This window comes from Sphingomonas sp. (assembly GCF_039595165.1).
In the GTDB taxonomy this organism is placed as follows: Bacteria; Pseudomonadota; Alphaproteobacteria; order Sphingomonadales; family Sphingomonadaceae; genus Sphingomonas.
This window is the reverse complement of record NZ_JBCNMA010000003.1, coordinates 1-54903: the sequence shown is the minus strand read 5'-3', so window position 1 is coordinate 54903 and position 54903 is coordinate 1. Positions and strand designations below refer to the sequence as shown.

Below are 54903 nucleotides of genomic sequence, written 5' to 3'. Positions count from 1 at the left end.
GCAGCCAGCACCACGGCTGCCGCAGCAGCCAGCTTCCAGCGGCGCGGCGCGGACACGTCGGCGAGACGACGCTTGTCAGGAGGATCGAGCCGCCCGGCATGCTCCCACGTCGCCAGGAGCGCATCATAGGCTGCGGCATGGCTCGGATCTGAGGCGTACCAGTCCTCGAACGCAGCGCACTCCTCCTGCGAGGGTTCGCCGCGCAGTTTGGCGAGCCAGGCGCTCGCCTGCTCGCGAAGCATGTCGGGCGTGCTGGCGCCCGAGCCGTTCTGGTCCATCAACGCCTCAGCGCGCGATCGAGATGATCAATTGCCTTGGTCATGTGCCACTCGACGCCCTTGATACTCAAGCCCAATCGCGCGGCGATCTCCCTGTAGCTCAACCCTTCGAGACGGTGGGCGAGGAAGATCTCGCGGGTCTTCGGCTTAAGGCGCATCAGCGCGCGGTCGAGGCGGTCGAGCTTGTCTCGCGCTTCCAGCCGGGCGACGAGATCGGCTGCCTGGGGCATGATGTCGTCGGCGGACACGTGTGAGGCCATCGATCGCCGCAACGCGGTCTTTGCTCGGTCGCGCAGGAGATTGGTGGCGATCTGATTGAGATAGGCCTCCGGACAGACAACCTCCTCATCCCGCGAAGCCTCGACCGCGGCATAGCGAAGGAAGCTTTCGTGCATGAGGTCGGAAGCTTCATGATGATCCGCGCGGCGTGAGAAGAAACGGAGCAGGCGCGGACCATGGACCCGGTAGAGCGTATCCAGTCCCGGCCGTCGCCGGATCACCCGGTCTTCGGGCGGCAGCGGATCGTCCTCGCGCAGGCGGGCAACAGCGCCTGGACCAAGAAAACTCGCGATCATTGGCGCGCCTCGCATCCGACGCGCCGCGCCATATCATCGGCCTGCAGAGCAATATGGGTTGAACGATCGATCATGTCCGTCACTCGCGATTGCGCGCGTGCGAGCGAAGCCGGGTGTTGAGACACGCTTGAGTCGTGCGCCGACGCCTTTAGCCGCAAGCGGCTTGGACATGCGCGTCGGCCACCCGGCCGCGAGCGAGCGGGTCATGGCTCTCAAGACAGGGTTCTCACGCCCCGGCGCCACCCGCGTGGCGCCAGGTCAGACTAATTCGGACGGCTCGAAGCGCAACCCACCTGCGTAAGGTTATCTGAACGCGGGAAGAGTGACCGGGCGTCGTCATGGCCTGAACAATGTTCAAGCCCAGGAGCCTCACTTGCCAAAATCATCGTCGCGTTGCCGTCTGCCTTCCCTCGTTACCGCCAATGATCCTCCGAGGGCTCCGCTCAAGAAGCGGGGCCGGAAGCCGCGCCCAATTGTCGAGTTTCCCGAGCCTCTGACGGGTGACTGGATCGATCCGCCCTCGTTTGCGGAGTCATTTGCACTCCAGCTCCAGCGGCATGGCGACAGCTACCGGCATCTCCAGCTTGCCTTGCTGCGCCCTGGCGAGACGTTTGACCAAAGCACGTTTCGCCAGTGGGCGAGCGGCGCCAAGCAGCCCAGCACGGTCAGATCGTTCGAGATGCTGGCGCGGGTGGAGCATCGCTATCGGCTCCCGAACGGCTATTTCCGGGCCAAACTGAGCGCCTCCGGGCGCGCCACCTCGGGACACGAACGGCTCGCCGCCTCGCCGTCGGAGCGGCGTCGGCTGGCTTGGCACCTGCCCGATGATTTCGACCGGCGACCCGCGCACGAAAGAGAGGAAATCCTCCATTGGGTTCGCACGGTGATCATAGCCGGCGCGACAGATTACCGACGGTATCAGGCCGAAGCGACGAAGCTACGCTACGGTCTCCGCTTTCCTGCCCTTGAGGCGTTCGGGACGCGTGCGCTGCCCGGTCCGGCTGACGATGAAGATCAGCTGAGCCCATCGGTCCTGGCACCCCTGGGGCTGGTTCGTGAGATGGGCGAGCTGATCAGCTTCAAGACGGCGACGCTGACCAGGATCGGCGTGCAGCGAACTGGCGTCTGGAATGCGGAGACGGTTGCCCAGAAGGTCGAGCATCTGGCGCTGATGTTCGGCGCGCTGACGGCGGATCCCGGGTCGCCGATAGGGGGTCTGGGGGTTCCGCGCGAACGCTTGTGCATGGCGATGCTGGTCTTCCCTGCGGTGTGGGACTGGTATCTTCGATGGCGGGAATCGCGCCGCGGATTCTATACCGCATGGGAAGTGGGCATGCTGGAGCTGGCCGGTGCGATGACGCGACGCCCCACGGGCTGGATGCGCCAGACACCAAGCCTCGCGGGTCGACTGCGGCCGATCGCAGGGCTGATCGCGGAGGACGATGTCCGGCGTGCACAGACGGATTGGGATGGCGTTTGCGATGCTGCTCACGCACATGCGCGAGCGCGCTCCAAGGAGATCCTGCGCGTTGCCCGGGTCCATCGCGATCCCTTTGAGCCGATTCTGCCGATCCTGGAGGACGAAAGTCCGCTCGGCGCCTATCGGAAGATAACCGCCGAGATCATCCGCGAGATGCCGGATATGGGCCGCTATCCGCGAGCCGCGGCGGAAGCCGTACGCGGCTTTCTGATGTTACGCCTGGGACTCCATCTTGGCGTGCGCCAGAAAAATCTGCGGCAGCTGCTAATCTGCCCGCGCGGAACGACGCATCGTACTGAGCGTCAGCTCGAGACCTTGCGCCGTGGCGAACTGCGCTGGAATGCGCGCGAACAGGCCTGGGAGGTGTTGATTCCATCGGTCGCGTTCAAGAACGCAAACTCGTCCTTTTTCGGCAAACGGCCGTTCCGGCTTCTGTTGCCTGACCTGGACGGACTCTACGGCCATCTCGAAACCTATATCGTCCGACACCGTCCTTTGTTGCTAGGCGATGCCGCAGATCCTGGCACACTTTTCATCAAGACGGTCAAGCAGAGCAGCTCGGACGCCGCTTACAACCAGGCAACCTTCTATGAAGCGTGGCGACTGCTGATCCAGCGCTACGGGATTTACAATCCCTATACGGGACGCGGTGCCATCAAGGGCTTGCTTCCGCATGGGCCGCACAACGTCCGGGACGTGCTCGCGACTCATATTCTCAAGCAGACCGGCTCCTACGAGCAGGCAAGCTACGCCATTCAGGACACCCCGGACATGGTCGCCAAGCATTATGGCCGCTTCCTTCCCCAGGACAAGGCAGCGCTGGCGGCGCGCATTCTCAATCAAGTATGGGAGACTGGCTGAAGCGGATCGCTCTTTCGCGTGCTCCGCCCGGGCAGGAGAGGGCTTCGCTAGGCCTGAGTGCGCAATCGGGACAAAACGCGGTCGCGCCGCAGGCGCGAAACGCCACCACTCATCCCGCCAGCCGCCAATCGCCCGTCTCGACCTTCTCATAGCGCAGCTGAGGCCCGGTGAGCGCCCCGACGATCCTGCCATCGCAGCCATTGCCGGACCCGCTCCCCGCGGCGGGATAGGATAGCTCGACCCCGGTATAGAGCTGGCCGTCATGCGCACCGGCACGGCAAGCACCAATGCCTCGGCCGCACCGGGCTTGAGCGCCACCGCGGTGCCGCCGCCGATCGCGGCCCGCACCGCGCAATCCGCAGGTCCTGCGACCCAGGTCAGCGCGACCGCCACCGCATCGAGGTCGAGTGTCGCCGGCTGCTCGGCGCGCATCTGCGCCGTTTTCGCCCCCGACTGCGCCTCGGCGAACCTCGCCACCTGGATGGCGAGGAACATGTCCTTGCCGTCGATGGTGAAGGTCCGCGCGCGTCCGGCGGTCCCTTTGGTGAGGACATTGAGGTCGCTCCCGGCGAGCTTGGCCTCGATGTCGAGCCCCAGGTCCTGCGTCACGGTGATGGTGATGGTCGCCGCCTTGAGCGCCGCATAGATGCGCGGCTCGCCCAATGGCCCGGCGAGCTTCGACATGTCCTTGACTCGCACGATGCTGAGATCCCCGAAGCGTGCGGTGACCTTCGAGCGATAGCTCGGATCGAGGTCGAGGAACTTCAGGAACCCCGTGGTGAAGCTCGCCTGAAGATTGTTATCGATGGTGATCTCCCGGAGCCCGGGCTCGGTCACGAGATTGTCGGGTAACGCGCCCTCCCATAGGGACCATGGCCCGGAACCCACAGCGCCCCCACCGGTACGCTCGGCCGCAGCTCGTGCAGCGCAGCGTATCGACCGAAGGCCTGCGAGAATTTGGGCACGAAGACCGGCCCGATCGCGCAGCCGGAAAGCGCGAGCGCGCAGCAAAGCGTGACAAGCCGCCGGTTCATTGCGCGCGCTCCTGCTCGAAGGCCGCGATATAGGCGCGCACGCGGCGCTCGGTGCGCGGCCGCGGTTCGCGCCCGTCGCGAAGATCGAACACGAAGCAGGGGTCGCCGACCGCGTCGCGCCCGAACCGGGTCGGCGGCACACGCCAGGTCTTGAGATGCTTTTCGACAATCATGCGCAGCATGGCAGCCTCCGAATCGATGTTCGATATATGTTCTCAAGCCATTTCCTACTTGTCTAGGATTTTTCCTGCGCTATGGTCCGGCCATGGATGACGTAGAAGCACGCGCGGCGCTGGAGCGCCTGGTCGAGCGCAGGGGCGAGAGCTATGCGAGCATCTCGCGGCTGCTCGGGCGTAATGCCGCCTATATCCAGCAATATATCCGCCGGGGCTCGCCGCGCCGGCTCGAGGAAGCCGATCGCCGCAAGCTCGCGCGCTATCTGGGCGTGGACGAGAGCGAGCTCGGCGGTCCCACCGCACCCGCCTCCGACTTTATGATGGTGCCCAAGCTGGCGGTGCAGGCTTCGGCGGGGCCGGGCGCGTTCGTCGAAGGCGAGGCGCCGATCGCGCAGTTCGGGTTCGACCGCCGCTGGCTGTCGCGCATCACCAGCGGCAAGCTCGACCAGTTGTCGATCATCCAGGTGTCGGGCGATTCAATGGCGCCGACGCTTGCCGATGGCGACGATATCCTGATCGACCGCGCCGATGCAGCCCCGAGACTGCGCGATGGCATCTATGCCCTGCGCCGCGACGACACGCTGATGGTCAAGCGGCTCTCGCTCCATCCGTTCACCGGTCTGCTCACTATCGCCAGCGACAACCCTGCCTATCCGACCTGGGCCGATTGTCCGCCCGAGGGAGTGGATCTGATCGGCCGCGTGGTGTGGGCAGGGCGGCGGCTCGCCTGAATCCTACAATCTTACACTATCCTATGATTGTAGGAGATTTGTAGGATCATGTTCCCTACCCGTTCCCTTGTCGGCGAGTCGTGAGAGGCGTTTCTCCCCGCCTGCGGCTTGCCGGCACGGGAATAAGAGATGGCAAAATACAAGGAACTGCTTGCCGCGGGTCTTGCGGCGGCAGTCGTAGCGACGACTGCATCGGTCTTGGCGTCGGAGACGGTCAGCTACAGCTATGACGCGCGCGGCCGCCTAGTCGCGGTGAAGCATAGCGGGATGGTGAACAACAACGTCCAGACCAACTACACCTACGACAAGGCCGACAACCGGACCAACAAGACGGTGACCGGCGCGCCGTAGCCGCGCGCCAATCCAACTTTCTCAAATTGACGGAGATTCTAATCATGCTGATTCAACGGCAGGGCGACGTGCGCCCATATGGCCGAGCCAGGACCTGGCTCGTGGCAACAAGTATTCTTGCAAGTGGCATGGCTGCGCCTGCGCTGGCGCAAAACGAACCACCGCCTTACTCGAACCGCGATGAGAACGGCGTCGACCCCGTTACCGGCCAGTTCGGCTTTGTCATGGAAGAAGGGTCAATTGGGGCAGGTGAGAGTCGTCTCGAGCTTCAACGAATCTTACTTAACGGGGCTCGGTGGACTGACAATTGGGCATCCACCTTCAAGCGGAAGACCATCAATGGAAGTATTGTCGTAATCCTCGAGTTCGGTCCGATCTCGGATTCGTTCCTGTTCTCCGGTGGCCAATATAAACCGAGCAAGGCTGATGGCAGCTCGCTCGTCGCGCTTCCTTTTGGGAACTATCGATACACGGCTCGTGATGGAACCACGATCGAGTACCAGACACTTGATGGCGATGGTTACCCCGTGCGTGCGCCGAGCTGCAACTTGCAGGCCGGAGTTCAGAGTTGCGGCTTCCCGGTTTCTATAACCAAGCCCAATGGCGCAACTTACAGTCTGGACTGGGCGCTACACCAAGTCTGCGACGAAGATGGGGAAGGAGATTGTCCTAACGGCTCAAGTTTCAGCCGTTTGATGTCGATCACCAGCCCTTCGGGAAATCGGATCGACTTTACATACGAGACCGATTACACCGGTATAGGCGTGCCGCCGAGCGAGTGGTCTGTTCGGACCAAGGCAACTTTCGTCGACGCGGGCGAAACCTGCGTCCCGAACTGTGCTTCAGCGAATTATTCAAGGACTTACCATAGCTCCGGTTCGACACTCACTGTGTCGGATTTGCTCAATAACCAATGGCAGTTCACGGGCGTGGGTGGGCGAGTGAGCTCAATCAAGCGACCAGGAAGTACGGCAGATGACATCAGTATCAGCTATGGAACTGGCGGTGTGGTGACCTCCGTTGCCAATGACGGCGTTACGACTGGCTACGCTAGATCGGTCAGTGGCTCGACGGCAACCACTACCATCACCAACGCGCTCTCGCAGGCAACCATCGTAATAGCTGACCTGACGCGCGGGCGCGTCACTTCGGTGAAGAATGCCCTCAACCAGACGACATCCTATCAGTTCGACACTAGCGGACGGCTAACGCGCGTCACTCAGCCCGAAGGCAACTATGTCGAGCACCTCTACGACGCGCGCGGTAACATCACGCAGACGACCCGGGTGGACAAGGGCGGTTCAGGGCCGAACAACATCGTCACCAGCGCGTCCTATTCGTCGATCTGCGCGAATGCGAAGGTCTGCAACCAGCCCAACTCGACCACAGATGCGCGCGGTAAGGTGACAGACTATTCCTATGATGCCGGGCATGGCGGCGTGCTTACGGTAACGCAGCCGGCGGCTACGAGCGGCGGGACGCGGCCCCAGGCGCGCTATAGCTACTCGACAATTGCCGGAATTTCGCTGTTGACCGGCGTATCAGCGTGCCAGACCTCAGCGAATTGCGCCGGCACTGCTGACGAAATCAAATACACGGCTACGTATGACACGCAGCACCGGCTAACCTCGACGACAGTGGCGGCCGGGAACAGCTCGCTCGCTGCGACCACCACCTATGGCTATGATGTAGTAGGCAACGTCACGACCGTTGATGGGCCACTTGCTGGCACGGCCGATACGACCATTTATCGCTATGACGTGATGCGGCGCTCAACCGGTGTGATTTCGGCTGATCCTGATGGCAGCGGGTCGCTTAAGCGGCGCGCGCAGAAGGTTGGCTATGATAGCGCCGGCCGGGTGACGCAGATCGAGCGCGGTACGGTGACCGGCACCGACGACACCGCATGGGCAGCGTTCGCGCCGGCCGAGAAGGTGACGACCACTTGGACCAATGGACGCAAGACGAAGGAGGTATTGTCGGCGGGCAGCGCCAACTACGCGGTGACGCAATATGGCTACGACAATCGCGGCCATCTTGTGTGCATTGCGCAGCGAATGGACCCGGCCCAGTGGGCGGTGCAGAGCGATTCCTGTACCCCACAGCTCACCGGTCCCAACGGCCCCGACCGGGTCGAGCAACGTGGGATCGACGCCCTTGGACGTGTGGTCGACTATCACCGCGCGTTCGGCACGGCCGCGGCGTCGCACGACTATGTGAGCTTCACGCCCAATGGTCAGGTCGAAACGGTCACCGACGGCAAGGGCAACAAGACGACGTACGAATATGATGGGCATGATCGTCTCAAGAAGACGCGCTTCCCCGATCCCTCGAGCGCGGGCAGCAGTTCGACGACCGACTATGAGGAGCTGACCTACGATCCCGGCTCGAACGTCACCAAGCGGCGTCTGCGCGACGGGCAGGAGATCGACTTCGGCTATGACGATCTGTCGCGGCTGACGAGCAAGGATCTGCCGGTCGCGCATTTCGACACGAGCTACAGCTACGACCTGCTCGGGCGGATGACGGGCATCGCGAAGACCGACGGGCATTCGCTGTCGTTCGCGTTCGACGCGCTGGGGCGCAACACCAGCGCGGCAGCGAATTCGGGCAGCTTCACCTACCAGTACGACCTGGCGGGACGGCGCACGCGGGTGACCTACCCGGGCGGCAGCTTTTATGCCCAGTACGACTATCTGGTGACGGGCGAGGTCTCGGCGATCCGCGAGAATGGCGCGACCTCGGGCGCGGGCGTGCTGGCGACGTTCGGCTATGACGATCTCGGCCGGCGCACCAGCCTGACGCGCGGCAACGGGACGGTGACGAGCTATGGCTATGACGCGGTGTCGCGGCTGGCCTCGCTCGGGCATGACCTGGCGGGCACTTCGCACGACGTGACGGCGACGTTCACGCACGATCCGGCGAGCGGTATCGCGAGCCGGACGCGCGACAACGACGGCTATGCCTTTCCGGGCTTCGCCAACGTCAACCGGACCGACACGATCAACGGCCTCAACCAGGTGACTCAGACCGGTTCCACCAGCGTGAGCCACAGCGACGGGCGCGGCAACGTCACCGCGATCGGATCGACCGCCTATTACTATGATGCCGAGAACTGGATGAAGAGTGGCGCGGGGATCGACCAGTTCTATCCCGATCCGGCAGGGCGGCTGATCCGCGCGCTGGGCAGCGCCGACACGCGCTATGCGTGGGACGGGTTGGACCTGGCGCTCGAAATGAATGCCAGCGGAACGGTGCTGCGGCGCTATGTCCATGGCCCGGGGATGGATGCGCCTTTGGTGTGGTACGAGGGCAGCGGCACCGGCGACCGACGTTGGCTGCATGCAGACGAGCGCGGTTCGATCGTCGCGGTGAGCGACGGCACGGGCGCGTCGATCGCCACCAACAGCTATGACGAGTACGGCGTGCCGGCGAGCGGCAATATCGGGTCGTTCGGCTATACCGGGCAGCTGTGGCTGCCGGAGCTGGGGGCGTATTACTACAAGGCGCGCATCTACAATCCGGTGCTCGGGCGGTTCATGCAGACCGATCCGATTGGCAATGGGGACGGGTTGAACCTGTATGCGTATGTAAAGGGCGATCCGGTTAATTTCACCGATCCGACGGGGAAAAGATGTCACAAAGTTGAGGTTTCTGGCAGTGACGGTGTCAGCGTTGCTTGGAGTTGTGACTCCGATGAGTTTCCCGTTCCTGATTGGTGGTACTATCGAGAGGATGGATACGACGGCTCGGGCAGTGGCGGCGGTGGCGGACAGTCGGTGCCGGGGCTAACTATTTGCCCCCCCGTTGTTGCGAAAATAACCGGTGTCGGGCCTAACCAGGCGAATACCAGTAACCCTACGTCTATTTCACAAACGCCGGGCAACCAGATTCCCAATGGCGGTGTGGCAATCGACCCATCTGACTTTGGCGTCCCAAATGCGAAAGGTGCAGCTCGTGGCGCTTTGGCCGAGGTAAGAATCTATCCTATTTGGGCAGCCGCTCAGGCACCGTCTAACGGAGCGCCGGCGATCCCGCCGGGCTTGCCATCGACCGGACCCTATACCGTTATGGACGTAATCGGACCAGCCAGCGCTCGCAATCAACCTGGCTTTCATATCGATCTTTATAGGTATAGTGATCAGAAGCAGGCCTTCGCGTCTACACGGCGGGTGCCGGTCATAGTTGTAGTTCCAGATAATAGCGCGGGTGTGCAATGTCCTACTGGAAATTAACGCTTCTCCTACTTACTTCTTGTGCAACAGCGCCCCAAGAAGGTCCAACAAAAGCGAGCCTTTATGATGGGAAATCAACAAGTGGAGTATTACCAGGGGGAGTCCGGTACAATTTCAATGGCAAATCCTTGTTAAAACTTAAAGTAAATGGAAAAACTCTGACTATTGACCCAAAAACTCCTGCTGTAATTTCGTCAGCGCGTAACGGAGAGTTCCTGATATTAAATTATGGTGACGGGTCCGGGCAGGTTTACAAGATTGAAATATATGATCTTTTCGAAAACAGAGATACAGGATTTGACAACACTGTATCACACCTAATCTCTTATGGGCGTTCTCGAGACAATTGTTTGATAAATGCAGAAGAGGTAAGCCTGGTGCTTGAACAATGGACGAGCTCGAATGAATTCCTTCTGAAATCGGAAGATTTCTCGCGAACGCCAAATTGCGGGCACATCAACAGGCTATGGAAGGTTAGTTTGCCAAGACATATAGATCAGAAAATCAACATCCAGTAAGCTGGATGCTGATTTTTACTTGGCCGGGATAGCACTCCCGGCCATTTATCTATAAACGACCAAGATACATTATTTATCACATAGCTCCGCCACCATGCCCGCTATAGCGAAGCCTCTCTGCTATCGGTTGGAGTGAGGAGACTAACGATAGCTACGAGGATATATAATCGCGGCCCCACCCGTTAGTTTGCGGAAAAGCGGAAGATCGCCCCAGTCGTTCATTAACTTTCGCCGCTTTATCAGCAGACTGCCACGGCGATATGCCGCTTGGGTACTGTTAGCTGCAACGTGTGCGAGAGCGGCCTCTGCGACTTCACCCGCGTGGTTACTCTCTTCGCTGACCCAATCCCGAAACGACGATCGAAACCCGTGTACGATATAGGGGCTCCTTCATTTCCTTGAGCAGCTTGGCACAGTGATCTCATGCGCGCCAAGATTCCGAAGAAGATATCACCGTTGCTTTATATGACTCGGCTGCTGCCAGTCGGAGACTTTGAGGATCAAGCAAACTGCGACCGTTGATCGATCAAGACGTCAATTGACCGCGACTGGTGTCAGAGTGAGAAGATGGTCTCACTCAGTGAATGTTTGCGTCGCATTCGAAGTAAAAACCTGCGTCCAGAATCCCGTCCGCGAGCGGCGGAAAATATCGCAGTTCGAGGACCAGCGCCCCTTCGTTCCAGGTCGCATTCGCTTCTACATTCGACACGAGCCATTCCTGCGCGTGTCGGTTGAGAGGTGTCAGTTGGACCAATCCGCCGTCACGACGAGCGCTGAAATCGGCGCCGGCGCTGGCCGGAACGGTCGCTGCTACAAGCTCTTCTCGTGTCCGCATATGGCAGACCTATCACTTGGCTGACGTCGAACTAAAGTTGCTCGCCCCGTCAGCCGCATATTTTTTGTCCATTTTGACTCTATCCGCCGTGACGGTAGCACGGCCAATAGCGTGGGCAAATGCACCAAAGCCGGGTCGCGCCGGGAGCCAAAAATTGCCCCGGCAGATTACCACCGGGCCGAATATGGAAGGAGCAAAGGGTCGACCTAAGCCGAGCCCATCCGTTGCAAGACGGCGACTATCCCTCAGGTACCCAGCCCGCAAAACCGGATGGATCCGTTCTGGAGCATTTCACCCCTCCCGCAAAATTGAATCCGAATCTCCGCCAGCCGAGGCCTATGCATGGACTGACCCAAGCAATCGAGCTTTGATCAATGCACGCCGGCGCCAGAGAGCCCTGTCTGAACAGATTGATCCGCGACGGATGCCTTTGCCTCCTCCATATGACGACGAAGTCTGGACTGGAGATCGGCTAGCATGGCGGCTTCGATAGCCGGATCGTCGAGCAGCTTTGCCTCTGCAAGTAGTTCGGCAATGACCTTGAGGAGCGCATCGACGGTCGCGAACAGACTTAGCGATCGCTGCGCGTCTGACGTGCCCTTCGGGTGCATGAGGCTGGCGATTGCGCGGATCGTGGCGAAGAACACCTGATCCTGAACTTCCGCGGCGTAGCGGTCGCCCTCATCGTTCATCGCGAAACCGCCCCCTTCTCCGCTCGTTCCAATGTGGAGCTAATGGGCGGCTCACCACGCTCGTTGCAGGTTGGATTCATCGTTGCGTCCCTACAGAGGCCCGTGACACGAGGATTGAGATTGATGATCGAGAAGCCCACCATGTCCGATCTGATCGCATCGCTGCGCGATGCGCTGGATGCAGCTGACGCGCTCGGCATGTCCCGCATTGCCTGCCACATCGACCACGCCCTGGCGCTCGTCTTGGAAACCGCGGCCATCGGTCAGCCCGCACCCGCGCCTGTGACCAGCTCGGTAATGTAGCCTTCCATCGCGGCCGCGATCGGTTCGGACAGCTGCAGATAGGTGCGGCGACGGTCGGAGGGATCGGGCTCGCGCACGACGACCGCCTGCTCCTCCAGATGCTGGATCCAGCGCAACGCTGTTGTCGGCGGGACATCCGCGGCGATGCAGGCGCTTGAGACCGATACCCGCCGCTTCTCCCGGCGGGCGATGAACAGGTCAAGCATTACGTCCCACGCCGGTTCGCCAAAGTCGCGCTCGAGCATTGCGAAGTGGCGCTGGCGCCGCCGCCGTGCCCGATACATGGCTTTTGCCGTGGCGGTGATCAGCTGAGTTGCCGGTGCCTCCATCGGCGCGCCGCAATCGGGTATCGCATCGGCTTTCTCACCGCGCAGCAGGTCGAGCACCGACTCCAGACGGCGCACCACTTCGTCCTCGATGGTGCTTGGCCCCGTTGGCTCGCGCTCATCAATCGTCTGATTCATTGGAGCATTCCCCGCGCTCGAAGACTGATGCAGGCGCTGCCTGCGACAATGAGATGGTCATGCAGCGTGATCGCCAGGTGCTTTCCAGCTTCCGCGATCCTTCGGGTGAAGGTGATGTCTGCCTGACTAGGCTCGGGCGATCCGCCCGGATGATTATGGACCAGGATCATGGCCGCGGCGTGCAGCTCGAGCGCCCGGTTCAGGATCCGGCGAACGGATATGGGAATATGATTCGGATCGCCCTCGGCAATCAGCTCGTCACAGATCAAGCGATTGCCGGCATCGAGATAGAGCACGCGGAGCCGCTCAGTGCGCGCGTCACCCATCGTCGCGACAAGATAGCGTTCCAGCTCTGCGCCGCTGGCGGTGACCGGTGCGTCAAGCAGCCGGTCACGAAGACTGTGCTCGAGCAGGGCGCAGTGCGCGCCGAGAAGACTTGCGACCTGATCGGATGTCTCGCGCGCGATTGCCGCCGAGCTCGCGCTCAAGACACCGCCCAGCGACGCAAAACGCAGGATCAGGCGTTCGGCGAAACTCCGCGCCACCTTCCCGGTCGGCGCGAGAAGTCGCTCCAGGACTTCCGCATCTCGCCGCGCGCGCGCGACCGCTGGTGGTATCGCGTTGCCCCGATCAGCAGGAACAGCATCCCATAGCTCCACGCGACGGTCATTGCCGAATAGACCACTGGGTGGATCGAGAGGTTCATCGCCTTGGCGCCGTGAGCACCGAGCGAGAGCAGTTGGAACGCGGACAACCATAGCGGCCAGAACCTATGCGCGCGCAGGCTCACCGCGAGGAACGCGATGAAGCTTACCGAATCGATCAGAAGATGCGTGGGGTCGACCCTCGCGAAGCGCACTTGCAGAAACTGGTGGAGCAGCGGATCCGCGATCAACCCTGAAAGGATAATGATGCCAATCAGACGCTCGGGCATGCCGCCGCAGCGGATGGCATAGGTGCATCCGCCAGCGGCAAGCCCGAAATAGAAAGCGCTTCGCGCGATCCCGCCATAGACCTCCAAAGGACCATAGACCGCGACGGCATCGCGCAGCGTCACCCCGAACACCAGCGCCACAAGCGCGGAGGTGACCAATCCGATGATGATTGAAAAGCGCATGCATCGCGACTGACCTCACCTCCTGCTCGTGGTCAAGCTGGTCTCATCCAACCAGGGAAAGCGCGGGTGCCCGGCGGCGTGCTGCGGCAGCAGCGCCCTTTTCGACATTCTCGCGCGTGAGCGGATGCGTGTCGCCGCTGGCGAGCGTCTGATACTGCTTCTCGAGCTTGCCGTGCGCACGCAGCACGCTTCCACTGGACTCGATCGCCTGGGTGAGCGCGCGATGGAGCAAGAGCACGGTCGGCTGATTCTCGACGGGAAGCAGGCCCACTTCACGGCGCTTCGCGACGGTACCGGCCATCAGATTGGCGACCGCAACCATCGCATCTTCCATCGCCTCTTCGGCCGCGAGAATCAGCGGCGACATTTCGGCGGCGACTTCATGGATCACTTCAGACATGCAGCATCCCCCCGCAGCGCGAGGGCGCTGCGTCTAAGTGTTGGTCACTCGATAGGAGGGCAGATTTTCGTCCGCCCACTCGCTGGCCCTCTCCCCCATCGCCAGAAGCGTGAACACGATGGCCAGGATCAGAAACGCGAAGGCTGGTATCAGCCAGGCGCGCGTGAGTGGACGTATGTCATCCGGGCTCCCCCAACTCCAAAAATGGACCGTCCCGGGAAGCCGTGTTGAGGGCGGGAAATATGCCGCTGGCATTTCCGCTACCCCGTGTCCCTCGGACATCGCCGGTTCGTCCGGCATTGGAGTTGCGACGGATGGAAGGCGGGGGGCAACCGCCATCAGTTCATATATCAATCTTTCATATGGTCCCGGAACGTTCGCCATCACCCAACGTGCCGCGTCGCCCCGTTCCTGCAGGCCGAGATTCTTAGTCGCTCGTGCCGCGCGAGCATCGATCGTGTGAGGAGACGTACCAAGCAGCCGGGCGATCTGCTTCGATGATAGCCCGCAATAGACGAAACGGAGCGTCGCGATCTGTATCGCGGTTAGGGACTGGCGCCCTTGAACTAACCTGCTTTTCGACATCGCACGCGCTGACCGTACCCCCAACCTATTAACCATGAACAGCGTTGGTGGGTCTAGTTCCGCGACGTGTCTAGTTGATCTAAGCGCCGCGCAATCTCCTTGAATCGCTCGACGCCAGCCACGTCTCCAGTGATCGCAAGCGAACCGATGCGCTCTGCGATCCAAGCAGGTGCACGTCGACCATGCCGGCGCTGAATTGCAAGGGCTTCGGCCCAGCGTTCTTCATCAGGCGTCACGGTTGAACCATACCAGCGAAGAGATGGTCAGTTTCCGCTTTCCTACAGATCGTCATGTCGTCCACAGTCCTTGCATGGCACGGCAGGACAATGACGACACGCCCACTGTTCGGGAAGCAATGGAATTCTGGATTGTCGGCACGCTGCTGGCGGCGGCGGTGTTAACCGGCGCGTGGGGCCTAATGCGGTGGCTGTTTAGCTGGCACTGAGGGCAGCGTCGACCGCGGGCAAAACATCGGGGCGCCTGTATCCACCAGTTTACGCGCAGAGCGATTGATTGATTGCGGGCCCGCCGTGAGCGGCACTTTTTTGTCGGCGGGCGATGTCTCGGCGCAGTCGGCGGCGGCCTTTGGCAAGTCCTAGTCGATTATCAGGCGGTGGATGTGGAAGCAGGTCAAGCGGAAGGTCCCTCTCGTCAGGCGCACTGATCGCGCGTCCCGGCGCTCACTCAATCGGTACCGTGATATTTACGGCAAATCCCGATGGAGGACAGAACCCGACGGCTTTGTTTTCGGTCCTCCAGACCGGCCTTAGGGGAAACCAGTTCTCCGTCGTCTACATAGCGTAGTCCAATCACGGGTTCACTTGCATTGCCCCAGGCTCTCCTCACTCGCGCGGAGCTGTACGAACTTGTCTGGGCCGAGCCGCTCAACAAGATCGCCGAGCGCTTCGACACCTCGGGCCAGCGGCTCAGCCAGATCTGCGATGCGCACGCGATCGACAGACCGGAACAGGGACACTGGCTCCGGATCGAAATGGGCAGGCCCGTCAGCGTACGACCGCTCAAACCCGCTCCTGCCGGCGTTCCGGAGCTCATCTTGATCAGCCCGAGCAAGCGAGAAAAGGCGCATGCGTCCGTCGAAACTGTCCCATGCGTGCCCGACGCCGATTCTTCCGCTGCCAACACGCTCAGGGTGCCAGAGCGGCTCGTGCGGCCGCATGCTCTGATTGCCGAGTGGATTGCCGTTCGCGAGCGGGAAGTCCGCAAGAAGGAGCAGGTCTACGATCCCCGGCTGAAGCGGCTCATAATGCCGACGCCGCTGACGGCCGCCGATCGACGCCGCTTCAGGCTCGCCGATGCGATCTTCAAGGCGGTCGAGAAGCAGGGGGTACAGGTTCGGAAGGACGAGCGCCGCGAACTGCTGATGGTGCGGAACGGTGAGCAACTCACCTTCCAGCTGCGATATCGCCTCAAGCGCGGCCAAAGGCAGCTCACGCCGGACGAGCTGCGCTGGCGCGGGCCGGACGCAGAGAAATGGGTCTACGAACTCAACGAAACCGACTCGCTCCTCTTCGAGATCAAGACGTGGCTTCCACGAGGAGCGCGCACGGAATGGGAAGATTCGAAGCGCGCGACGCTGGAGCAGCAGCTCGACGACATCGTAGCCGGTATCATGGGTGCCTTCCCTGCGCTCGAGCAGCTTCGCAGGGAGCGGGAGGAGGATCGCCGCCGGAGCGGGCTTGCGGCCCAAGAGCGGCGTGAGCGCGAGAATGCGCGCAAGCTCGATGCCGCGCGCTTTCGGCGCCTGCTCGAGCTGGCTTCGGCTTGGCGCGAGGCGGAGCTCGCCCGCGCGTTCCTGGCGGCTCTGCGGGAGCGGCTGCCGCCGGACACACTTCCGGTCGCCGGCATCGACGCCGCCGACTGGCTCGCTTGGGCGGAGCGAAAAGTCGAGGAGCACGACCGGCTCAATGGCGGCGCCGGGTCCGTCTTCGAATCGATCGCCGGGGTCACTTTATGGACCTACCCCGATGCGTGACGCATGAAGCGCCCCAGCTGCGCCAGCGCCGAAGTTCGGCTTCAGGAGCTTCGCGCCGTCGCGGAGATGATCGAGGTGATCGGACCAGTGCTGCATCATCCGCACCCGCTCGTCCCAGTATTCGCCGCGGGTATAGGCGCGGCGCACCCCGTTGTTCTCCATATGCGCGAGCTGGCGCTCGATCGCGTCCGGGTTAAACAGGCCCGACTCGTTGAGGAGCGTAGCTGCCATCGCCCGGAAGCCGTGTGCGGTCATCTGATCCTGCTTGAAGCCAAGCACGCGGAGCGCGGCATTGACCGTGTTCTCCGACATCGGCCGCCGCGGCGAGCGGAACGACGGGAAGCAGTAACGCCCGGTGCCGGTCAGCTCGTGCAGATCCTCGAACAGCCCGACCACCTGGGTCGAGAGCGGGACCCGGTGCGGCCGGCGCATCTTCATCTTTTCCGCCGGGATCGCCCAGACGGCGCGCTCGAAATCGAACTCGCTCCATTCCGCCTGGCGCAGCTCGCCCGGTCGGACGAACAGATGGGCGGAGAGCCGGAGCGCATAGAGCGTGATGGCGTGGCCGCTATAGCCTTCGATCGCCCGCATCAGCTCGCCCGCGCCCTTCTCGGTGGTGATCGCCGCAAGGTGCTTCACCTTGGGAACGGTGAGCGCGCCCCGAAGGTCGCGCGCCGGGTCGTGCTCGGCTCGTGTGGTCGCGATGGCGTAGCGGAACACCCGGCTGAGCACACTGCGCATCCGGCGCGCGCTTTCGTAGCGGCCAGTGGCCTCGACCGAGCGGAGCACGGCGAGCACTTCCTGCGCGGTGATCTTCGCGATCGGGCGGTTGCCGAGCTTGGGATAGGCCTTGGCGAGCAGCCAGCGGACCTTGCTCAGCGTGACGTCCGCCATCCCCTCGCGTTCGTTCTTGGCGATCCACTCCTCGGCGACCAGCTTGAAGCTGTTCTCCTCGGATAGCTTCTCGCGAGCGGCCGCGAGCTTGGCTTCATGCGAGGGGTCGCGGCCGGCCGCGATCATCCGCCGCGCCTCGTCGCGCTGCCCGCGCGCGTCGACGAGGCTGACCTCCGGCCACGCGCCGAACGAAAGCGTCCGCTGCTTGCCGAGATGGGCGTAGTTGAGCCGCCAGAGCTTCCGGCCGTTCGGTTTGACGAGAAGATAGAGCCCGGCCCCGTCGGTGAGCTTATATTCGCGCTCGCGTGGTTTGGCGTTTGTGATGGTCGTTGAGTAGAGTCTTCCCATGGTATCCGCCCGTCCATGCGGGGTCTCCGATACCATGCAGGATACCATATTTGTTCCCGATTGGTGCCGGATCAGCCCGGATTTGACCGGACGGTCATAGCACAAAAAACGGCAGAAGTCCGCCGTTTTTCGACGTTCTCGGATGCCCTCGGAAGAACAAATGGTGCCCAGAAGAGGACTCGAACCTCCACGGCCTTGCGACCGCCAGCACCTGAAGCTGGTGCGTCTACCAATTCCGCCATCTGGGCACGGGGTAGGCGGGCGCCTCTAGGGGACGGCCGGGGGGCCTGTCAACCGCTTCTCGCAGCCGGTCGCGGCACGGTTGCCCTTTGCCGCGCCACGCGGCATGGGGAGCGCGTTGGACAGACTTTCGAGGGCGCGATGAAGGACAGGCTGGTGACGGTGATCGGCGGCGGCGGGTTCGTCGGACGCTATGTCGCGCAAGCGCTGCTCAAGGCCGGCGCACGCGTGCGTATCGCCCAGCGCGACCCGCGCCAGGCGTGGTTCCTGAAGCCGCTGGGCGGGCTCGGCCAGACCCAGTTCGTCGCCGCCGACGTGACCCGGGCCGATTCGCTGGCGCGTGCCGTCGCCGGATCGGATGCGGTGGTGAACCTCGCGGGCGCGTTCGGACGCCAGGCCTATCCGGTGAACACCGCCGGCGCCGAGAATGCCGCCAAGGCCGCCGCCGCGGCGGGCGCGTCCGCCTTCGTCCACGTCTCCGCGCTCGGCGCGGATCCGGATGCCAAGTCCGACTATGGCCGCTCCAAGGGCGAGGGCGAGCAGCTGGTGCGCGACGCCTTCCCCAGCGCCACGATCGTCCGGCCCTCGTTCATCTTCGGGCGCGAGGATCAGTTCGTGAACCGCTTCGCCGCGCTCGCCGCGCAGGCGCCGGTCGTGCCTGTGCTGCGCGGGCAGGTGCGGATCCAGCCGGTCTATGTCGCCGACGTCGCGGCGGCGGTGGTCAAGGCGCTCGCCGACCCGCGGGCGTTTGCCGGGCGCACGCTCGAGCTCGGCGGGCCCGACGTGATGACGTTCGCGCAGTTCCAGCGCTGGCTGGTCGCGGAGACCGGCCGCCGCAAGGGCGTGGTCGAACTGCCCGACCTCGTCGGCGCCGGCATCGCCACGCTCGGCTTCCTGCCGGGCATGCCGATCAGCTGGGACCAGTGGCTGATGCTGCAGCAGGATAACGTAACGGCGGACAACGCGCTGCCCGAGCTCGGCGTCACGCCGACCCCGCTCGGCGCGGTCGCACCCGGCTGGCTGGCCCAGTATCGCCGCCACGGCCGCTTCGCGGGCTCGCACCAGGCCGCCTGACATCCGCCGCACCGGCAAGCGTGAAGCCGGGCGCGCCCCGGCGAGGGGCGTACCCAGATGAACGACATCCTGACCTACATCCTGCTCGGCATCATCGAGGGGCTGACCGAGTTCCTGCCGGTCTCCTCGACCGGGCATTTGATCCTCGCCGGCGAGCTGTTCGGGTTCAACGACACGAGCTCGCTCACCTTCAAGATCGCGATCCAGTTCGGCGCGATCCTGGCGGTGCTGGTCGCCTATTGGCGCACCTTCTGGGACCGCGGCATCGGCCTGTTGCGCCGCGAGCCGCAGTCGGTGGCGTTCGTGCGCAACATCCTGATCGGCTTCGCGCCCGCATTGGTGATCGGGGTGGTCGCCTATGACGCGATCCGCGCCGCGATGCAGACGCCGGTGATCGTCGCGGTGGCGCTGATCGTCGGCGGCGTCGCGATCCTGCTGATCGAGCGGATCGTGAAGATCGTGCGCTACAGCCGCGTCGAGGCGATCCCGACCGGCACCGCGGTGTCGATCGGGATCGTCCAGTGCCTGGCGATGCTGCCAGGCGTCAGCCGATCGGGCGCGACGATCATGGGATCGCTGCTGATGGGAGTCGAGCGCAAGACCGCGGCCGAGTTCAGCTTCTTCCTCGCCGTGCCGACGATGCTCGCCGCGACGGTTTATTCGCTGTGGAAGGATCGCGCGCTGCTCAGCGTCGACGATTTGGGAGCGATCGCGATCGGGTTCGGCGCGGCGTTCGTGGTGGCGCTGCTCGTGGTGCGGGCATTCGTGAAGGTCGTCGGCCGCTACGGCTTCGCGCCTTTTGCCTGGTACCGGATCATCGCCGGAATGGCGGCATTGATCTGGCTGCTTATGAGATAAGGCCGGATCGGACATAACATTGTAAGAAAATTTCGCAATGATCGATTCCGGCCTATAGGCGCCAAGATATACGACAGCATTACTGACCTATAGGCCGGTTTTCGCGTGACTCCCCTCGCGAAACCTGCCAACGGCGCAGCATGGCCAAGGAAGTCATGCTCAAATTCGTCGACCGCGCGCAGGCGTTTCCGCCCAAGCGCGAGCCCCAGTTGCGCGCGCAGGATTTCCGCGAGATCGCGGAACGCTACGCCCCGCCCTCCGCCGAGGAGCAGGCCGGGCGCTGCTCGCAATGCGGGGTCCCGTACTGCTCGGTGCACTGCCCGCTGCACAACCACATCCCGGACTGGCTGCGGCTGACCGCCGAGGGACGGCTGCGCGAGGCGTATGAGCTCAGCAACGCCACCTCGACCATGCCCGAGATCTGCGGTCGCATCTGCCCGCAGGACCGGCTGTGCGAGGGCAATTGCGTCATCGAATTCTCCGATCACGGCGCGGTCACGATCGGATCGGTCGAGAAGTTCATCACCGACACCGCCTGGGAAGAAGGCTGGGTCGAGCCGCTCGTCCCCGGCCCCGCGCGGGGCCAGTCGGTCGGCGTGATCGGCGCGGGCCCGGCCGGCCTCACCGCCGCCGAATATCTGCGCGGCTTCGGCTATGAGGTGCACGTCTATGACCGGCACGACCGGCCGGGCGGGCTGCTGACCTACGGCATCCCCGGCTTCAAGCTCGAGAAGCAGGTCGTCATGCGCCGCACCGACCGCCTCGCCGCGGGCGGCATCGTCTTCCACCAGAGCTTCGAGGTCGGCCGCGACGCGACGCTCGAGCAGCTGCGCGCCAGGCATGACGCGATCCTGATCGCCACCGGCGTGTACAAGGCGCGCGCGATCAAGGCGCCGGGCGTCGGCGCCGCGGGCGTGGTCGAGGCGCTCGACTATCTCATCGCGTCGAACCGCAAGAGCTTCGGCGATGCCGTGCCCGCGTTCGACGACGGGTCGCTCGATGCCGCCGGCAAGCATGTCGTGGTGATCGGCGGCGGCGATACCGCGATGGACTGCGTGCGCACCGCGGTGCGCCAGGGCGCCGCGTCGGTGAAGTGCCTCTATCGCCGCGATCGCGCCAACATGCCGGGCAGCCAGCGCGAGACCGCCAATGCCGAGGAGGAAGGCGTCGAGTTCGTCTGGCTCTCGGCCCCGCATGCGTTCGAGGGCGGTGACCGGGTCAGCGGCGTGCGCGCCACCGGCATGCGGCTCGGCGCGCCCGACCCGAGCGGCCGCCGCGCGCCCGAGCCCGACCCGGGCTCCGAGTTCACCGTCCAGGCCGACCTGGTGATCAAGGCGCTCGGCTTCGACGCCGAGGATCTGCCGACGCTGTTCGGCGCGGCCGAGCTCGGCGTGACTCGCTGGGGCACGATCCGCACCGACGCGCGCAGCATGATGTCCAACCTCGACGGCGTGTTCGCGGCGGGCGACATCGTCAAGGGCGCGAGCCTGGTCGTCCAGGCGATCCGCGACGGCCGCGACGTCAGCGAGCGGATGCACGCCTGGCTCAAGGCGCAGAAGGCCGCCGCACCGGCGCTATCCCCGCGCAACGAGCGGGAAGCGGCATGACTCCTTTTCTGGAAACCGACATGACCAGCCGTCCAACGCTTGAGCAGGAACGCTTCCGCCTTGCCGCCGAGGGCATGTACCGCCCCGAATTCGAGGGCGATGCCTGCGGCGTCGGCATGGTCGCCGCGATCGACGGCCAGGCCTCACGCCGCGTGGTGCAGAGCGCGATCGACGCGCTGAAGGCGGTGTGGCACCGCGGCGCGGTCGATGCCGACGGCAAGACCGGCGACGGCGCCGGCATCCATGTCGACCTGCCGTTGCGCTTCTTCGACGACGCGGTGCTCGCCTCGGGCCACCGCGTGCTGCCCAACCGGCTCGCGGTCGGCATGATCTTCATGCCGCGCGTCGACCTCGGCGCGCAGGAAGCGTGCCGCACGATCGTCGAGAGCGCGATCATCGAGGCCGGCTACACCATCTATGGCTGGCGGCAGGTGCCGGTCGACGTGTCCGTGATCGGGCTCAAGGCCCAGGCGACGCGACCCGAGATCGAGCAGATCATGATCGCCGGCCCGATGCCCGACGAGGTGTCCGAGGCCGAGTTCGAGAAGAACCTCTATCTCGTCCGCCGCCGGATCGAGAAGCGCATCATCGCGGCGCAGATCAGCGGCTTCTACATCTGCTCGCTGAGCTGCCGCTCGGTGATCTACAAGGGGCTGTTCCTCGCGGAATCGCTCTCCGAATTCTATCCCGATCTCAAGGACGAGCGCTTCGTCAGCCGCGTCGCGATCTTCCACCAGCGCTATTCGACCAACACCTTCCCGCAATGGTGGCTGGCGCAGCCGTTCCGCTGCCTGGCGCACAATGGCGAGATCAACACGATCCGCGGCAACAAGAACTGGATGCTCAGCCACGAGATCAAGATGGCGAGCCTCGCCTTCGGCGAGCATTCGGAGGACATCAAGCCGGTGATCCCGGCGGGCGCATCGGACACCGCCGCGCTCGACGCGGTGTTCGAGGCGATCTGCCGCTCGGGCCGCGACGCGCCGACCGCCAAGCTGATGCTGGTGCCCGAGGCGATGGGCCCGGAAACCCCCGCGAACCACCTGGCCATGTACAAATATCTGGCGAGCGTGATGGAGCCGTGGGACGGCCCCGCCGCGCTGGCGATGACCGACGGCCGCTGGGCGGTCGCGGGCGTCGACCGCAACGCGCTGCGCCCGCTGCGCTACACGCGCACCGCCGACGGGTTGCTCGTCGTCGGCTCCGAGACCGGCATGGTCCAGATCCCGGAATCGACCGTGGTCGCCAAGGGCCGGCTGGGGCCGGGGCAGATGATCGCGGTCGATCTCGACGAAGGCCGCTTCTATGCCGACGCCGAGGTCAAGGACCGGATCGCCGACGAGTATGACTATGCCGGGATGATCGGCGAGTTCCTGACCGTCGACGACCTGCCCGCGGCCGAGGAGGCCGGCCCGCGCTTCGACCGCGCCGAGCTCACTCGCCGCCAGGTCGCGGCGGGCCAGACGCTCGAGGACATGGAGCTGATCCTCTCGCCGATGGTGACCGACGCCAAGGAAGCGGTCGGATCGATGGGCGACGACACCCCGCTCGCCGTCATCTCGGACAAGCCGCGGCTGATCAGCCAGTTCTTCCGCCAGAACTTCTCGCAGGTCACCAACCCGCCGATCGACAGCCTGCGCGAGCGGCACGTGATGTCGCTCAAGACGCGCTTCGGCAACCTCGCCAACATCCTCGACACCGGGGAGACCGCGAACAAGGTGCTGGTGCTCGAAAGCCCGGTGCTGACCAACGGCGACTGGGCGCGCTTGAAGGCGCATTTCGGCGCGCTCGCCGCCGAGATCGACTGCACCTTCCCCGCGGGCGGCGGACCGGAGACGCTGCGCGCGGCGATCACCGACATCCGCTTCAAGGCCGAGCAGGCGGTGCGCGCCGGCGCGACCGAGCTGTTCCTGACCGACGAGCATGTCGGGCCCGAGCGCGTCGCCATCGCCGGCGTGCTGGCGGCGGCGGCGGTGCACACGCATCTCGTGCGCAAGGGGCTGCGTTCCTATGCCAGCGTCAACGTGCGCTCGGCCGAGTGCCTCGACACGCATTATTATGCCGTGCTGATCGGCGTCGGCGCGACCACGGTGAACGCCTATCTCGCCGAGGCCGCGATCGCCGACCGCCACGCGCGCGGGCTGTTCGGCGACATGGACTTCGAGCAAGCGCTCAGGAACCACCGCAAGGCGATCGACGAGGGCCTGCTCAAGATCATGTCGAAGATGGGGATCGCGGTGATCTCCTCGTACCGCGGCGGCTACAACTTCGAAGCGGTCGGGCTCTCCCGCGCGCTGGTCAACGACTTCTTCCCGGGGATGCCGGCGAAGATCTCGGGCGAGGGCTATGCCTCGCTGCATCTCAACGCCAGGCTGCGGCACGAGGCGGCGTTCGACACCTCGGTCGCGACGCTGCCGATCGGCGGTTTCTACCGCCAGCGCCATGGCGGCGAGACCCATGCCTATTCGGCGCAGCTGATGCACACGCTGCAGACCGCGGTCGCGACCGACAGCTACTCGACCTATCTGCAATTCTCGCGCGGCGTGCGCGACCTGCCGCCGGTTTACCTCCGCGACCTGCTCGAGTTCAACTTCCCGAACGAGGGCGTGCCGATCGACCAGGTCGAGGCGATCACCGAGATCCGCAAGCGCTTCGTGACGCCGGGCATGTCGCTCGGCGCGCTCAGCCCGGAGGCGCACGAGACGCTGGCGATCGCGATGAACCGCATCGGCGCGCGCGCCGTGTCGGGCGAGGGCGGCGAGGATTCGATCCGCTACCAGCCCTATGCCAATGGCGACAACGCCAACTCCTCGATCAAGCAGATCGCCTCGGGCCGCTTCGGCGTGACGGCGGAATATCTCAACGCCTGCGACGAGGTCGAGATCAAGGTCGCGCAGGGCGCCAAGCCCGGCGAGGGCGGCCAGCTGCCCGGCTTCAAGGTCACCGAGTTCATCGCCCGGCTGCGCCACTCGACGCCGGGCGTGACGCTGATCTCGCCGCCGCCGCACCACGACATCTACTCGATCGAGGATCTGGCGCAGCTCATCTACGACCTCAAGCAGATCAACCCGCGCGCGCGGGTGTGCGTCAAGTTGGTAAGCTCCGCCGGCATCGGCACGGTCGCGGCGGGCGTCGCCAAGGCGCATGCCGACGTGATCCTCGTCGCCGGCCATGTCGGCGGCACCGGCGCCTCGCCGCAGACCTCGGTCAAGTACGCCGGCACGCCGTGGGAGATGGGGCTTTCCGAGGTCAACCAGACGCTGACCCTCAACGGCCTGCGCGGCCGGGTGAAGCTACGCACCGACGGCGGGCTCAAGACCGGGCGCGACATCGTCGTCGCCGCGATCCTCGGCGCCGAGGAGTTCGGCATCGGCACGCTCAGCCTCGTCGCGATGGGCTGCATCATGGTGCGCCAGTGCCACTCGAACACCTGCCCGGTCGGCGTGTGCACCCAGGACGAACGGCTGCGCGCCAAGTTCACCGGGTCGCCGGAGAAGGTCATCAACCTGATGACCTTCATCGCCGAGGAGGTTCGCGAGATCCTGGCGAAGCTCGGGGTCAAGAGCCTCGACGAGGTGATCGGGCGTACCGAGCTGCTCCGCCAGGTCAGCCGCGGCGCCGAGCATCTCGACGACCTCGACCTCAATCCGATCCTCGCCAAGGTCGATGCGGACGAGAACGAGCGCCGCTTCTCGCTCAACACCTTCCGCAACGCGGTGCCCGACAGCCTCGACGCGCAGATCATCGCCGATGCCAAGGCGGTGTTCGAGCGCGGCGAGAAGATGCAGCTCGCCTATAATGTCCGCAACACGCACCGCGCCGTCGGCACGCGGCTGTCGAGCGAGATCACGCGCAAGTTCGGCATGTCGAAGCTCAACGACGGCCATGTCCAGGTCCGCCTGCGCGGCTCGGCCGGCCAGTCGCTCGGCGCCTTCCTGTGCAAGGGCGTGACGCTAGAGGTGTTCGGCGACGCCAACGACTATGTCGGCAAGGGCCTGTCGGGCGGCACGATCGTGGTGCGCCCGCTGGTGAGCTCGCCGCTCGACAGCCGGGCGAACACGATCATCGGCAACACCGTCCTCTACGGCGCGACCAGCGGCAAGCTGTTCGCCGCGGGTCAGGCGGGCGAACGCTTCGCGGTGCGCAACTCGGGCGCGCAGGTCGTGGTCGAGGGCTGCGGCGCGAACGGCTGCGAATACATGACCGGCGGCGTCGCGGTGGTGCTCGGCCGCACCGGCGCGAACTTCGGCGCGGGCATGACCGGCGGCATGGCGTTCATCTATGACGAGGACGGCGTGTTCGAGGGCAACGCCAACCCCGACAGCATCGTGTGGCAACGTTTGTCGTCGATGCACTGGGAAGCGGTGCTCAAGAACCTCGTCGCCGAGCATCATGCCGCGACCGACAGCAACTGGTCGGGTGGCCTGCTCGAGGATTGGGAGCGCGTGCGCGGGCATTTCTGGCAGGTCGTGCCAAAGGAGATGCTCGAGCGGCTGGCGCATCCGCTCGACGACACCCAAGTGCTGGTCGCGGCCGAATGAGAACTGGCTGGGCGTGGGCAAGAAAAAAATGGATCGCTTGCAATGTTGGAATTGATCTGCTTGCCTGCACGTACCGGGTGACTCCGGGTCTCTCTTTGACATCGCAGGATCAATTCCGGACGGCATGCTCGACAGTGTCAAGCTAGTGTAAACTTCCGCGTTGACGCAGCTTGAGAGGTGTCAACTCTCCCATCCGTCATCCCCGCGCAGGCGGGGATCCATTCGCCCTGCCGTCGAGGCTCGATCCGCACCGTTGGGATGAATGGATTCCCGCCTGCGCGGGAATGACGACGGAAATGTGAGGCGCCTGCTCCAAACTACCTCACCACCAAAACTTCCGCGGTCGCAAATGCGCTCGGGCACTCGCATCTTGCCGCCCCCGGCTCCTCGCGCCTAAAGCCACGGCATGTGGCAGCTCTACCAGTTCCCGCTTTGCCCGTTCTCGCGCAAGGTCCGGCTCGTCCTCGGTGAGAAGGGCGTCGGCTATGAGCCGGTGCGCGAATCCCCCTGGGCGCGGCGCGACGAGTTCCTCGACATGAATCCCGCCGGGCAGACCCCGGTGATGGCCGACGACCGCGGCGTGGTGCTGATCGACTCGGTCGCGATCTGCGAGTTCTTCGAGGAGACGGTGAGCAAGGCCGCCCTGCTCAACGGCACCGCCGCCGACCGCGCCGAGATCCGCCGCCTGGTCGCCTGGTTCGACGTCCAGTTCTTCCGCGACATCACCGGGCCGCTGCTGCACGAGCGCATGCTCAAGCGCATCGTCCACCGCGCGACGCCGGATTCCACCGCGCTGCGCGAGGCGATGAAGGCGGCGGTGGCGCATCTCGACTATATCGACTTCCTGCTCGATCACCGCACCTGGCTCGGCGGCGCGACGATGAGCCTCGCCGATCTCGCCGCCGCTGCGCAGATCAGCGTCGCCGACTATCTCGGCGGGATCGACTGGAAGAGCCATGAGCAGGCCAAGCGCTGGTATGTCGGCATGAAGAGCCGCCCGAGCTTCCGCCCGCTGCTCGCCGAGCGGATGGAGGGCATCAACCCGCCGCCGGACTACGAGAAGCTCGACCTGTAGGCGCACGCCGCCGTCAGGGGATCGAGATCGCCTCGTCCGACTGGGCGGGAAAGCGCCGGATCACCGCCGGGGCGAGCTTGGCGGCGAGCGCGGCCGGGGCATCCGCCTTCGTCCCCTCGGCCTGCGCCGTCACCGCGCGCCCGCTCCACACGCGCTGCATGCCCTCGCGCAGGACGATCTCGACCTCGAGCTCGGTGACCATCAGGCCGCGCAGCTGGCGCTTGTCGGAGGGCAGCATCATCCCGACCGCGACACCCCAATTGCCGACCGCGGTGGCGACGCCCTCCTCCTTGGCGTTCGAGGTCACCGCGCCGCGCGCGGTGCGGGTGAGCTTGATCCGCGCGACGTAGCGGCTTCGGCTCGTCACCGGCAGCGCGGTGAAGCTCGCGTCCATCAGCGCCCGCTCGACCGCGTCGGCAAAGGCCTGACGCACCACCGCCGGGCCGGCCTCCTTGGCCAGCGGCTCGATCGCGACGGTGCCCGGCCGCAGCGGCGCCGGCGCTTCCTGCGCGGCGGCCGGCACCGCGGCGGCAAGCGCGATCGTCATGAGCCAGTTCCTATGCATCGCTCGTCTCCTTGCCGCCTCTGTACGGATTTCTCGCACAACCCCCTGACGGAAACCAGCCAAAGCGCCCGCATTGCTTGACCCGCCGATATTATCTGACCTAAGTCAGATAAATGACCGTCGATCCTGTTTCCCGATTCCGGCGTTTCGCCCGCGCCGTCACGCGCGAGGTGGGCGCGCTCGACTCCTCGTTCCTCGGGCGCGGACGTCCGCTCGGCGCGGCGCGGGTGCTCAACGCGATCGGCGCGGGGCGCTCGGACGTCGCGGAGATCCGGACCTATCTCGGGCTCGATTCCGGGCTGATGAGCCGCCTGCTGCGCGGGCTCGAGGAAGACGGGCTGATCCGCACCACGCCGCATCCCGACGACGCCCGCCGCCGCGTCGCCACGCTCACCGCTTCGGGCATGCGCGAGTTCGAGGCCTATGAGACGCTGTCCGATGCGCGCGCATCGGCGCTGCTCGACCGCACGGCGCATGCGGACGAGCTGCTGCGCGCGATGGATCTGATCGCCTGCGCGCTCGGACGCGACCTCATCGCGATCGAGGAAATGGACCCCGCAAGCGGCGCGGCGCGGCATTGTCTCGAACGCTATTATGCCGAGCTCGCGGCGCGCTTCCCCACCGGCTTCGAGGTCGCCCGCTCGCGCGATCCCGATGCAAAGGACATGATCCGCCCGCGCGGCGCGTTCCTCGTCGCCATGTCGGACGGCATGCCGGTGGGCTGCGTCGGCCTCAAGGGCGGCGCGAGCGATGCGGCCGAGATCAAGCGGTTGTGGGTCTGCCCCAGCGCGCGCGGGCTCGGGCTGGGGCGGCGGCTGATGACCGCAGCCGAGGATGCCGCGCGCGACCTGTCGATCGCGACGCTGCGGCTCGACACCAATCGCGCGCTGCCCGAAGCGGCGAAGCTCTACCGCGCCACCGGGTGGACCGAGATCGAACGATTCAACGACGATCCCTATGCCCAGGTCTTCTTCGAGAAGCGCCTGTAGCGGCTCGCGCTAGAAGCCCTCGTCCCCCGGGACCGGCTCGCGGCGGCGGCGGTCGCGCTCCAGCGGCGGCGCATCGAGCCCCTCTTCGTCAGGCAACTCGCGCTCGGGTCGCACCATCTCGATGCTGCCGTCGCGGTTGACGCGCACGCCGACGCCTTCGCCGCCGATGCTGCCCTCGATCTCGATCGGCGCGTCGATGAAGTTCTCCCCGTCATCGACCAGCACGTCGGAGAGGTTCTCGGACACCGGCTCGGCCTTGGGCTGCGCGGTGACGCCGAGCGCCTGCGCCATGAAGTCGCGCCACACCCGCGCCGGCGCACCGCCGCCGGCAAGGCCGGGGTTGGGCGTGTTGTCGTCATTGCCCATCCACACGCCCGCGACGATGCCGCCGGCATAGCCGAGGAACAGCGCGTCGCGATTGTCCTGCGTCGTCCCGGTCTTGCCGAAGGTCTCGACCGACAGCGCCGCGCTCCGGCCGGTGCCCTCGCTCACCGCGGCCGCCATCAGCTCGCGCATGCCTTCGAGCTCGCGGCTGCCGAGCGGACGGTTCATGTTGGCGAAGCGCGAGAACCAGCCCGGCTCGTCCTCGGACGACAGCCCGCGCGGGCGCACCGGCGCCTCGCCCGCGGCGATCGCGGCATAGGCGGCGGTGAGCTCGAGCAGCGACACGGTCGAGGTGCCGAGCGCGATCGACGCCTCCTCGGCGATCGGGGTCGAGATGCCGAGATCGCGCGCCGCGCGGATCACCGCGCGCGGGCCGACATCCTTGATGAGGCGCGCCGCGGCGACGTTGCTCGACCGCGCAAAGGCCTGGCGCAGCGTGATCTCGCCGCGATAGCGCCCGTCATTGTTCTTGGGGCTCCACTCGCCGATCGTCACCGGCTCGTCGAGCACGGTCGAGTCCGGGCGCATGCCGTTGCGCAGCGCCGCGAGGTAGACGAACAGCTTGAAGGTCGAGCCCGGCTGGCGCCGCGCCTGGGTCGCGCGGTTGAACGGCGAGTCCGCATATTTCTTGCCGCCCACCATCGCGATCACGCGCCCGTCGGGTCGCATCGCGACGATCGCGATCTGCGACTGGCGCAGCCCGGCATTGCGCACCGCGCGCTCGGCGGCGCGCTGCATCCGCGTCTCGAGCGTGGTGGTCACCGTCTGCTCGGTCGCGATCTCGCCCGAACGGTCGCGCGCCTCGGGCAGGACCCAGTCAGCGAAATAGGTGCCCGACGGCAGCTGCTTGCTGCGCGCGAGGCGCAGGCGAGCGGGGGCGACCGCGCGTCCCTCGGCCTCGGTGAGGAAGCCGGCATCGACCATCGTGCCGACCACAACCTTCTGGCGGTCCTGCGCGCCCTTCAAGTTGGTCGAGGGCGCGAGCCGCGACGGCGCCTTGACGAGGCCCGCCAGCATCGCCGCCTGCGCCGTCGTCAGGTCGTCGGCCGGACGGCTGAAATAGTGCCGCGCGGCGGCGTCGAGGCCGTACTGGTTGTCGCCGAAATAGACGTTGGACAGGTAGCGCGAGAGGATCTCGTCCTTGGTCAGCCACGCCTCCAGCCAGAAGGCGATCAGCACTTCCTGGAACTTGCGGCCGAAGGTGCGCTTCGAGCTCAGGAACGCGTTCTTGGCGAGCTGCTGGGTGATCGTGCTGCCGCCCTGCGAGCTGTTGCTCGTGAAGACATTGTTGACGAAGGCGCGCAGGATGCCGCGCGGATCGATCCCCCAATGGCTGCGGAAGCGGCGATCCTCGACCGCGATGAACGCTTCGACGACGTGATCGGGCAGCTTGGCGGCGTCGACCGGTTTGCCGACCTCGGCCCCGGTCTTGGCGATCGGATTGCCCTCGGCCGAGAGCAGGGTGATCGACGGCGGCACCGGCGGCTCGAGCGACTTGCTGAGCGGGGCGGTGAACACCAGCCAGCCCACGGTGACGAAGAACAGCAGGATCAGCGCCGCGATCCCGCGCATGCTCCAGCGCCACCACGGACGCTGGCGCAGCGGCAGCCGGGGCGGCGGAGCGCCCGGCGGCAGACCGTCGCCGCCGAAGCCGGGAAAGGGATCGGCCGGCGCAGGGGCGCGGGGCTCGCCGATCTCGGGATAGAGAGTGTCGTAACGCATCGAACCAGGCACTGTATTATTCCAATATCACACTGGGTTCAAGCATCACACCTGCCATCACTTCACGGGCACGAAATCGAGGTGATGGAAGTCATAGCTGAAATCGGCGAGCGGCGAGAGCGCCTTCATCTTCACGCCGGTCACCTTGCCGTCGGCGACCGCGAAGGTGACCACCGCGTCCTCGCCGGTCCCAGCCACGAAGCGGGTGCGGAAGCTGTCGGTGCCCCAGGGCTCGAGCACACTCCTGAAGGCGGCCGTAGGCACGAACTCGATATGCAGCGCCTTCCCCTTCGCGGTCACGACGATATCGCCGTACCAGGCGTCGCGGTAGCGGCCGGCATAGGCGGCGAGGGGCAGGCTCGGCTTGCCTCCAGGCGGCTTGGCATCGCCGGCGGAGGTCGACGCGATCGCCTCGTCCTGCGCCTGCTTGTTGCGCCTCACATAGCTCGCCACCCAGTCATAGGAGGGCGCGGTGCCGAGCAGGTGATCGAGGATCGCGTTGCGGATGCCGCCCGAGACGCTGTCCTCGGTGTTGCTGAACACCGCGACGCCGATCCCGGCCGAGGGGATCATCGCGGTCTGCGTGACCTGGCCCGACAGGCCGCCCGAATGGCTGATCAGCCGGCGGCCGCGGAAATCCTGCACGATCCAGCCGAGCGCATAGCCCGACATCACCGGGCGCGCGGGGTTGGCATCGGTGCCGCCGTCGCTCGACGAGATGATCACTTGCGGCTTCCACATCTCGGCGGCGGAGTCCTTGCTCCACAGCCGCTTGCCGCCGGGCAGCTCGCCGAGCGCGAGCTGGACCTCGAGCCATTTGGCGATGTCGGTGACGCTGGCGTTGATTCCCGCGCCGGCATCGATCAGCGGGGCCTCGTCGGGCTTGATGGCCCGCATCGGTCCGACGCCGCGCACGGGCGGGCCGAGCCGCGCATGGCGCCCGGCGACATTGTCGGTGCGCAGCAGCTCGCGCGACGTCACCGCGTCGGCCATGCCCAGCGGCGCCAGCAGCCGCTCGCCGACAAAGGCACGCCAGCTCTTGCCCGAGATGCGCTCGATCAGGATGCCGGCGACGATGTAGAGGATGTTGTCATAGTCGTAGCCGGTGCGAAAGCCGCGCACCGGGCGCAGGAACTGCAGCGCGCGCATCACTTGCGCGGCATCGGCGGTCGATTGCGGGAAATACATGAGGTCGCCCGCACCGAGCGGCAGCCCGGAGCGGTGGACCAGCAGGTCGCGCACGGTGAACATGCCGGTCACCGCGGGATCGTGCATCTTGAACTCGGGCAGGTACCTGGTGAGCGGCTCGTCCCAGCCCAGCTTGCCTTCCTCGACCAGCATCGCGACCGCGGCGGCGGTGAACGCCTTCGAGTTGGAGGCGATGCCGAAGCGGGTATGCGCGTCGACCGGCCCGGGCCTGCCCATCGTGCGCACGCCATAGCCCTTGAGCCAGGCCGGCTGGCCCTTGCGCACGATCGCGACGCCGATGCCGGGGGTCTCGAACGCCCTCATGAAGTTCGCGACGATCGTATCGACCGCGGCATCGAGGCCGGCGGGTGCCGCATCCTGCGCCCGGGCCGGCCATGCCAATGCCGCCGCGCCGCCAAAGCCAAGCGCCAGCGCGCCGCGCCGGTCCACCGTCAATCCGCTCATCGAAACCCTCCGCTGCCGCGGAAGCTAGCTCGCACGCCGGATTTGTCGAGGGCTAGGCCTCGAGCTCGACATCCCAGTAGAGCCAGTCGTGCCAGGTCTCGTGCAGATGGTTGGGCGGGAAGCGCCGGCCATGCTCCTGCAGCTGCCAGCTGGTCGGGCGGATCGGCGCCATGAACAGCGGCATCGCCGCCTGCTTGGGGGTGCGCCCGCCCTTTTTGAGGTTGCACGGCGCGCAGGCCGTCGCGACATTCTCCCACGTCGTCCGCCCGCCCTGCGCGCGCGGGATGACATGGTCGAAGGTCAGGTCCCGGTGGCTGCCGCAATATTGGCACTCGAACTTGTCGCGCAGGAACAGGTTGAAGCGTGTGAAGGCCGGGAATTGCGACGGCTTCACATATTGCTTGAGCGCGATCACCGAGGGCAGCTTGATCGCTGCGGTGGGGCTGCGCACCTCGCGCTCGTAATGGCTGACGATGTCGACCCGGTCGAGGAACACCGCCTTGATCGCGGTCTGCCACGGCCACACGCTCAGCGGGTAATAGGAGAGCGGGGTATAGTCGGCATTCAATACGAGGGCGGGACACCCGTCAGGATGGCGGATCAGATCGGGATGGTACATGGTCCCCCTCGTGCCCGTTACGCCAAGAACATTTTGCCGGTCCCGCCTCTCGCCACGAAGCGTTACGCCGTCATGACAACATATGCCGCGACTCGCGGTCAAGAGCCGGTTTCATGATTGTCACGCGATTCGCGCCGAGCCCGACGGGACGGTTGCATTTGGGTCACGCCTTTTCGGCGATCCGGGCGCATGACTTCGCGCGCGAGCGCGGCGGGCGCTTCCTGCTGCGGATCGAGGACATCGACGGGACGCGCAGCCGGCCGGAGCATGTCGACGCGATCCTCGCCGATCTCGCATGGCTTGAGCTCGCCTGGGACGGCGAGGTCGTGTTCCAGTCGCAGCGGCTGCCGCGCTACCAGGCCGCGCTCGACCGGTTGAAGGCGATGGGGCTGCTCTATCCCTGCTTCTGCACCCGCGCGGACATCGCCGCCAGTGCGAGCGCGCCGCATGGACCGGAGGGGCCTGTCTATCCCGGAACCTGCCGCGCATTGAGTGCGCCCGACCTGTCGCAGCCGCATTGCTGGCGGCTCGACATGGCCCAGGCGCTGGCCGTGGCCGACGAACCGCTCGTCTTCGCGGATTCAGGCCGTGGCACGATCGTCGCCGATCCGGCGCGCCATGGCGACGTGGTGCTCGCGCGCAAGGATGCGCCGGCCTCCTACCATCTTGCCGTCACGGTCGACGACGCGGCGCAGGGCGTCACCGACATCGTTCGCGGCGAGGACCTGTTCGCGGCGACGCACGTTCATCGCCTGCTCCAGGCGCTGCTCGAGCGGCCGGTCCCGCACTACCATCATCATGCGCTCCTCAAGGGCGCCGACGGCGAGCGGCTCGCCAAGCGGCACGGCGCGCCGACGCTCGCCGCGCTGCGCGAAGCGGGGGAAGATGGCCGGGCGCTCGCCGACGCGCTGCGCAACGGCGAACTCCCGGTTGGATTCGCCGCCGCGAAGGCCTAGATCACAACTATGAAACTCTTCCTCATCCTGCTCCTCATCGCCGCGATGATCGCGACGGTCGTCGCCCTCATCCGCGGCATCATCACCTTCCTCAAGGTGACCGAGGCGGACCTCAAGGGCGGCAACGGGCCCAGCGCCTCGGCGCTCAAGTCGAACAAGATGATGCAGCAGCGCATCCTGTTCCAGGGCATCGCCATCGCGATCGTCGCCGTCCTGCTGCTGATGGCCAGCAGCAGCTGAGGCCGCCGGCCTTGGTCAAGCTCAACAGGATCTACACCCGCACCGGCGACGACGGCACCACGGGGCTGGTCGACGGTTCGCGCGTCGCCAAGAACGACCCGCGCATGGCAGCGATCGGCGATGTCGACGAGGCGAACAGCGCGATCGGCGTGGCGGTCGCCGCGCTCGGCGGCGAGTACCCCGCGCGCCTGCTCGAGACCGTGCAGAACGACCTGTTCGACCTCGGCGCCGACCTCGCCACGCCGGGCGAGGACTTCACGCCGTCCGAAACCGCGCTGCGCATCGCCCCGGCGCAGGTCGCACGGCTCGAGGTCGCGATCGACGCCGCGAACGAGGCGCTGGAGCCGCTGCGCAGCTTCATCCTGCCGGGCGGGTCAACCGTCGCCGCCGCGCTCCACCTCGCCCGCGCGATCACCCGCCGCGCCGAGCGCACCGCCGTCGCCGCGGCGCAGGAGGTTCCGCTCAATCCGCAGGCGCTCGCCTATCTCAACCGGCTGTCGGACTTGCTGTTCGTGCTCGCGCGCGAGGCAAATCTGGCGGTGGGCGGCGATGTCCTGTGGAAGCCTGGCGCGAACCGCTAGGAAAGTGGAGCGGGTAGCGGGAATCGAACCCGCGTATTCAGCTTGGAAGGCTGCTGCACTACCATTGTGCTATACCCGCCTGCGCGGATTTCGCCTTTAGGCGAAATCGGCTTCGGCGGGCAAGCCCGCTTTGTCTCTATCGGAGACGGCGCATCGCAAGGGCACGGCCCGAGCCTGATTTGAGGTAACGCTCGAACGCGACCGCCTTCGGCCGATCGCGAAATGCCGTATAGCTGACCAGGACCCATGGCAGGTATTTGGAAGTATGGGATGACCGCCCGGCATTATGCTCTGCCAGACGAGCACGCAGATCATCCGCAAGCCCAGTGTAGAACTGATCAGGCTCTCGCTCGCTCTGCAGGATGTACACGTGGAACATCGCCATCGACGGTAGGATGGCTTGCCAGCCGAAGCGCCGCAAGGCGCGAAGTTTGGTGGAAGGGACTGGATTCGAACCAGTGTACGCTCACGCGGGCAGATTTACAGTCTGCTGCCTTTAACCACTCGGCCACCCTTCCATGCGGCACGCCGAAGCGAGTGCGGGCCATTGCCGAAGCGCGCCGCCGCTGTCAACGCCTTGCGCCGGTGTTTCGTGCCGCCTAGCGTCTCGCGATGAACAAGGGACCACGACGGGGGCATCGTCCTTCCGGCAATTCGGGCAGCGGCAACCGTCCCCGCTTCTGGGGCCGCCACGCCGTCACCGCGGCGCTCGCCAACCCCGAGCGCAACGTGCGCAAGGTGTGGGGGACGCGCGAGGCGCTCGCCGCGCTCGAGCTGCCGCCGGTGCTGCCGATCACCTTCGCCGACGCCGCCGACCTCGCCCGGATGGTGCCCGGCGACGCGCCGCACCAGGGCATCGTGATCGAGGTCGACCCGCTCGAGGAGATCTGGCTGGGCGACTTGCTGGAGCAGGGCGCCGGCGACCGGCGGCCGCTGCTGGTGCTCGACCATGTCACCGACCCGCACAATGTCGGCGCGATCCTGCGCTCGGCCGCCGCGTTCGACGCGCTCGGCATCGTCACGCAGGATCGGCATGCGCCGCCCGAATCGGGCTCGCTCGCCCGCGCCGCCTCGGGCGCGCTGGAGGTGGTGCCATGGGTGCGCGTGGTCAACCTCGCCCGTTCGCTCGACGAGATCGGCGAGGCGGGGTTCTGGCGCATCGGGCTGGCGGGGGAGGCCACGGGCACGCTCGCCGAGGTGATGGGCGATACCCGCCCCGCGCTGGTGCTCGGCGCCGAGGGCGAGGGCATGCGCCACAACACCGCGCAGCATTGCGACGAGCTTGCGCGGCTGCCGATCTCGCCTAAGGTCGAGAGCCTGAACGTGTCCAATGCCGCGGCGATCGCGCTTTACGCCGCGGTGTCGCGCTAAGGGCAAAGGGGGAAGCAGCGATGTTCGACTCGATCAAAGGCGTCACGCTCGCGCTGATCGCCCCGCTGGTGCTGGTGGGCTGTGCGTTCAGCCCGGGCAAGTTCACTTCCTCGCTGACCCTGCTCGCCGATCGCAGCTTCACCTTCAGCTATCAGGGCGAGGTGATCGCGGTCGATATCGCGGGCGAGATGGCCAAGGGCATGGGCGACGCCTTCAAGAGCGACGACAAGGACAAGACGGACACCAGCACCACCGCGCTGCTGCGCGACGCGGCGTGGCAGGACGAGGACGCCGCCGGGAACGCGGCCGCGCCCGCGGACGACGACGAGAAGGATTCAGCTGAGGACAAGGCCAAGAAGGAAGCCAAGTTCAGGGCGATCGGCGAGGCGCTGACCAAGGAGGCGGGCTATCGCTCGGTCAGCTACAAGGGCGACGGCGTGTTCCTGATCGACTATCAGATCAGCGGCAAGCTCACGCATAATTTCCTGTGGCCCTATAATCTCGACGCCGAGGTGATCTTCCCGTTCGTAGTGGTCGAGCTGCGCGGCAAGGATCAGGTGCGGATCAAGGCGCCCGCGTTCGGCGACAATGATTCGCCGGCCAAGGGCAAGAGCGACGACAGCAAGGCCAAGCTCGACGGCACCTTCACGCTGATCACCGACGGCGAGCTGGTGAGCCAGAACAACGAGGACGGGGCCAAGACCGAGGGCGGGCGCAGGACCGTGACGTGGAAGGCGACCCCGCTGAGCAAGGACGCGCCGATGGCAGTGGTGAAGGTCGCGCCGCTGAACTGAGGGCGGCGGTCGGTCGGAAGTTGACGAAGTTACGCGGAACGCGGTTCATCCTGTCAACTTCATTGCCTTGGCAGGCGGATGCCGGCCGTGAGGTTCAATCGTGCGGATCGACGAAATCAAAGAGCGGCCGCGATGCGACCATTCGATGCAAGCAAATGAATTCCAACATTGCAAGGCGGAACGGCACCAGGGGTAGCGGTCGTACCCCCGCTCCGTCATTCCGGCCCCTGTACCGGGATCCACGGTGCCGCGACCGGTGCGATGAGCTTCTTTGCTTCCTGTTCGCCTTCCGGTCGATTCCGGCACGAGGCCGGGATGACGGCTCATTTGCAATGTACCCCAACCAGACCGGAAGAGGCCGTGCGTCTCCACGCGGCGGCGCGGATCAATCCTCGGCGGCGATCGTCACGCGCAGGCCATCGAGCGCGGGGCCGAACTGGATCTGGCAGGACAGGCGCGAACGGTCGTCGCGATCGGAGGAGCTGTCGAGCAGGTCGTTCTCGTCCTCGCTCATCGGCGGGAGTTTGTCCGCAAATTCCGGATCGACATGGACGTGGCAGGTCGCGCACGAGCAGCAGCCGCCGCACAAGGCGAGCAGTTCGTCGAACCCATTGTCCCGGATCACTTCCATGACGCTCAGGCCCGTCTCGCCCTCCACCTCGCGTTCTTCTCCTTCGCGCGTGACGACGATAAGCTTGGGCATGACCGACTCCTCTTTATGCCGCGCCCATGCCGGGCTTTGCCCCCGCTTTCAAGGTTTCGCCTGATGGGGCTGAGCGCACGACAGATCCGCGCGTCGATCGACGCGATCGCCGAAGCCGAGCCGATGGTAGCCGCGGCGGTGGCCCGCGTCGGCTATCCCGAGCCGCGCATCCGCGACCGCGGTTACGAGACGCTGCTGCGCACGATCGTCGGCCAGCAGGTCAGCGTCGCCGCGGCCGCCTCGATCTGGAACAAGCTCGCGGCCGGGCTTGGCGATCTTACGAAGCCGGAGATCGTCGCCGCCGCGTCCGACGAGGCGCTTCGCGCCGCCGGCCTGTCGCGCCAGAAGGCGAGCTATGCCCGCAGCCTCGCCGACGAGGTGACCAGCGGCCGGCTCGACCTCGCGAACCTGCCCCAGGACGACGAGGAAGCGATCGCGCAGCTGGTGCAGATCAAGGGCATCGGGCGCTGGTCGGCCGAAATCTACCTGCTGTTCGCCGAGGGACGGCCCGCCATCTGGCCGGCGGGCGACCTTGCCGTGCAGATCGAGATCGGCCGGATCATGGGCCATGCCGAGCGGCCGAGCGAGAAGCTGACCCGCGAGATCGCCGAGCCCTGGCGCCCGCATCGCGGCGCGGCGGCGATCCTCGCCTGGCATCACTACAAGGCCGACATGGAGGTGATCTAGGGCTGGCGTGTCCGGACGTCCCTTGCCAAAGAGCGCGGGACAGCAAGGAGGCCAGACCCCATGAAGACCCGCGCCGCCGTCGCCTTCGAGGCGAAACAGCCGCTCGAGATCGTCGAGCTCGATCTGGAGGGGCCGAAGCCCGGCGAGGTGCTGATCGAGATCATGGCCACCGGCATCTGCCACACCGACAGCTACACGCTCGACGGGCTCGACAGCGAAGGCATCTTCCCGAGCGTGCTGGGGCATGAGGGCGCGGGCGTGGTGCGCGAGGTCGGCGCGGGCGTCGCCAGCGTCAAGCCGGGCGACCATGTCATCCCGCTCTACACGCCCGAATGCCGCCAGTGTAAGTCGTGCCTCAGCGGCAAGACCAATCTTTGCACCGCGATCCGCGCGACGCAGGGCAAGGGGCTGATGCCCGACGGCACCACCCGCTTCAGCTACAAGGGGCGGCCGATCTTCCATTATATGGGCTGCTCGACCTTCTCGAACTTCACCGTGCTGCCCGAGATCGCGGTCGCGAAGATCCGCGAGGACGCGCCGTTCCAGACCAGCTGCTATATCGGCTGCGGCGTCACCACCGGGGTCGGCGCGGTGGTCAACACCGCCAAGGTCCAGGTCGGCGAGAAGGTCGTGGTGTTCGGCCTGGGCGGCATCGGGCTCAACGTCATCCAGGGCGCGCGGATGGTCGGCGCGGACGTGATCGCCGGCGTCGACATCAACCCCGACCGCGAGGAGTGGGGCCGCAAGTTCGGCATGACCCATTTCATCAACGGCAAGGGCAAGAGCCGCGAGGAGGTGATCGCCGAGGTGCTGGCGCTGACCGACGGCGGCGCCGACTACAGCTTCGACGCGACCGGCAACACCGAGGTAATGCGCACCGCGCTCGAATGCTGCCACCGCGGCTGGGGCGAGAGCATCATCATCGGCGTGGCCGAGGCCGGCAAGGAAATCGCCACCCGCCCCTTCCAGCTCGTCACCGGCCGGGTGTGGAAAGGGACCGCGTTCGGCGGCGCCAAGGGCCGCACCGACGTGCCCAAGATCGTCGACTGGTATATGAACGGCAGGATCGCGATCGACCCGATGATCACGCACGTGCTGAGCCTCGAGGAGATCAACAAGGGGTTCGACCTGATGCATGCGGGGGAAAGCATCCGCAGCGTCGTCGTCTACTGACGCAACGAAGGAGAGGAGCCATGTTCAACCACATCATGGTCGGATCGAACGACCTCGACCGGTCCAAGTCGTTCTACGACGCGGTGCTCGGCACGCTCGGCTTTGCGGGCGAAGCGCACCGCGACGTCGCCAAGACCGGGCACCACCGGCTGTTCTACCGCCACAATGGCGGCACCTTCTGCATCTCCGAGCCGATCGACGGTGAATCCGCGACCTTCGCCAATGGCGGGACGATCGGGTTCAAGTGCGATTCGCCCGAGCAGGTGAAGGCGTTCCACGACGTCGCGGTGGCCAATGGCGGCACCTCGATCGAGGACCCGCCGGGGCTGCGGCAAGGGGCGCTGGGGCCGATGCATCTGAGCTATGTCCGCGACCCGGACGGCAACAAGCTCTGCGCCATCCACCGCCCCGCGGCATGAGCGAAGCCGGCTGGATCCTCACCCTCACCTGCGCCGACCGGGTGGGGATCGTCGCCGGGGTCAGCGGGTTCCTCGCCCGGCACGAGGGATTCATCCTCGACAGCCAGCAATATGCCGACCTGGAGACGGGGCGCTTCTTCATGCGAGTCGTCTTCACACGCGGCGGGCCGGGGTTCCCGGCGGACCGCGAGGCGCTGGTCGCGGCGTTCCAGCCGGTCGCGGCGGAGCTCGCGCTCGACTGGGGACTGTCGGCAAGCGCCGAGAAGCCCAGGCTCGTCGTCGCGGTGTCGAAGGGGTCGCACTGCCTCAACGACCTGCTCCACCGCCAGCAATCGGGGACGCTGTCGGCGCGGATCGTCGCGGTGGTCTCGAACCACGACACGCTGCGCCGGCTCACCGAGTGGCACGGCGTGCCCTATCACCACCTTCCCGTCGGCGAAGGCGGCAATGCCGAGCAGGAGCGGCAAATCGAGGCGGTGATGGACGCGGCCGGCGCGCCCTATCTGATCCTCGCCCGCTACATGCAGGTGCTGACCCCCGGCTTCGCCGACCGGCTGGCGGGGCGCTGCGTCAACATCCACCACAGCTTCCTGCCCGGCTTCAAGGGCGCCCGGCCCTATCATCGCGCGCACGAGCGCGGCGTGAAACTGATCGGCGCCACCGCGCATTTCGTCACCAGCGACCTCGACGAGGGGCCGATCATCGAGCAGGCGGTGGAGCGGGTGGACCACCGCGACAGCGTCGACGACCTGATCCGCATCGGCCGCGACATCGAGGCGCAGGTGCTCGCCCGCGCCGTCGATGCGCTGGGCGAGCGGCGCGTGTTCCTCAACGGCAACCGGACATTGGTGTTCAGATGACCCTCGAAACCCTCTCCTCGACCAAGGCGCATGGCGGCACTCAGAGCGTGTACCGCCACCAGAGCATCGCCACGAACACGCCGATGACCTTCTCGGCCTTCGTCCCCGACCATGAAGAGGGGGCCAAGCTGCCCGTGCTCTGGTACCTTTCGGGCCTCACCTGCACCCACGCGAACGTCACCGAGAAGGGCGAGTACCGGCAGGCCTGCGCCGAGCATGGCGTGATCTTCATCGCCCCCGACACCTCGCCGCGCGGCGACGGCGTGCCCGACGACGAGGCATATGATTTCGGCCAGGGCGCCGGCTTCTATGTCGACGCGACCGAGGAGCCTTGGGCCGCCAATTACCGCATGCGCTCCTATGTCGAGGACGAGCTGCCCGCGCTGATCCTGCGCGAGTTCGCCTGCGCCGATCTCTCCCGCCAGGGCATCACAGGCCACTCGATGGGCGGGCACGGCGCGCTCACCATCGGGCTGCGCAACCCCGACCGCTTCCGCTCGGTCTCCGCCTTCGCGCCGATCTGCGCGCCGCTGCATTGCCCGTGGGGCGAGAAGGCGCTGACCGGCTATATCGGCGGCGACCGCGAGGACTGGCGCGCCTATGACGCCTGCGCGATGATCGCGGACGGGCTGTCGGTGCCCGAGCTGCTGGTCGACCAGGGCGACGCCGACCCGTTCCTCGCCGAGCAGCTCAAGCCCGAGCTGCTCGAGAAAGCGTGCCGCGACGCCGGGATCGACCTGACGCTGCGCATGCAGCCGGGCTATGACCATAGCTATTATTTCATCTCCTCCTTCCTGCCCGAGCATGTCGCCTGGCATGCCGAACGGCTGAAATGATCCCTGCCCCGCATTGCTGATCCGCGCGCGCGGCTCTAGCCTGAGCCGTAAATAGCGAGGGGACAGCATATGCGGATGATGGTTGCGGCAGTGGCGATGATGACGGCGACGGGTGCTGCTCATGCGCAAAAGGCGGCGCCCCAGGCCGATGCCCAGGCGCTGGAGCTGCTCAAGCGCGGCATCGCCTTCCGCACCGTCGCCGGGCCGGGCAACCAGACGCCCGACTATGCCAACTACCTGCGCGACGCGCTGATCGCGGGCGGCTTCGCGGCGGAGGACGTGACGGTCGAGCGGATCGACGACACCGCGATGCTGATCGCGCGCTATCGCGGCACCGCCGGGGCCGGCACCAAGCCGATCGCGATCATCGGCCATATGGACGTCGTCGCCGCCGACCCCAAGGACTGGGAGCGCGATCCATTCACCCCGGTGGTCGAGAACGGCTATATCTATGGCCGCGGCGCCACCGACAACAAGTTCAGCGTGTCGGCGATGATCGCGGCGCTGATCCAGCTCAAGAAGGACGGATTCAAGCCGAGACGCGACATCGTCTTCCTAGGCTCGGGCGACGAAGAGACCGGCATGAAGACCACCGCCGCGCTGGCGGAGAAGTTCGCGGGCGCCGAGCTGCTGCTCAACATCGACGGCGGCGGCGGGCGCTATTCGCCCGACGGCAAGCCCGAATATTACGGGCTGCAGGCGGCGGAGAAGAGCTATGCCGACTTCATCCTGACCGTGACCGATCCCGGCGGCCATTCGAGCGCGCCGCGGCCGGTCAACGCGATCGTGACGCTGGCGCGGGCGCTCGAGCGGATCGGTACGTACAAATTCCCGGCCGAGGTCAACGAGATCACCAAGGCCTCGCTCGCGGTCGCGGCGGAGACCGCCAAGCCCGAGGACGCCGCGGCGATCCGCGCCTTCCTCGCCAACCCGCAGGACGAAGCGGCGCTCAAGGTGCTGCGCGCCAATTACGGGCTGGTCGGGCAGATCGGAACGACTTGCGTGCCGACCATGGTCAATGCCGGCCACGCCCAGAACGCCCTGCCCCAGCGCGCCACCGCCAACGTCAACTGCCGCATCTTTCCGGGCCACTCGATCGAGAGCATCGGGACCAAGCTCGGCGAGATCGCGGCGGAGCCGAGCCTGACGGTCAAGCATGACGACCGCAGCACCAGCCGCCCGCCCCCGCCTCGCCGCTGCGGCCCGACGTGATGAAGGCAGTGAGCGACGGCATCCATGCCCGCTACCCCGATGTGAAGGTCATCCCGAGCATGTCCGCCGGGGCGACCGATTCGATGCATTTCCGCGGCCGCGGGGTGCCGAGCTACGGCATCGCGCCGATCTTCATGAAACAGTCCGATCAGTTCGCCCATGGCCTCAACGAGCGCACGCCGCTGAGCGAGCTGGCGCCGGCGGTGACCTATTTCCGGCGGGTAGTGACCGAATTGTCCAAATGACGGCGCGTTACGACGCGCTAATCGTCGGCGGCGGGCATAACGGCCTGGTCTGCGCCTTCTACCTCGCCCGCGCCGGCATGAAGGTGCGGGTGCTGGAGCGGCGCGCGGTGGTCGGCGGCGCGGCGGTGACCGAGGAATTCCATCCCGGCTTCCGCAACTCGGCGGCGAGCTACACGGTCAGCCTGCTCCAGCCCAAGGTGATCGCCGACATGAAGCTGGTCGATCGCGGGTATCGCGTGATCGAGCGGCCCATCTCCAACTTCTTCCCGCTCGACGGCGGGTATCTCAAGCTCGGCGGCGGGGCGGAGCGGACGCGGGCCGAGTTCGCACGCTTCTCCGAGAAGGATGCGGCGGCACTCCCCGGATACGAAGAGGCGCTGGAGCGGGTCGCGGACATGCTGCGCTCGATGGCGCTCAAGACCCCGCCCAATGCGGGCGGCGGGATCGCGGCGCTGCTCGCCGCGGCGGCGCAGGGGCGCGAGCTGGCCAAGATGCCGATCGCGGGGCAACGCGACGCGCTCGCGCTGTTCGTCCAGTCGGCGCGCGAGTTTCTCGACCAGTGGTTCGAGAACGACCATGTGAAGGCCGCCTTCGCGTTCGACGCGGTGGTCGGCAATTTCGCCGGGCCGTCGGCGCCCGGATCGGCATATGTGCTGCTTCACCATGTGTTCGGCGAGGTGAACGGCAAGAAGGGTGCATGGGGCCACCCGGTCGGCGGCATGGGCGCGATCACCGGGTACATGGCCGACGCGGCGCGCGAGGTGGGGGTCGAGATCAGCCTGGAGGCGCCGGTCAGCCAAGTGCTGGTCGATGGCGGCAAGGTCGCCGGGGTCCGGCTGGCGAGCGGCGAGGAGATCGCGGCGGGGATCGTCGCGGCGAATGTCGGGCCGGCCTTGCTGTACCGGCAGATGATCGACGCGAGCGACCTGGACGACGATTTCCGGCGGCGGATCGCGGGGTTCAAGACCGGCTCGGGCAGCTTCCGCATGAACGTCGCGCTGAGCGAGCTGCCCGACTTCACCGTGCTGCCGGGCAGGGATGGCGAGCACCACCGCAGCGGCATCATCATCGCGCCGACCATGGACTATATGGACCGCGCACACGAAGACGCGGTGCGATATGGCTGGTCGAACGCGCCGGTGGTGGAGATGACCATCCCCTCGACCGTCGACGACAGCCTCGCCCCGCCGGGCGCGCATGTCGCGAGCCTGTTCTGCCAGCATTTCGCTCCGGCGCTGCCCAACGGGCGCAGCTGGGACGACGAGCGCGAGGCGGCGGCGGACGACATCATCGACACGGTGACCGAGCATGCGCCCAATTTCCGGGGCTCGATCCTGGCGCGGCAGGTCCACTCGCCATTGGACCTGGAGCGCAAGTTCGGGCTGGTCGGGGGCGACATCTTCCACGGGCGCATGTCGCTCGACCAATTGTGGGCGGCACGGCCGGTGCTGGGGCATGGCGACTATCGCGGGCCGATCGCGGGCCTCTACATGTGCGGCGCGGGCACGCATCCGGGCGGAGGGGTAACCGGGGCGCCGGGGCACAATGCGGCGCGGGAAATATTGCGCGACAGGAGCCTGATCGGGCGGTGGCTGCGGCGCTGATCGTTTCACCTGCGACTTTATCTTCCGGCGCAATGCTGCTAACGGCGGCGCGCTCGTCCGGATCGGCCGGACCCATTTGAGGAGGGCGGACATGTTCAACTTCGTTTCCGCGCTCCCTGAAACGCGGCGACCAGCCACGGCTGGGTAAGCCGCCGGCCCCGAGCGGCCGGCCCGTTTCCCAAGCAATCCAAATGTCCCGCGCCCCGCGCGGGGGAGCATCGTCATGTATCTGCGCTTCATCGCGCCGGGGTGGGAGGTCCGCCGCGGCGTGGACCGTGGCCTGTTCGGCCCGGCCTATACCCATGCCCGCGACGCGGCGACGCCGGAGGGCATCGCGCGTGCCCTGTGGCACGAGATCCGCTGGTTCGAGCGCGAGCTGCCGGTGCCGCGGTGGCGCGCCTTCTGCGTGCGATCGAAGCGGCGCTGGCGGGCGCACGGCATCTGCTGGTTCCGCGACGACGCGCAGGCGATGATCGCGCACGCCCATGTGCTGGCGGCGCTGCTGCACGAGCTGGGCGTGCCGGTGACGCGTCACGTGACGCATCGCCCGGGCACGATCCTGTATCGCGACGACTGGCAGATCGTCGCCAAGCCGGACGCGGCGACCCCGACGCGGTGGCACTGAGCCGCCGCGCCGGGGCAGGCGGCGGGCACGGCTTCCGGGCGGGAGGCGATCCGGCTAGACGCTGGCGGAATGGCGCATGACGGCGACCCCGCGTTCGAGATCGAGACCAAGCTGTGGCGCTGGACGCCCGCGCCGCCGGCCAAGGCGAGCTGGTATTTCGTGACGATCACCGGCGAGGCGGCGGACGCGATCCGCGCATTGGGCTTCGAGCGGCGCGCGCTGGGCGGGGCGCGCGGCTTCGGATCGGTGCGGGTGCGGGCGAGCGTCGACGGGGTGGCGTTCGAGACCTCGGCCTTTCCGCATGCGTCGAGCGGCGGCTATGTGCTGCCGGTCAAGGCCGCGGTGCGCAAGGCCGCCGAGGTGAGCGAGGGGGCGTTGGTGACCGTCGGGCTGTGGCTGTGAGGGTCGTCGCGATCTCCCGAAAGTCCCAAAAGTCACACTGCCACGCGCGCGCGAGTCAGCCGTCCTCGTAATCATAGTCGTCATCCTCGGCGTAGGGCGGGGATAGCGCCTCGCGGCCGTCGGCGATGGACGGAACCTGATAGTGGAGCGGTGTGAGCGGCTCGGCGGGGACACTGCTGTCGGCGAGCGTCGCAAGCGCGGCATCGAACACGGCGCCGCCGGCGGTGCTCCAATCCATCATGCCGACCGGCTTGCCGCCCAGGGCATGGACGCCGGCGGTGATCGCGTTACGCTCGAGCAGCCACATCAGCAGCCGGTCCGACGGCTCGCGCACCTCGGCGACGATCTTGCCCTCGCGCCACATCTCCCGCACGCCGCCCTTGATCGCGCGCTCGTACGCCGTGGTCATCAACCGCGCGGTGGCGATCCGAAGCGACTGATCCCACGCTGCGGCGAACGCCTTGCCGTCGGGATGATGGCGCAGGCGATAGGCCGAGCGCGGGGTGATGCCGGTGGCATGCGCGGCCTCCGAGATGCAGCCGGTATCGGCGAGGGCGCGGAGGAAGCCGCGCTGGCGCTCCGCGGTCCAGCCGTCGTGGCGGGTGCGCAGGGTGACGGGGGTGTAGGTTTCGAGAGGATCGGCGGGGGTGTCGGGTGTGGGGTGGTCGTGCTTCATGGGATGGCTCCTTTGGTTAGGGGAGCCGGGGTATTTAACCTAATTGGTTCGTGTAGGAAAATGGGATGCGCAATGGGAAGGCAATCTACGGACGCATCTGCACGCGGTGTAATGAAGCCCATGCGGCCCGGGCAATCTATCGATTCAGTTCCAGCTCAGGTCCAAATCTAGGGTCAGAAAGGAACATATCCCTAGCCTTCTCTCTAAATGCCTTTTCCAATCGCGCGCGTTCAAAGGGACTTTCGTCAGAGCATCTCGCAAACAGGTGAATATGACCATCTACGTTGGAAATCCGACTTGATATTATCTTATCTTCGCCGTCCACAAATCGCTTCAGGGATGCAATGTAGCTCTCCGGAAGAGCTTGGCAGCAGATATCAAGTTCATCCGGGCTTGCTTCTTGAGACCTGGATTGATAGCTCTTTTTAGACCGACCTATTCTATCAACTTTCATCATCAACGATGATAGTTGCTCCATAATGTATTCTTGACCAGACATCTCTTGTTCGGAAATGTCTGCTGGCTTGAATTGTCCAAAATGCCGCAAGAATGTAGAGAAATCCCTGTCATTTTGAGACTTACTGTAAGTCGCCTTAACTTTCTCACCCAGCCTAGCCTTGAAGTCTATAATTTTTCCGAATCTCAAATCTCTCGGATACTCAACGTGCTCGACCACCCCCATATCAAAGCTAAATCCAGTAAAATCATCCTTAATGATTATTGTGGGCTTATCAAATGCCAACCTCATGCCGAGCTCAAACATAACGTTGGGATTCTTCTCGCTCACGTCGCAGATTACTATCGGTAGATTATACAAATTTTGTACGATAGTCCTTTGAATGACAGTGATCTCATCAGCCGTGCTCACCAGCTTTGCAGAGAAGCCTACATCAGAAACCGCATCAGTGATTATTTGTAGCACGTCTTCCCAATGGCGCTCGGAGCAACCACCAATTGATGAGATAGGCATAACTATACCACAGGGGATGCCCTGTGATTTATTCTGATCCCCCGTTTCTTTAGGTGACACCGCCTTACTCCGCCGCCACCGTCCCATCAAACAACCCGCCCTCAGCGCCACCATCCTCGTTCGCCGCCGGCCCGGCCTTGGCCTTCTGGCGCTTGTCGAACGAGTCCCACACCTCGCCCCAGTTCCCTCGCGTGGCGCCCTTCGAATATTCCGTCGCCCTCGTCTCGAAGAAGTTGGCGTGCTCGACGCCGTTGAGCAGCGGGGTGAGCCAGGGGAGCGGGTGCTCGTCGATCATGTAGATCGGCTTGAGGCCGAGCTGGTTCAGGCGCCAGTCGGCGATGAAGCGGATATACTTCTTGATCTCCTTGGGCGTCATGCCGGGGACCGGGCCCTGCTCGAACGCGAGGTCGATGAACGCGTCCTCGAGCCGCACGGTCGTCTGGCAGACGTCCATGATGTCGTCCTTGACCGCCTTGGTCAGGCAGTCGCGCTCCTTGACGAAGGCATGGAACAGGCGGGTGATGCCCTCGCAGTGCAGGCTCTCGTCGCGGACCGACCACGACACGATCTGGCCCATGCCCTTCATCTTGTTGAAGCGCGGGAAGTTCATCAGCATCGCGAAGCTGGCGAAGAGCTGAAGCCCCTCGGTGAAGCCGCCGAACATGGCGAGCGTCTTGGCGATGTCCTCGTCGGTGTCGACGCCGAACTTCTGAAGGTAATCGTGCTTGTCCTTCATCTCGGCATATTCGAGGAACATGCCGTACTCGCTCTCGGGCATGCCGATCGTGTCGAGCAGGTGGCTGTAGGCGGCGATGTGCACCGTCTCCATGTTGGAGAAGGCGGCGAGCATCATCTTGATCTCGGTCGGCTTGAACACGCGGCCGTATTTCTCGTGGTAGCAATCCTGCACCTCGACATCCGCCTGGGTGAAGAAGCGGAAGATCTGGGTGAGCAGGTTGCGCTCGTGATCGGTGAGCTTCTGCGCCCAGTCGCGGCAATCCTCGCCCAGCGGCACCTCTTCGGGCAGCCAGTGGACCTGCTGCTGGCGCTTCCAGAACTCATAGGCCCAGGGATATTCGAAGGGCTTGTAGGTCTTGCGGGCTTCGAGAAGGGGCATTGCAACGGTCCTTGGTCAGAAGTCGAAAAGCTGTTTGGCGGCGAGAACGAGCGACACGATGATCGCGAAGCTTCCCGTCGCGCGATAGAAATTGAGCGTGAACGGTCCGGGTTCGGCGGGACGCGCGCCGATGAGCCGGTATTTCCACATGTTGTAAGCGGCCACGCGTTCGGGCGCGCGCACGGCGACGATCCCCTGCACGAAGATCACGGCCAGCACGAGCCAGATGAAGCCATCCCACCAGGTCATGCCGCGCTCGCCAGGCTGAACACCAGCGCGAAGCCGGTGAGGAACAGGCAGAGCGCGACCAGCATCATGCCGGCGATGCGCATGGCATAGGCGCCCTCGGGCGTGGCGGCGCGGCGGCGCAGCAAAGCGAGGCCCGCGACGCCGCTGGCGATGCCGATGCCGGCCTGGAGGGCGAGGGCGCGGGTCATTAGTCGCGGACCCTCACCACCTTCTCGCGCACCACCACCTTCTTGCCGCGCCACGAGCCGACGCCGAACACGACGATGCCGAGGAAGAAGCCGAAATCGTACCAGCCGCCATTGTTGGGCACGGCATAGACCGCGACCTCGGGCAGGAAGAGCGAGAGCACCCAGGCGATCGGGAAGATGAAGCCGTGCCACAGCCCGAGCAGGAAGCCGGGCGCTTGCGGCGAGACCGCGGTGGCGACCTGCTGCGCGCAGGCGGCGAGCGGGGCGAGGCTGGCGATCGCGAGGGTCGAACGAAGCTTCATGGTCGGACTCCTGCATCGAAAGGGGCGCACGGGCGTTGAGCGCCCGACGGCATTCCACGCATCAACGCATGAGGAGGCGACAAATGGCCGACACCAGCAACATCCGCGAGCATATGGAAGTGATCGGCGCCGACGGCGTCCATATCGGCACGGTCGACCGCGTCGAGGGCGCCCCCGACGGTTCTTGGCGCATCAAGCTGATCAAGGCGGACAGCGGCGCCGAGATCGAAGGCGCCGCGGAGGGCGGGCGCCACCACCATTACATCCCCGCCGGGCTGATCGCCGAGGTGGAGGGGGACCAGGTGCGGCTCTCCGCCAATGCCGATGTCGCGATCACCTTCGAGGAGGAGGAATCGGGCGAGCCGATCTGAGCGGCACGCTGGCCCCGGCACTAGACCGGGATGGCGCCGGAGGTCGCGAAAAGGCGCGCACGGGGCGTGCGCCGTCGGCGCCATCGCCGTGCCGTTCACTGCCCATCGCCTTGCGGCCCGGTCGCCAGTCGCCGCGATTCGGTGACCGGCAGACCGCCCTCGGTCGGCACATAGATCAGCGAGGCCTTGCTCGATTCGAGCGCCTGAATCTGCAGATAGCGCAGATAGCCTTCCGGTCCGCCCAGACTGTTCTGCAGGATCGCATTGGCCTGCGCCGCGCCACGTGCGCGGATCACCTCCGCCTCGGCCAGCGCGATCGCGCTTTCCTTCTTGGCGCGTGCCTCGAGGATCGCGACTTGACGCGAGGATTGCGCCTCGGCAAGCGCGGCCTCGCCCGCCAGCCGCTGTGAATAGACGCGGTACTGCGGCCAGACGAACAGCGCGACGAGAATCACGACCACCGCCGCGCCGATCAGTGACAGGGTGCAGCCTGTTTTCTGGTCCATGCCGGTCTCCTCTCAGACCTGCTCGCCCCACCTCACTGGCACGCCAGACATTCGTCATAGTCCGTGCTCTCGCCGAGGTTGAACTGCGGCTTCTCGATCGTGTTGTCGGCCTCCACGCCGCCCGCGAAGCCGGCGCGCTGCACCGATTTGGAGCGGAGATAGTAGAGCGACTTGATGCCGAGCTCCCACGCGCGGAAGTGGAGCATCAGCAGGTCCCACTTCTCGACATCGGCCGGGATGAACAGGTTCAGCGAGGCCGACTGATCGATATAGGGGGTGCGGTCTGCGGCGAGCTCGAGCAGCCAGCGCTGGTCGATCTCGAACGACGTCTTGAAGCAGTCCTTCTCCTCCTGCGAGAGGAAGTCGAGATGCTGGACCGAGCCGCCCTGCTCGAGGATCGAGTTCCAGACATTGTCGGAGTTCTTCGACTTCTCGATCAGGATCTTCTCGAGATAGGGATTGCGCACCACGAAGCTGCCCGACAGCGTCTTGTGGGTGTAGATGTTGGCCGGGATCGGCTCGATGCAGGCCGAGGTGCCGCCGCAGATGATCGAGATCGACGCGGTCGGCGCGATCGCCATCTTGCAGCTGAAGCGCTCCATCACGCCCATGTCGGCCGCGTCGGGGCATGGGCCCCGCTCGACCGCGAGCTGCATCGATGCCTCGTCGACCTGCGCCTTGATGTGCTTGAAGATGCGCAGATTGTGGGTCTTGGCCATCGCCCCCTCGAAGGGCAGGCCGCGCGCCTGGAGGAAGGAGTGGAAGCCCATCACGCCGAGGCCCACCGAACGCTCGCGGCTGGCGGAATAGGCGGCCTTCTCCATGCCCGGCTCGGCACGGTCGATATAGTCCTGCAGCACATTGTCGAGGAAGCGCATCACGTCCTCGACGAAGCCCTTGGCGTCCTTCCACTCGTCCCACGTCTCGAGGTTGAGCGAGGACAGGCAGCACACCGCGGTGCGATCGTTGCCGAGATGGTCCTTGCCGGTCGGCAGGGTGATCTCGCTGCACAGGTTCGAGGTCGAGACCTTGAGGCCCAGGTCGCGGTGATGCTTGGGCATGTTCCTGTTCACGTGGTCGGCGAACACGATGTAGGGCTCGCCTGTGGCGAGACGGGTCTCGACCAGCTTCTGGAACAGCGCGCGGGCGTCGACCTTGCCGCGCTCCGAGCCGTCCTTGGGCGACCTGAGCACCCATTCCTCGCCGTTTCGCACGGCTTCCATGAACGCGTCGGGGATGAGCACGCCGTGGTGGAGGTTCAGCGCCTTGCGGTTGAAGTCGCCCGACGGCTTGCGGATCTCGAGGAACTCCTCGATCTCGGGGTGCGAGATGTCGAGGTAGCAGGCGGCCGAGCCGCGGCGCAGGCTGCCCTGGCTGATCGCGAGGGTGAGCGAATCCATCACGCGGACGAAGGGGATAATGCCCGAGGTCTTGCCGTTGAGGCCGACCGGCTCGCCGATGCCGCGGACATTGCCCCAATAGGTGCCGATGCCCCCGCCGCGCGAGGCGAGCCAGACATTCTCGTTCCAGGTGTCGACGATGCCGTCGAGGCTGTCGGGCACCGAATTGAGGAAGCAGGAGATCGGCAGGCCGCGCCCGGTGCCGCCGTTCGAGAGAACGGGGGTGGCGGGCATGAACCACAGCTTCGAGATATAGTCGTAGATGCGCTGGGCGTGCGCGGCATCGTCGGCATAGGCCGAGGCGACGCGGACAAACAGGTCCTGGAAGGTCTCGCCCGGGAGCAGGTAGCGGTCCTTGAGCGTCTCCTTGCCGAACTCGGTGAGCAGCGCGTCGCGCGAGTGATCGACCTCGACCGGATAGGGCCGCGGGTTCACCGCCTTGGAATCGGCCTTCTTCTTCGCCTTGGCGGGAGCGGCCTTGGTCTCGGCGATCGCCGAGTCTGCTGCGGGCGTCGCCACAGTCGGCGTCGCGGTGGTATCGGTCACGGTCTCACTCACGCTTGCTTCCTGCTGTTCCCTGAAGTCCATCGTCGTTCGTCCCTTGCCCGCTCAAACATACGACTCGGGGGCATCCGGCGATATTACCACCGCGCACACCTGAGCGTGAGAACAAAAAGTGTCCATCGCCCGGTCCAAGGCACGAGCGGGCCCATGCCGCGATATGGGGTCGCGGACGGTGTTCCACCAGTGCTTGGGCTCGACCCCCTGTCTAGCCACTAGAGATTGTGGCAGATCGGCCCGGGAGGCAAGACCGTAAATGACAAATGAAAGACTCGGTTCGTCGCTGATTTGACTCGGCTCATGGCGCGCCCGCAACGGCCCGGCGCACGCGACGCGCGGACCTTCCTCGCCTTTTCAGAAAGCAAGAGAACGAACGCGGAACCCACAATTTTTTGTGCCGGGGATTCGTCCACAGAAAATTACCCGCGCGCCGGTCAGCCTCGGGAAAGCTTCGGCCAGTCACAACGGGATGGAGCGCTTCGTGAAGGCGCCACGGGAGACTGACCGATGCGAATCGCGTTGCTTGCCGCCGCCGTCGCGCTGACCGCCCTCCCCGCCGCCGCGCAGATTCGCGACCCTTCGGGCGGGGTGCGCTGGCCGGCCCCCTCGCCCGCCCTTCCCGGCGTGGCGCGCGAACTGGGGCAGGCCGACCGCTCGATCCGCGACGGGCGCGAGAGCGGGCAGCTGTCGCGGCGCGAAGCCCGGGCGCTGCGCCGCGAGAGCCGCCAGATCGCGGTGCTGGAGGAACGTTTCGCGCGAGGCGGGCTGTCGGAGTCCGAGCGTGCCGAGCTCGAGACGCGCGTCCGCGCGTTGCGCAGCGTGACCGGGGCGAAGCGGGCCTCCAAGCCCTAGATTGCAGTCCGCCCGCGCCACGCTAGGCTGACCCGATCAGCAGGAGGGCGGCACATGGACGAGGCGAACGGCATCATCGGGCGGCGCGCGATGCTCAAGTGCGCAGTGGCCGGCGCGGCGCTGAGCGCGCCGGGCGCGGCACTGGCGGCCGACAATATGGCGGACGTGAAGAAGGCGATCGCCGCCGGGCACGATGCGGCGGTCAAGCGGCTGCAGGACTGGATCCGCCTGCCCTCGATCGCGGCCGAGAATCGCGGCTATCCCGAGGGCGCCGAACATATGAAGCAGCTGGCGCTCGACGCCGGCTTCCAGCATGCCGAGATCGTCCCGTCCAAGGGCAAGCCCGGGGTGTTCGCGACGCTCGACGCCGGCGCCAAGAAGACGCTCGGCATCTATTTCATGTACGACGTCAAGCAGTTCGACCCGGCGGAATGGGAGCATCCTCCGCTCGAGGCGAAGCTGATCGACAAGCCCGGCTTCGGCAAGGTGGTGATGGGCCGGGGCGCGGTGAACCAGAAGGGACCGCAGGCGACCTTCCTCGCCGCGCTGCACGCGATGAAGGCGGCGGGGCGCAAGCTGCCGGTCAATCTCGTGCTGGTGGCCGAGGGCGAGGAGGAGATCGCCTCGCCCAATTTCCACGAGATCGTGACCGCGCCACAAGTCGCCCCCGCGCTCAAGAGGACCGTCGGGGTGATCATCCCGACCGGCTGGCAGAGCCCGGCGACGGGCGGCGTCACGCTCGCGCTGGGGGCAAAGGGCGCGGTCGAGTTCGAGCTCACCGTGTCAGGCGAGAAATGGGGCCGCGGGCCCAAGGGCGACATCCATTCGAGCGAGAAGGCGCGGGTCGACAGTCCGCCGTGGCGGCTGGTCGCGGCGCTGTCGACGCTGGTCACGCCCGACGGCAACACGGTGAAGATCGACGGCATCGAGGAGAAGGTGCGCCCGCTCAGCGCGCGGGAGCGCGAGCTGATCCTGCTCAACGCGCGCGCCAACAGCGAGGAGGCGGCGAAGAAGTCGCTCGGCGTGTCGCGCTGGATCGACGATATGAGCTGGGAGGAGTCGCTGGTGCGGCTGGCGCAGGTGCCGACGGTCAACATCCAGGGGCTGGTGTCGGGCTATATGGGTCCGGGGGGCAAGACCGTGCTGCCCGGCCGCGCCACCGCCAAGATCGAGATGCGGCTGGTGCCCGACATGACCAAGGAAGACACGCTGGCCAAGCTGCGCGCGCATCTCGACAAGCGCGGCTTCAGCGATGTCGAGGTCAATGTCTCGGGCGGCTATGGCCCGACCGAGACCGCCGAGACCAGCGCGCTGATCCGCGCCGAACTGGCGACGTGCGCGCGGCTCGGCGTGCCGGCGACGCTGTCACCGCGGCTGGCGGGGAGCTGGCCGGGGGTGATCTTCACTGGGCCGCCGCTCAGCCTGCCCGCCGGCCAGTTCGGCTTCGGCCATGGCAGCGGTGCGCACGCCCCCAACGAATATTTCGTGATCGAGAGCAGCAACCCCAATGTGATGGGAATGGACGCCGCGGCTTTCGGCTTCGTCGACTTTCTGTATCAGGTGGCGGCGACGGCCTGAGGCAGCTCCCATCCTCCCCCGCCAGGGGGAGGTGGCAGGCGCAGCCTGACGGAGGGGGCGGACGCGGCGCACTCAAGGTTCGAGGGGTTCGCCGTCCTCCCCCTCCGTCGCCTTCGGCGCCACCTCCCCCTGGCGGGGGAGGACTCGGTTACGCTCAGCTCCGCACCCCGCCAGCGCGGCGCGCGCGGCGTCGAGGCGTTCGCGCACCGGCGTCGCGGCGGGATCGGG

The 54903-nt window shown here is 65.8% G+C and carries 57 protein-coding genes, 3 tRNA genes and 1 pseudogene (1 of these 61 only partly in view); 32 read left to right on the top strand and 29 right to left on the bottom strand.

Features of this window, described 5'->3' with window-relative positions:
- Both ABDV68_RS01050 and ABDV68_RS01045 read right to left on the bottom strand, forming a co-directional pair.
- Nucleotides 1–278, bottom strand: the beginning of a protein-coding gene (locus ABDV68_RS01050) for a FecR domain-containing protein (protein ID WP_343517788.1). The gene continues 694 nt to the left of window position 1, outside the view; the window shows 278 of its 972 coding nt (coding positions 1–278); it begins with the start codon at nt 276–278; its stop codon lies beyond the left edge, outside the window.
- On the bottom strand, nt 278–853 hold the full coding sequence (locus tag ABDV68_RS01045) for an RNA polymerase sigma factor (RefSeq protein WP_343517787.1): 576 nt from the start codon (nt 851–853) through the stop codon (nt 278–280). The genes ABDV68_RS01050 and ABDV68_RS01045 overlap by 1 nt, the downstream gene beginning before the upstream one ends.
- 322 nt (nt 854–1175) lie before the next feature.
- On the opposite strand from ABDV68_RS01045, the gene ABDV68_RS01040 reads away from it, so the two are divergent.
- Nucleotides 1176–3194, top strand: coding sequence for a hypothetical protein (locus tag ABDV68_RS01040; RefSeq protein WP_343517786.1), 2019 nt, complete (start codon nt 1176–1178; stop codon nt 3192–3194).
- A gap of 262 nt (nt 3195–3456) precedes the next feature.
- The gene (locus ABDV68_RS01035; RefSeq protein ID WP_343517785.1) at nt 3457–3840 is read left to right on the top strand and encodes a hypothetical protein; all 384 of its coding nucleotides are present in this window, start codon (nt 3457–3459) and stop codon (nt 3838–3840) included.
- A 187-nt stretch (nt 3841–4027) separates the two neighbouring features.
- Here the strand turns inward: ABDV68_RS01035 and ABDV68_RS01030 are convergent, their stop codons facing one another.
- Nucleotides 4028–4228 carry a hypothetical protein gene (locus tag ABDV68_RS01030; RefSeq protein WP_343517784.1) on the bottom strand — a complete coding sequence of 67 codons (201 nt, stop codon included), beginning with the start codon at nt 4226–4228 and terminating at the stop codon, nt 4028–4030.
- Entirely contained in the window at nt 4225–4410 is a 186-nt protein-coding gene (locus tag ABDV68_RS01025) for a hypothetical protein (RefSeq protein WP_343517783.1), read from the bottom strand. Before ABDV68_RS01025 ends, ABDV68_RS01030 begins: the two co-directional genes overlap by 4 nt.
- An 83-nt stretch (nt 4411–4493) precedes the next feature.
- On the opposite strand from ABDV68_RS01025, the gene ABDV68_RS01020 reads away from it, so the two are divergent.
- The 3 genes from ABDV68_RS01020 to ABDV68_RS01010 all read left to right on the top strand — a co-directional run bounded on the left by ABDV68_RS01020 (nt 4494) and on the right by ABDV68_RS01010 (nt 9721).
- On the top strand, nt 4494–5135 hold the full coding sequence (locus ABDV68_RS01020; RefSeq protein WP_343517782.1) for a S24 family peptidase: 642 nt from the start codon (nt 4494–4496) through the stop codon (nt 5133–5135).
- Nucleotides 5136–5264: 129 nt separating this feature from the next.
- Nucleotides 5265–5486, top strand: a complete 222-nt coding sequence (locus ABDV68_RS01015) for a hypothetical protein (RefSeq protein ID WP_343517781.1) — start codon at nt 5265–5267, stop codon at nt 5484–5486.
- A gap of 44 nt (nt 5487–5530) precedes the next feature.
- Nucleotides 5531–9721 carry an RHS repeat-associated core domain-containing protein gene (locus ABDV68_RS01010; RefSeq protein WP_343517780.1) on the top strand — a complete coding sequence of 1397 codons (4191 nt, stop codon included), beginning with the start codon at nt 5531–5533 and terminating at the stop codon, nt 9719–9721.
- Nucleotides 9722–10380: 659 nt separating this feature from the next.
- Here the strand turns inward: ABDV68_RS01010 and ABDV68_RS01005 are convergent.
- The 3 genes and pseudogenes from ABDV68_RS01005 to ABDV68_RS00995 all read right to left on the bottom strand — a co-directional run.
- Nucleotides 10381–10614 (bottom strand): annotated as a pseudogene (locus ABDV68_RS01005) (hypothetical protein); the annotation flags it as partial.
- 202 nt (nt 10615–10816) lie between these two features.
- Nucleotides 10817–11074, bottom strand: a complete 258-nt coding sequence (locus ABDV68_RS01000; protein WP_343517779.1) for a hypothetical protein — start codon at nt 11072–11074, stop codon at nt 10817–10819.
- Nucleotides 11075–11445: 371 nt separating this feature from the next.
- Entirely contained in the window at nt 11446–11766 is a 321-nt protein-coding gene (locus ABDV68_RS00995) for a hypothetical protein (protein WP_343517778.1), read from the bottom strand.
- 123 nt (nt 11767–11889) lie between these two features.
- Here ABDV68_RS00995 and ABDV68_RS00990 point away from each other — a divergent pair, with 123 nt between their 5' ends.
- Nucleotides 11890–12069 (top strand): hypothetical protein, encoded by a 180-nt coding sequence (locus ABDV68_RS00990; RefSeq protein ID WP_343517777.1) that lies wholly within the window; start codon nt 11890–11892, stop codon nt 12067–12069.
- Here ABDV68_RS00990 and ABDV68_RS00985 read toward each other — a convergent pair.
- The 4 genes from ABDV68_RS00985 to ABDV68_RS00970 form a co-directional block, all read right to left on the bottom strand.
- Entirely contained in the window at nt 12030–12533 is a 504-nt protein-coding gene (locus ABDV68_RS00985) for a winged helix DNA-binding protein (RefSeq protein ID WP_343517776.1), read from the bottom strand. The genes ABDV68_RS00990 and ABDV68_RS00985 overlap by 40 nt on opposite strands.
- Nucleotides 12530–13078, bottom strand: coding sequence for a JAB domain-containing protein (locus tag ABDV68_RS00980; RefSeq protein WP_343517775.1), 549 nt, complete (start codon nt 13076–13078; stop codon nt 12530–12532). Before ABDV68_RS00980 ends, ABDV68_RS00985 begins: the two co-directional genes overlap by 4 nt.
- Nucleotides 13051–13626, bottom strand: coding sequence for a hypothetical protein (locus ABDV68_RS00975; RefSeq protein WP_343517774.1), 576 nt, complete (start codon nt 13624–13626; stop codon nt 13051–13053). Before ABDV68_RS00975 ends, ABDV68_RS00980 begins: the two co-directional genes overlap by 28 nt.
- Before the next feature lie 67 nt (nt 13627–13693).
- On the bottom strand, nt 13694–14050 hold the full coding sequence (locus tag ABDV68_RS00970; RefSeq protein WP_343517773.1) for a hypothetical protein: 357 nt from the start codon (nt 14048–14050) through the stop codon (nt 13694–13696).
- 823 nt (nt 14051–14873) lie between these two features.
- Here ABDV68_RS00970 and ABDV68_RS00965 point away from each other — a divergent pair.
- Together ABDV68_RS00965 and ABDV68_RS00960 are read left to right on the top strand one after the other, a co-directional pair.
- Nucleotides 14874–15080, top strand: a complete 207-nt coding sequence (locus ABDV68_RS00965) for a hypothetical protein (protein WP_343517772.1) — start codon at nt 14874–14876, stop codon at nt 15078–15080.
- A 381-nt stretch (nt 15081–15461) separates the two neighbouring features.
- Complete coding sequence (locus ABDV68_RS00960; RefSeq protein ID WP_343517771.1) at nt 15462–16628, top strand: hypothetical protein; 1167 nt, start codon at nt 15462–15464, stop codon at nt 16626–16628.
- On the opposite strand, the gene ABDV68_RS00955 is transcribed toward ABDV68_RS00960, so the two are convergent.
- Nucleotides 16605–17870 carry an integrase arm-type DNA-binding domain-containing protein gene (locus ABDV68_RS00955; RefSeq protein WP_343517770.1) on the bottom strand — a complete coding sequence of 422 codons (1266 nt, stop codon included), beginning with the start codon at nt 17868–17870 and terminating at the stop codon, nt 16605–16607. The two genes, ABDV68_RS00960 and ABDV68_RS00955, sit on opposite strands and share 24 nt — an antisense overlap.
- A 161-nt stretch (nt 17871–18031) precedes the next feature.
- Nucleotides 18032–18118: transfer RNA gene (locus tag ABDV68_RS00950), tRNA-Leu, on the bottom strand.
- Nucleotides 18119–18251: 133 nt separating this feature from the next.
- On the opposite strand from ABDV68_RS00950, the gene ABDV68_RS00945 reads away from it, so the two are divergent.
- From ABDV68_RS00945 to ABDV68_RS00925, 5 genes are all read left to right on the top strand, one after another.
- Nucleotides 18252–19184, top strand: a complete 933-nt coding sequence (locus ABDV68_RS00945) for a complex I NDUFA9 subunit family protein (protein WP_343517769.1) — start codon at nt 18252–18254, stop codon at nt 19182–19184.
- Nucleotides 19185–19241: 57 nt separating this feature from the next.
- On the top strand, nt 19242–20042 hold the full coding sequence (locus tag ABDV68_RS00940) for an undecaprenyl-diphosphate phosphatase (protein WP_343517768.1): 801 nt from the start codon (nt 19242–19244) through the stop codon (nt 20040–20042).
- Between the two features lie 140 nt (nt 20043–20182).
- On the top strand, nt 20183–21649 hold the full coding sequence (locus tag ABDV68_RS00935) for an NAD(P)-dependent oxidoreductase (RefSeq protein WP_343517767.1): 1467 nt from the start codon (nt 20183–20185) through the stop codon (nt 21647–21649).
- A gap of 20 nt (nt 21650–21669) precedes the next feature.
- Nucleotides 21670–26190, top strand: coding sequence for a glutamate synthase large subunit (gene gltB / locus ABDV68_RS00930; RefSeq protein WP_343517766.1), 4521 nt, complete (start codon nt 21670–21672; stop codon nt 26188–26190).
- Nucleotides 26191–26596: 406 nt separating this feature from the next.
- A complete protein-coding gene (locus tag ABDV68_RS00925; protein WP_265117563.1) occupies nt 26597–27265 on the top strand; it encodes a glutathione S-transferase family protein in 669 nt (222 codons plus the stop codon).
- Nucleotides 27266–27278: 13 nt separating this feature from the next.
- On the opposite strand, the gene ABDV68_RS00920 is transcribed toward ABDV68_RS00925, so the two are convergent.
- Nucleotides 27279–27830 carry a hypothetical protein gene (locus tag ABDV68_RS00920; RefSeq protein WP_343517765.1) on the bottom strand — a complete coding sequence of 184 codons (552 nt, stop codon included), beginning with the start codon at nt 27828–27830 and terminating at the stop codon, nt 27279–27281.
- Between the two features lie 113 nt (nt 27831–27943).
- Between ABDV68_RS00920 and ABDV68_RS00915 the strand changes: the two genes are divergently transcribed.
- Nucleotides 27944–28819, top strand: coding sequence for a bifunctional helix-turn-helix transcriptional regulator/GNAT family N-acetyltransferase (locus tag ABDV68_RS00915; RefSeq protein WP_343517764.1), 876 nt, complete (start codon nt 27944–27946; stop codon nt 28817–28819).
- A gap of 9 nt (nt 28820–28828) precedes the next feature.
- Here ABDV68_RS00915 and ABDV68_RS00910 read toward each other — a convergent pair whose 3' ends face one another.
- From ABDV68_RS00910 to ABDV68_RS00900, 3 genes are read right to left on the bottom strand one after another with little or no spacing between them, the layout of a single operon-like run.
- The gene (locus ABDV68_RS00910) at nt 28829–30925 is read right to left on the bottom strand and encodes a PBP1A family penicillin-binding protein (RefSeq protein WP_343517763.1); all 2097 of its coding nucleotides are present in this window, start codon (nt 30923–30925) and stop codon (nt 28829–28831) included.
- A 57-nt stretch (nt 30926–30982) separates the two neighbouring features.
- Nucleotides 30983–32578, bottom strand: a complete 1596-nt coding sequence (locus ABDV68_RS00905) for a serine hydrolase (RefSeq protein ID WP_343517762.1) — start codon at nt 32576–32578, stop codon at nt 30983–30985.
- Between the two features lie 52 nt (nt 32579–32630).
- Entirely contained in the window at nt 32631–33197 is a 567-nt protein-coding gene (locus tag ABDV68_RS00900) for an HNH endonuclease (RefSeq protein WP_343517761.1), read from the bottom strand.
- A 113-nt stretch (nt 33198–33310) separates the two neighbouring features.
- Between ABDV68_RS00900 and gluQRS the strand changes: the two genes are divergently transcribed.
- From gluQRS to ABDV68_RS00885, 3 genes are read left to right on the top strand one after another with little or no spacing between them, the layout of a single operon-like run.
- Nucleotides 33311–34153, top strand: coding sequence for a tRNA glutamyl-Q(34) synthetase GluQRS (gene gluQRS, locus ABDV68_RS00895; protein ID WP_343517760.1), 843 nt, complete (start codon nt 33311–33313; stop codon nt 34151–34153).
- Between the two features lie 9 nt (nt 34154–34162).
- Nucleotides 34163–34393, top strand: a complete 231-nt coding sequence (locus ABDV68_RS00890) for a twin transmembrane helix small protein (protein WP_343517759.1) — start codon at nt 34163–34165, stop codon at nt 34391–34393.
- 11 nt (nt 34394–34404) lie between these two features.
- Nucleotides 34405–34974, top strand: a complete 570-nt coding sequence (locus ABDV68_RS00885) for a cob(I)yrinic acid a,c-diamide adenosyltransferase (protein WP_343517758.1) — start codon at nt 34405–34407, stop codon at nt 34972–34974.
- Nucleotides 34975–34979: 5 nt separating this feature from the next.
- Here ABDV68_RS00885 and ABDV68_RS00880 read toward each other — a convergent pair.
- The 3 genes from ABDV68_RS00880 to ABDV68_RS00870 form a co-directional block, all read right to left on the bottom strand.
- Nucleotides 34980–35053, bottom strand: a tRNA-Gly gene (locus ABDV68_RS00880).
- A gap of 57 nt (nt 35054–35110) precedes the next feature.
- Entirely contained in the window at nt 35111–35395 is a 285-nt protein-coding gene (locus tag ABDV68_RS00875) for a GIY-YIG nuclease family protein (protein ID WP_343517757.1), read from the bottom strand.
- 11 nt (nt 35396–35406) lie between these two features.
- Nucleotides 35407–35492: transfer RNA gene (locus ABDV68_RS00870), tRNA-Tyr, on the bottom strand.
- A 94-nt stretch (nt 35493–35586) separates the two neighbouring features.
- Between ABDV68_RS00870 and rlmB the strand changes: the two genes are divergently transcribed.
- Both rlmB and ABDV68_RS00860 read left to right on the top strand, forming a co-directional pair.
- Nucleotides 35587–36345, top strand: coding sequence for a 23S rRNA (guanosine(2251)-2'-O)-methyltransferase RlmB (gene rlmB, locus ABDV68_RS00865; protein WP_343517756.1), 759 nt, complete (start codon nt 35587–35589; stop codon nt 36343–36345).
- 20 nt (nt 36346–36365) lie between these two features.
- Entirely contained in the window at nt 36366–37139 is a 774-nt protein-coding gene (locus ABDV68_RS00860) for a hypothetical protein (RefSeq protein ID WP_343517755.1), read from the top strand.
- 385 nt (nt 37140–37524) lie between these two features.
- Here ABDV68_RS00860 and ABDV68_RS00855 read toward each other — a convergent pair whose 3' ends face one another.
- Complete coding sequence (locus tag ABDV68_RS00855) at nt 37525–37842, bottom strand: 2Fe-2S iron-sulfur cluster-binding protein (RefSeq protein WP_343517754.1); 318 nt, start codon at nt 37840–37842, stop codon at nt 37525–37527.
- A gap of 63 nt (nt 37843–37905) precedes the next feature.
- Between ABDV68_RS00855 and ABDV68_RS00850 the strand changes: the two genes are divergently transcribed.
- The 10 genes from ABDV68_RS00850 (at nt 37906) to ABDV68_RS00805 (ending at nt 45905) form a co-directional block, all read left to right on the top strand.
- A complete protein-coding gene (locus ABDV68_RS00850; protein WP_343517753.1) occupies nt 37906–38529 on the top strand; it encodes a DNA-3-methyladenine glycosylase 2 family protein in 624 nt (207 codons plus the stop codon).
- A gap of 60 nt (nt 38530–38589) precedes the next feature.
- Complete coding sequence (locus tag ABDV68_RS00845; RefSeq protein ID WP_343517752.1) at nt 38590–39702, top strand: S-(hydroxymethyl)glutathione dehydrogenase/class III alcohol dehydrogenase; 1113 nt, start codon at nt 38590–38592, stop codon at nt 39700–39702.
- Nucleotides 39703–39722: 20 nt separating this feature from the next.
- Complete coding sequence (locus ABDV68_RS00840; protein ID WP_343517751.1) at nt 39723–40121, top strand: VOC family protein; 399 nt, start codon at nt 39723–39725, stop codon at nt 40119–40121.
- Nucleotides 40118–40981: a formyltetrahydrofolate deformylase gene (gene purU / locus ABDV68_RS00835; protein WP_343517750.1), complete on the top strand. Its 864-nt coding sequence runs from the start codon at nt 40118–40120 to the stop codon at nt 40979–40981. Before ABDV68_RS00840 ends, purU begins: the two co-directional genes overlap by 4 nt.
- Entirely contained in the window at nt 40978–41817 is an 840-nt protein-coding gene (fghA, locus tag ABDV68_RS00830) for an S-formylglutathione hydrolase (RefSeq protein ID WP_343517749.1), read from the top strand. The genes purU and fghA overlap by 4 nt, the downstream gene beginning before the upstream one ends.
- A gap of 69 nt (nt 41818–41886) precedes the next feature.
- A complete protein-coding gene (locus tag ABDV68_RS00825) occupies nt 41887–43029 on the top strand; it encodes a M20/M25/M40 family metallo-hydrolase (protein WP_343517748.1) in 1143 nt (380 codons plus the stop codon).
- Nucleotides 43029–43274, top strand: a complete 246-nt coding sequence (locus tag ABDV68_RS00820) for a hypothetical protein (protein WP_343517747.1) — start codon at nt 43029–43031, stop codon at nt 43272–43274. The genes ABDV68_RS00825 and ABDV68_RS00820 overlap by 1 nt, the downstream gene beginning before the upstream one ends.
- Nucleotides 43271–44878, top strand: coding sequence for an NAD(P)/FAD-dependent oxidoreductase (locus tag ABDV68_RS00815; RefSeq protein ID WP_343517746.1), 1608 nt, complete (start codon nt 43271–43273; stop codon nt 44876–44878). The genes ABDV68_RS00820 and ABDV68_RS00815 overlap by 4 nt, the downstream gene beginning before the upstream one ends.
- A gap of 223 nt (nt 44879–45101) precedes the next feature.
- Nucleotides 45102–45503 (top strand): hypothetical protein, encoded by a 402-nt coding sequence (locus ABDV68_RS00810; protein WP_343517745.1) that lies wholly within the window; start codon nt 45102–45104, stop codon nt 45501–45503.
- Nucleotides 45504–45572: 69 nt separating this feature from the next.
- Nucleotides 45573–45905, top strand: coding sequence for a DUF1905 domain-containing protein (locus ABDV68_RS00805; protein ID WP_343517744.1), 333 nt, complete (start codon nt 45573–45575; stop codon nt 45903–45905).
- A gap of 55 nt (nt 45906–45960) precedes the next feature.
- On the opposite strand, the gene ABDV68_RS00800 is transcribed toward ABDV68_RS00805, so the two are convergent.
- The 6 genes from ABDV68_RS00800 to ABDV68_RS00775 form a co-directional block, all read right to left on the bottom strand.
- A complete protein-coding gene (locus ABDV68_RS00800; protein ID WP_343517743.1) occupies nt 45961–46581 on the bottom strand; it encodes a hypothetical protein in 621 nt (206 codons plus the stop codon).
- A 136-nt stretch (nt 46582–46717) separates the two neighbouring features.
- Nucleotides 46718–47611: a hypothetical protein gene (locus ABDV68_RS00795; protein ID WP_343517742.1), complete on the bottom strand. Its 894-nt coding sequence runs from the start codon at nt 47609–47611 to the stop codon at nt 46718–46720.
- 4 nt (nt 47612–47615) lie between these two features.
- The gene (locus ABDV68_RS00790) at nt 47616–48668 is read right to left on the bottom strand and encodes a ribonucleotide-diphosphate reductase subunit beta (protein WP_343517741.1); all 1053 of its coding nucleotides are present in this window, start codon (nt 48666–48668) and stop codon (nt 47616–47618) included.
- Between the two features lie 15 nt (nt 48669–48683).
- Nucleotides 48684–48917, bottom strand: coding sequence for a hypothetical protein (locus ABDV68_RS00785; protein ID WP_343517740.1), 234 nt, complete (start codon nt 48915–48917; stop codon nt 48684–48686).
- The gene (locus tag ABDV68_RS00780; protein WP_343517739.1) at nt 48914–49105 is read right to left on the bottom strand and encodes a hypothetical protein; all 192 of its coding nucleotides are present in this window, start codon (nt 49103–49105) and stop codon (nt 48914–48916) included. Before ABDV68_RS00780 ends, ABDV68_RS00785 begins: the two co-directional genes overlap by 4 nt.
- Nucleotides 49105–49407, bottom strand: coding sequence for a hypothetical protein (locus ABDV68_RS00775; protein WP_343517738.1), 303 nt, complete (start codon nt 49405–49407; stop codon nt 49105–49107). Before ABDV68_RS00775 ends, ABDV68_RS00780 begins: the two co-directional genes overlap by 1 nt.
- An 83-nt stretch (nt 49408–49490) precedes the next feature.
- Here ABDV68_RS00775 and ABDV68_RS00770 point away from each other — a divergent pair, with 83 nt between their 5' ends.
- Entirely contained in the window at nt 49491–49778 is a 288-nt protein-coding gene (locus tag ABDV68_RS00770) for a DUF2171 domain-containing protein (RefSeq protein WP_343517737.1), read from the top strand.
- Nucleotides 49779–49873: 95 nt separating this feature from the next.
- On the opposite strand, the gene ABDV68_RS00765 is transcribed toward ABDV68_RS00770, so the two are convergent.
- Both ABDV68_RS00765 and ABDV68_RS00760 read right to left on the bottom strand, forming a co-directional pair.
- The gene (locus ABDV68_RS00765) at nt 49874–50284 is read right to left on the bottom strand and encodes a membrane protease subunit (protein ID WP_343517736.1); all 411 of its coding nucleotides are present in this window, start codon (nt 50282–50284) and stop codon (nt 49874–49876) included.
- Nucleotides 50285–50316: 32 nt separating this feature from the next.
- Nucleotides 50317–52272, bottom strand: a complete 1956-nt coding sequence (locus ABDV68_RS00760; protein ID WP_343517735.1) for a ribonucleoside-diphosphate reductase subunit alpha — start codon at nt 52270–52272, stop codon at nt 50317–50319.
- A 480-nt stretch (nt 52273–52752) separates the two neighbouring features.
- On the opposite strand from ABDV68_RS00760, the gene ABDV68_RS00755 reads away from it, so the two are divergent.
- Together ABDV68_RS00755 and ABDV68_RS00750 are read left to right on the top strand one after the other, a co-directional pair.
- A complete protein-coding gene (locus ABDV68_RS00755) occupies nt 52753–53097 on the top strand; it encodes a hypothetical protein (RefSeq protein WP_343517734.1) in 345 nt (114 codons plus the stop codon).
- A gap of 54 nt (nt 53098–53151) precedes the next feature.
- Entirely contained in the window at nt 53152–54675 is a 1524-nt protein-coding gene (locus ABDV68_RS00750; protein WP_343517733.1) for a M20/M25/M40 family metallo-hydrolase, read from the top strand.
- Nucleotides 54676–54903 lie beyond the last annotated feature (228 nt).

Excerpts from the sequence above, each read along its gene's own strand:
- ABDV68_RS00900 (WP_343517761.1), bottom strand. The coding sequence starts at position 33,197 with ATGTACCATCCCGATCTGATCCGCCATCCTGACGGGTGTCCCGCCCTC.
- gltB (WP_343517766.1), top strand. The coding sequence starts at position 21,670 with ATGACCAGCCGTCCAACGCTTGAGCAGGAACGCTTCCGCCTTGCCGCC.
- ABDV68_RS00770 (WP_343517737.1), top strand. The coding sequence starts at position 49,491 with ATGGCCGACACCAGCAACATCCGCGAGCATATGGAAGTGATCGGCGCC.
- ABDV68_RS00940 (WP_343517768.1), top strand. The coding sequence starts at position 19,242 with ATGAACGACATCCTGACCTACATCCTGCTCGGCATCATCGAGGGGCTG.
- ABDV68_RS00855 (WP_343517754.1), bottom strand. The coding sequence starts at position 37,842 with ATGCCCAAGCTTATCGTCGTCACGCGCGAAGGAGAAGAACGCGAGGTG.
- ABDV68_RS00765 (WP_343517736.1), bottom strand. The coding sequence starts at position 50,284 with ATGGACCAGAAAACAGGCTGCACCCTGTCACTGATCGGCGCGGCGGTG.
- ABDV68_RS00970 (WP_343517773.1), bottom strand. The coding sequence starts at position 14,050 with ATGTCTGAAGTGATCCATGAAGTCGCCGCCGAAATGTCGCCGCTGATT.
- ABDV68_RS00755 (WP_343517734.1), top strand. The coding sequence starts at position 52,753 with ATGCGAATCGCGTTGCTTGCCGCCGCCGTCGCGCTGACCGCCCTCCCC.
- ABDV68_RS00840 (WP_343517751.1), top strand. The coding sequence starts at position 39,723 with ATGTTCAACCACATCATGGTCGGATCGAACGACCTCGACCGGTCCAAG.
- ABDV68_RS00845 (WP_343517752.1), top strand. The coding sequence starts at position 38,590 with ATGAAGACCCGCGCCGCCGTCGCCTTCGAGGCGAAACAGCCGCTCGAG.
- ABDV68_RS00820 (WP_343517747.1), top strand. The coding sequence starts at position 43,029 with ATGAAGGCAGTGAGCGACGGCATCCATGCCCGCTACCCCGATGTGAAG.
- ABDV68_RS00985 (WP_343517776.1), bottom strand. The coding sequence starts at position 12,533 with ATGAATCAGACGATTGATGAGCGCGAGCCAACGGGGCCAAGCACCATC.
- ABDV68_RS00750 (WP_343517733.1), top strand. The coding sequence starts at position 53,152 with ATGGACGAGGCGAACGGCATCATCGGGCGGCGCGCGATGCTCAAGTGC.
- ABDV68_RS00905 (WP_343517762.1), bottom strand. The coding sequence starts at position 32,578 with ATGAGCGGATTGACGGTGGACCGGCGCGGCGCGCTGGCGCTTGGCTTT.
- ABDV68_RS01035 (WP_343517785.1), top strand. The coding sequence starts at position 3,457 with ATGCGCACCGGCACGGCAAGCACCAATGCCTCGGCCGCACCGGGCTTG.
- ABDV68_RS01000 (WP_343517779.1), bottom strand. The coding sequence starts at position 11,074 with ATGCGGACACGAGAAGAGCTTGTAGCAGCGACCGTTCCGGCCAGCGCC.
- ABDV68_RS00815 (WP_343517746.1), top strand. The coding sequence starts at position 43,271 with ATGACGGCGCGTTACGACGCGCTAATCGTCGGCGGCGGGCATAACGGC.
- ABDV68_RS00850 (WP_343517753.1), top strand. The coding sequence starts at position 37,906 with ATGGGGCTGAGCGCACGACAGATCCGCGCGTCGATCGACGCGATCGCC.
- ABDV68_RS00805 (WP_343517744.1), top strand. The coding sequence starts at position 45,573 with ATGGCGCATGACGGCGACCCCGCGTTCGAGATCGAGACCAAGCTGTGG.
- ABDV68_RS01010 (WP_343517780.1), top strand. The coding sequence starts at position 5,531 with ATGCTGATTCAACGGCAGGGCGACGTGCGCCCATATGGCCGAGCCAGG.
- ABDV68_RS00775 (WP_343517738.1), bottom strand. The coding sequence starts at position 49,407 with ATGAAGCTTCGTTCGACCCTCGCGATCGCCAGCCTCGCCCCGCTCGCC.
- gluQRS (WP_343517760.1), top strand. The coding sequence starts at position 33,311 with ATGATTGTCACGCGATTCGCGCCGAGCCCGACGGGACGGTTGCATTTG.
- ABDV68_RS00995 (WP_343517778.1), bottom strand. The coding sequence starts at position 11,766 with ATGAACGATGAGGGCGACCGCTACGCCGCGGAAGTTCAGGATCAGGTG.
- fghA (WP_343517749.1), top strand. The coding sequence starts at position 40,978 with ATGACCCTCGAAACCCTCTCCTCGACCAAGGCGCATGGCGGCACTCAG.
- ABDV68_RS01020 (WP_343517782.1), top strand. The coding sequence starts at position 4,494 with ATGGATGACGTAGAAGCACGCGCGGCGCTGGAGCGCCTGGTCGAGCGC.
- ABDV68_RS00825 (WP_343517748.1), top strand. The coding sequence starts at position 41,887 with ATGCGGATGATGGTTGCGGCAGTGGCGATGATGACGGCGACGGGTGCT.
- ABDV68_RS01025 (WP_343517783.1), bottom strand. The coding sequence starts at position 4,410 with ATGCTGCGCATGATTGTCGAAAAGCATCTCAAGACCTGGCGTGTGCCG.
- ABDV68_RS00780 (WP_343517739.1), bottom strand. The coding sequence starts at position 49,105 with ATGACCCGCGCCCTCGCCCTCCAGGCCGGCATCGGCATCGCCAGCGGC.
- ABDV68_RS01015 (WP_343517781.1), top strand. The coding sequence starts at position 5,265 with ATGGCAAAATACAAGGAACTGCTTGCCGCGGGTCTTGCGGCGGCAGTC.
- ABDV68_RS00955 (WP_343517770.1), bottom strand. The coding sequence starts at position 17,870 with ATGGGAAGACTCTACTCAACGACCATCACAAACGCCAAACCACGCGAG.
- rlmB (WP_343517756.1), top strand. The coding sequence starts at position 35,587 with ATGAACAAGGGACCACGACGGGGGCATCGTCCTTCCGGCAATTCGGGC.
- ABDV68_RS00935 (WP_343517767.1), top strand. The coding sequence starts at position 20,183 with ATGGCCAAGGAAGTCATGCTCAAATTCGTCGACCGCGCGCAGGCGTTT.
- purU (WP_343517750.1), top strand. The coding sequence starts at position 40,118 with ATGAGCGAAGCCGGCTGGATCCTCACCCTCACCTGCGCCGACCGGGTG.
- ABDV68_RS00790 (WP_343517741.1), bottom strand. The coding sequence starts at position 48,668 with ATGCCCCTTCTCGAAGCCCGCAAGACCTACAAGCCCTTCGAATATCCC.
- ABDV68_RS00925 (WP_265117563.1), top strand. The coding sequence starts at position 26,597 with ATGTGGCAGCTCTACCAGTTCCCGCTTTGCCCGTTCTCGCGCAAGGTC.
- ABDV68_RS00890 (WP_343517759.1), top strand. The coding sequence starts at position 34,163 with ATGAAACTCTTCCTCATCCTGCTCCTCATCGCCGCGATGATCGCGACG.
- ABDV68_RS00915 (WP_343517764.1), top strand. The coding sequence starts at position 27,944 with ATGACCGTCGATCCTGTTTCCCGATTCCGGCGTTTCGCCCGCGCCGTC.
- ABDV68_RS00910 (WP_343517763.1), bottom strand. The coding sequence starts at position 30,925 with ATGCGTTACGACACTCTCTATCCCGAGATCGGCGAGCCCCGCGCCCCT.
- ABDV68_RS00760 (WP_343517735.1), bottom strand. The coding sequence starts at position 52,272 with ATGGACTTCAGGGAACAGCAGGAAGCAAGCGTGAGTGAGACCGTGACC.
- ABDV68_RS00785 (WP_343517740.1), bottom strand. The coding sequence starts at position 48,917 with ATGACCTGGTGGGATGGCTTCATCTGGCTCGTGCTGGCCGTGATCTTC.
- ABDV68_RS00920 (WP_343517765.1), bottom strand. The coding sequence starts at position 27,830 with ATGCATAGGAACTGGCTCATGACGATCGCGCTTGCCGCCGCGGTGCCG.
- ABDV68_RS00800 (WP_343517743.1), bottom strand. The coding sequence starts at position 46,581 with ATGAAGCACGACCACCCCACACCCGACACCCCCGCCGATCCTCTCGAA.
- ABDV68_RS01030 (WP_343517784.1), bottom strand. The coding sequence starts at position 4,228 with ATGAACCGGCGGCTTGTCACGCTTTGCTGCGCGCTCGCGCTTTCCGGC.
- ABDV68_RS00810 (WP_343517745.1), top strand. The coding sequence starts at position 45,102 with ATGTATCTGCGCTTCATCGCGCCGGGGTGGGAGGTCCGCCGCGGCGTG.
- ABDV68_RS01045 (WP_343517787.1), bottom strand. The coding sequence starts at position 853 with ATGATCGCGAGTTTTCTTGGTCCAGGCGCTGTTGCCCGCCTGCGCGAG.
- ABDV68_RS00945 (WP_343517769.1), top strand. The coding sequence starts at position 18,252 with ATGAAGGACAGGCTGGTGACGGTGATCGGCGGCGGCGGGTTCGTCGGA.
- ABDV68_RS00990 (WP_343517777.1), top strand. The coding sequence starts at position 11,890 with ATGATCGAGAAGCCCACCATGTCCGATCTGATCGCATCGCTGCGCGAT.
- ABDV68_RS00860 (WP_343517755.1), top strand. The coding sequence starts at position 36,366 with ATGTTCGACTCGATCAAAGGCGTCACGCTCGCGCTGATCGCCCCGCTG.